This is a genomic window from Bradyrhizobium sp. RD5-C2 (genome assembly GCF_019972155.1).
Taxonomy (GTDB): domain Bacteria; phylum Pseudomonadota; class Alphaproteobacteria; order Rhizobiales; family Xanthobacteraceae; genus Bradyrhizobium.
The window spans coordinates 1-56,292 of record NZ_BOVL01000010.1 but is presented as its reverse complement, the minus strand read 5'-3'; the positions used below and the strand labels follow the sequence as shown (position 1 = coordinate 56,292).

Here is a 56,292-nt window from a genome sequence, read left to right as displayed (position 1 = left end):
GGCTGGAAACGCGGCTGACCAAGAACGAGATCCTGAAGCTCTATCTCGACCGCGCCTATATGGGCGGCGGCACTTTCGGCGTCGACGGCGCGGCGCATTTCTATTTCAACAAGTCGGTGCGCGACGTGAACCTCGCGGAAGCCGCGATGCTCGCCGGCCTGTTCAAGGCGCCGACCAAATACGCCCCGCACATCAACCTGCCCGCGGCCCGCGCCCGCGCCAACGTCGTGCTCGACAATCTGGTGGATGCCGGCTTCATGACCGAGGGCCAGGTGTTCGGCGCCCGCCGCAATCCGGCGGTCGCGGTCGACCGGCGCGACGAGAATTCGCCGAACTACTATCTCGACTACGCCTTCGACGAGATGCGCAAGCTGGTCGACACGTTCCCGAAATCCTACACCGAGCGCGTCTTCGTGGTCCGCACCGCGATCGACATGAACGTGCAGAAGGCGGCCGAGGAAGCGATCGAGAACCAGCTCCGCCAGTTCGGACGCGATTATCACGCGACGCAGGCCGCGACCGTGGTGTCCGATCTCGACGGCGGCATCCGCGCCATGGTCGGCGGCCGCGACTACGGCGCGAGCCAGTTCAACCGCGCCGTCGACGCCTATCGCCAGCCGGGCTCGTCGTTCAAGCCCTACGTCTACACCACGGCGCTGCTGAACGGCTTCACGCCGAACTCGAAGGTGGTCGACGGCCCGGTCTGCATCGGCAATTGGTGCCCGCAGAACTATGGCCATTCCTATTCGGGTCAGGTCACGCTGACGCAGGCGATCACGCGCTCGATCAACGTGGTGCCGGTCAAGCTCTCGATCATGCTGGGCGGCAAGGAAGGCCCGAAGGCCGGCCGCGCCAAGATCGTCGAGGTCGCACGCCGCTTCGGCCTCAAGGCGCCGCTGCCCGACACGCCGTCGCTGCCGATCGGCTCCGACGAGGTCACGGTGATCGAACACGCGGTGGCGTATGCGACCTTCCCGAACCGCGGCAAGGCGGTGACGCCGCATTCGGTGCTCGAAGTGCGCACCGGCGCCGGCGATCTGGTGTGGCGCTGGGACCGCGACGGTCCGAAGCCGCGGCAAGCCATTCCGCCGAACATCGCCGCCGACATGGCCGGCATGATGAGCCACGTGGTCAGCGAAGGCACCGCGCGCCGCGCCGCGCTCGACGGCATTCCGACCGCGGGCAAGACCGGCACCACCAACGCCTATCGCGACGCCTGGTTCGTCGGCTACACCGGCAACTTCACCTGCGCGGTCTGGTACGGCAATGACGACTATTCGCCGACCAACCGCATGACCGGCGGCTCGCTGCCGGCGCAGACCTGGCACGACATCATGGTGACCGCGCATCAGGGCGTGGAAGTCAAAGAACTCGTCGGCGTCGGCATGGGCCAGAAACTGCCGCCGCAGCCGGCGCAGGCCAATGCCCAGGCCAACGCGGCGCCGCGCGTGCTGGAGACTAAGCCGGGTCCGCCGCCGGTTCTGACCAAGCGTGGCGCAGATATCCTGGTGCGGGTCGAGAAGCTGCTCGACGACGCCGCCAAGACGGCCAACAAGACCACGCTGAACGAGCCCTCGAAGGCCGGCAAGCCGGAATCCTCGAGCGCGCTGGCGTTCCCGGAAAATTACATTGCCGCGGCCGGACCGGACGGCGCGACAACAACTCCTGCGCCACGCAAGAACTGACGTGCGGCTCCTCCTCACCACCTTGCTGGCACTCGTCATCGCCACGGCCGTCGGCCTCGGCCTGACCTACGCGACGGCGACGCGCGGCACCGATCTCGGCACGCTGAAGATCGGCGCCTGGACCGCGCGGCCGAAGAACGGCACGTCCGACGTCGACCCCTATTCGCGCGCCACCATCGCGCGCAGCGGCGAGCTGCCGATCGGCACCGGCGACGGCATCGCGTTCTCGGCCACTATGGATGACAAGAACAAGCCGCTCGACGGCCGCTGCGATATTGTGGTCAGCGGGGTGACGCCGGCGGCGCGGTTCTGGACGCTGACACTGTTCGACCGCAAGGGCCACCTCGTTGCCAATTCGCTGCAGCGCTACGGCTTCACCAGCCAGGAGATCATGCGCGCCTCCGACGGCACGTTCGAGATCCACATCGCCTCGCGCTCGCGCGCCGGCAACTGGCTGCCGACCGGCGGCATCGAGCGCTACGCGCTGATGCTGCGCCTCTACGACACGCCGGTCGGGGTCGCGACCCGGACCCAACGCGACGCGCCGATGCCCTCGATCGCAACGACGGGCTGCCCATGATCCGCGTGCTGTTCACGATCCTCGCAGGCGTGCTGCTCGGCGGCGTGGTGCATCTCGTCAGTGTGCTGGCGCTGCCGCGGATCGCCTCGCAGGACGCCTATTCGCGGCTGACGCCGATGACCAAGCTCAACGAGGTGACGCAGCTGCCGCTGGCCGACCCGAGCAACTCGCCGATGCCGCTGATGGATCCGGCCTTCGCGGTGGCGATCTGCCGCTACGATCTCTCCACCGGGCCGCTCAAGCTCACGGTGCCGGTCAGCCAGGCCTATACGTCGGTGTCGTTCTACACCCGCAATGAGGTCGCCTATTACGCGATCAACGATCGCTCCGCCGGCAAGAAGGTGATCGAGCTCGATCTGATGACGGAAGCGCAGCACAACGAACTGCCGGAGGACGAGGAAGTCACCGCGGCCGACCGGCTGATCATCGACTCGCCGACCTCGACCGGCCTGATCCTGCTGAAGGCGCTGGCGCCGGAGCCCGGCCTGATGCCGCAGGCGCAGGCCTCGCTCGCGGCCTCGTCCTGCAAATTGCAAACCGAACCGGTCGCGACGAAGCAGGAAGCACCGCCGCCGCTGCCCGCTCCGGCTCCGCCACCTGCGGCGCGCAACAAGCGCTAGCGCGCAGCCAGCGCGTGCCGGCCGCAACGGCAGCTCTCGTAGTCGACGGGATCATGGCTGTTGACGATCGTGACATCAGCGCCATGCGCCGCCTTCAACTGGCGCAGCCGCTCCTGGTTCTGGATCCGCGTCGCGCGATCCATGTCGGCGCGGCGCTGGAACATGCCGAGCACCAGTGGGATCCGCGGCCGGGCATCGAGCTGCGCGTGATGGAAATAGGCATCGCCGGCGTGCAGCAGCCATTTGTCCTTGTCGCGCACCGCGATCCCACAATGGCCGAGCGTGTGGCCCGGCAGCGGGATCATCAGAATGTCCGGCTCGCGATCGCCGAGCGCCCGCACACCCATGAAGCCGAACCAGTCCTCGCCATCGGCGCCGTAGAACGCCCAATCCGGCCCGTGCTTCCACTGCGCCGTGATGTAGCGGCCTTCCGGCGGCGCGACCTGATGCGTCACCGCCATATCGTACTCCTTGCGATGAACGTGCACCTTGGCCTTCGCAAAGTCCGGCACGCCCCCGGCGTGGTCGCGATCGAGATGCGTCAGCAACAGATGCCGCACATCGTCGGGCGAGAAGCCGAGCGCCTTGACCTGCCGCACCGCCGTCTCGGTCGGATCGAGCCGCGGCGTCGTCTGGCGCACCCATTTGCGGCCGAGCCGCGGCGGGTCGCCGATGTCGTCGAGCCCGATCCCGGTGTCGACCAGCACGAGGCCGTCATTGCTCTCCACGAGCAGGCAGTGACAGACCATCCGCGCCCGCTGGAAAATGCTGCCGCTGCCGTTCACGAGCCGCTTGCCGATCGGGCACATGGTGCCGGTGTTGAGATGGTGGATGCGCATGACCCTTCCTCTGCTGAATTCAGCACAGCCTTGCCACCTGCGTTTCCATAGGTAAAATATTGTATCTCTATCGATACGATAGGACAGCCCTATGGATATCCGCGAACTCCGCTATTTCGCCGCGGTCTACCGCGAACGCAACCTGACCGCCGCGGCGAAGCGCTGCTTCATCTCTCAGCCGTCGATCTCGGCGGCGATCACCCATCTCGAGGCCGAGCTCGGCACCACGCTGTTCATCCGGCACAAGAAGGGCATGGCGCCGACGGAGTCGGCCGCGCAGTTTCACGGCGTCGCCCGCAGGATCATCGACGAGGCGGACGCGGCGCGAAACCTGTTTCGCAAACCCGTGACAAGGCAGCCGCTGACGCTCGGCCTGTTGCGCACGCTCGATCAGGCGCGGACGATCGCGCTGCTGAAGCCGCTGACGGCCAACGCCGACCTCGCGCTTCGGCTGGTCGCCGCCAATGAGAAGGCCGACGCGCGGATCGTCGCCAAGACCATGATCAACGCCGGCGAGCACTTCATCCCGCTCTGGAGCGAACGCTACGTCGCGGCATTGCCGCCGTCGCATCCACTGACCCTCAAAGAGACGCTCCGGACCACCGACTTCGCAGGCGTTCCGATGATCGATCGCTGCCATTGCGAGCAGCAGGAGTTCTTCAAGCGCACCGCGCCGCCACGCAGGCCGGTGGCGATCGCGGAATCGGAGGAGTGGGCGATGGCGCTGGTCGCGGCCGGGGTTGGCGTTGCGATCGTTCCCGAAGGCGTGGCGCGCGGCAATCCGGATGTGGCGGTGCGTGCGATCGAGATCGACGTCACGCGCCAGGTCGGCCTCGCCTATCCCTCGGCGCACCCGCCCTCCGACGCGCTGAAGGAGTTCATTACGAGCCTGCCGCGGCAGGCGAGCAGCCGCGCGGTCAAATCAGAGCGGAAAGCGAAGCGGGCCTAGCCCTTCGTCACGACGGCCTGGCCCGTGACCGGACCTGAGACGAGCGGCGCATTGGCGGTGAGCCGGGCAAGTTCGTTGATCTGGCGTTCGGCGTCGGCGGCCATGCCGTCAGGCGCCTGGATCACCAGCCGCTCCAGCGCCCAGCGATAGGACGAGATCCGCCTCTCCAGGCTCTGCTGGACCCATTGCACGATCAGCGTGTTCTCTTCCATCCGCGCCACCGCGTCGGCCTTCTCGCGCGGCGACACGTCGGCGATCATCTTCAGGCTGGCACTGCGCTTGCGATCGAGCTCGATCACCTGGATCGCGGTGGCGAAGAACGGCTCGAAGCGCGTGATGTCGTCGCGGACCTGGTCGATCAGCAGCGAATAGCGCGAGGCGAACGAGCGATGCGGCTCGTCGATCAGATTGCGGCCATACGCCGTGCGATCGAACACGACCTTCTGCCGCCACGGCGAAGGCAACGGCTGGTAATCGCCGAACACGCTCTTCCACGCCGGTCGCGACAGCGGCGGCTCGATGAATTGATAGGCGAGATCGCGCAGCTGACGTTCGTGTTCGGTGAGCTGGAATTGCGAGGCGTTCTTGCCGACGCTGCCGGTCGCTTCGGCACCCATCCAGCGATGCATGTCGTCGTTGCGGAAGTCGGCGCGGGTGCGGCCGAAGTCGCCGCCGCTACAGCCCGCAAGCGCCGAGCCCGCAAGCAGCAGGATCAGCACCGGGAATGACCGCCGAGCGGCGGTCCGCTGCGCAAATTCCGGCATTGGATCAGGAGCGGCGTCGGCGACGACGGCCCTGCGCAGTGCCCTGCTCCGGTCCGCGCCCACCGCCGGTCTCCTCCGTCGTTCGCTCGATCCGCACGACGGGAAGGATCAGCACGGTCCCCATGCCTTCACCGGCAGCACCGACAGCGCTCGGCCGCCGTGCGGCCGCATCCGCCGGAAACTCAACGATGGTGCCCATGTTCCGTTCTCTCTGGCCCCGCACGGACATGATTTGCCCCGCGCACGCCGAGTTAAGAACGCGTATGGTTAACGACATCTTAAACTGCCGATACGGACGGTTACGGATGTGGCGCTGTGCCTTAATGGACACGCGCAAATTCGAGCGTTCGCCTTCACGGCTTGTTTTCCTTAACTGCGTCTTAAAACAGCCTGCGTAGGCTCGCCGCCACAAGGTTTTCAAACCGAGTCTTATTGGCAAGTCGCGTACGCCCGAGATGAGCGCAGCTCCGCTATTTCCTGGTTTCGATGGGCTGATGACGCTCTCCCGCCGCGAGGGAGTCGACATCCGCCCCACTTTGCTGCGCGTCCTGACCGACCTGTATGTGCAGGCGAGCGCACACTCCGCCGACGAAGAGCGCCAGTTCGTCGAGCTGACCTCGCGCCTGATCGACGAGGTCGACGACGCAACCCGCGCCGCCGTCCGCGCGCGACTTGCGATCTATCCGGCAACACCCGCCAGGATCATCGACAAGCTCGGGCTGCGCCGCGCCGGTCCGGAGCAGCCGGTGCCGGCGGCAGCGCCGCTTCCCTCGCCTGCACCGTCTGCGCTGCCCGCCAAGGTCCCGACCGAAGCAGAGCTGCGAATGGCCGCGAGCCTTGCGATGCGGCCAAACGATGCCGCCGAAATCTCCGACATGTTCTTTGCCGCCAGCGCAAAGGAGCGCGCGCAGATCCTGCACAATCTGCAGGAGACGCCGCTGAAGGCCGCGGCGCGGATTCCGGCTGCCCGCGCCGCGCGCGCGATCCATATCCTGGAGATGGCGGCGTTTGCCGAGGACCTCGATAACTTCACGCTCGAGCTCGGCGAGGCGCTGATCCTGCCGTCGCGGATCGCCGCCGACGTCGTCAACGATCCCGGCGGTGAGCCGCTCGCCTGCGCGATGCGGGCGCTCGACGTGTCGAGCGCCGCGTTCCAGCGGATCCTGATGTTCCTCAATCCGGAAGCCGGCTCGTCGGTCAACTACGTCTATCGGCTGTCACGGCTTTACGATCACCTCAGCGAGCGCTCGGCGCTGGTGATGCTGGCGGCGTGGCGTGGCTCGACCATGGCGGTGGCGCGCGCCAAGTATCGCTCGTCGCTCTATGACGACGAGCGCCATCGGGTCCGCGCAGCATCGGCGCAGACACGACCCGTCGTGCAACCCGGCAGCGCGCCCGGCATTCGCAACCAGAAGTCCGGAAGTTAGGCCTTCGCCAGATCGAGAAAGTGCCGCCCGGCGCGATCTTCGGTCTCGACGATCCAGGCATCAGGATCGAAGCGGAGCTCTTTGGTCAATCGCTCCTCGACCGAAGGCTCGGACACCGGCTGCTGTGCGGTCGGCACGAACAGCCGCTCGGCCGGACGGCTGTCGTCATAGACCGTCTGCGGAGCCGGCGCATACAGCATCGCGTTGCCGTCCATCAGCGCCACCTTGACGAACACGGCGCCGGCTTCCTCGGCGCCCTTCTTGCGGATCGCGCCGAACACGCCCTCGGTCTGGCAGCGGCGCAGATACGCCGCGACCCATATGCTGGTTTTCAATCGCATGCGCCGACCTATAGGCCAGCCGCGCGGCCACGTCCAATTGTCACAGATGACATCACGCACCGGCGGGTTGACCGATACAAGCCTCGCTCATATCCTTGCATCTGCGGTGCAAGCCGCGCCCGGGTCCACGGGAAGGGTTGAACCCACTTGCACCTGATATGCGGCCAACCAAGCCTTTGTGCAGCCGGTTTTGTGGACCATCGGCGATGATGCACGGAGGTTTCCATGGACCGATCGCCCGCGCGATTGAATCTCGATCATCTGAAGAAACAGGCCAAGGAGCTTATCCGCCTTTACCGGCGGCAGGCGCCGGAGGCTTACACGCGCTTCCGGCAGGCGCTTCCGGCTGCGGCCGGGCGCAGTGACGCTGAGATCGCCGCACTCGATCTGCGGCTCCACGACGCGCAGTCTTGCGTGGCGCGCGATCTCGGCTTCGCCTCTTGGCCGGACCTGCGGCGCTATGTCGAAGCCCAATTACCATCAGGCAAAAGCAAGGCCGACCGGGTGCGGCGATGGCTGCTGCTGGTCTATGCCGCTGATGTCGACGGCACATCCGATCGCGCTCATCCGCGCGTCGCGGTGCGCATGCTCACCGAATATCCCGATCTTGTGGCCGACGATCCCTATCTCGCCTGCGCCGTCGGCGACGAGGAGACGATACGGCGCACCACAGCGCGTGATCCCACATGGGTCAACCGTCCCGGTGGTCCGTTGAAGCTGCCGCCGCTGGTTGCGGTCACGCATTCAAGCCTGCTGCAGATTCCGGAATTTCAGGCGCGGCTGCATCGCTGCGCGCGCCTGCTGCTTGAGGCCGGCGCCGATCCCGACCAGCGCATCAGCAGCCGTTGGCCACCCGGATCGCTCGACGCGCCCGATGACAGCAATCCGCTGTCGGCATTGTATGGCGCCGCCGGGCGCAATCACGATCTCGCGCTAACGAGACTGTTGCTCGAAGCAGGCGCCGATCCGAACGATAATGAATCGCTGTACCATTCGCTCGAAGGCTCTGTAACGACAGGCCTGCTGCTCGAGCACGGCGCGCGGATCGCGGGCACCAACGCGATGTACAAGGTGCTCGACGACGAGAACGTGCCGGGGCTCGCATTGCTGCTGAGCCACGGCGGTGACCCGAACGAGCCGGCCCGCAACGCGCCGTTGACGGACTGCGGATCGCCACTGATGTGGGCGATCCGGCGGCGGCGCTCGCGGAAGTGCATCGCGGCCCTGCTCGACGCCGGCGCAGATCCTCGCATCACGACACCGGACGGTCTCAGCGCCTACCGCTACGCTTTGCAGTTTGGACTGGCCGAGGTCGCCGAGCTGCTGCGCCAACGCACCGGCGACGAGACGCTGGCCGACGATGAGCGGTTCGTCGCGGCGTGCAGTAGCGGCAACGAGCGCGAGGCGCGGCGAATCCAGAGCGGCCGTCCCGATCTTCCAGGCTCGCTTTCACCACAGCAGTTGCGGCTGCTTCCTGAGCTCGCCGCAGCAGGCGGCGACGATGCGGTGCGGCTGATGGTCAGGCTCGGTTGGCCCATCACGGTGCGCGGCGGCGATTGGGATGCGTCGGCGCTCAATCATGCGGTGTTCTGCGGCAATGCCGGGCTGACACGCTTCCTGCTCGAGCACGGCGCAGAATGGACCGAGCAGCACGGCTTCGGCGACGACGCGTCCGGTTCGTTGTCCTGGGCGTCCTGCAATGAGCCGGTCAGTGACGGTGATTGGGCCGGCTGCGCGCAGGCCCTGCTCGATCACGGCATGCCGCGCGCCATTCCGGATCGCGAGGATCCGGAATGGGTGCTGCTGGCCGGCCGCAGAAAACTGTTCTCCGACGAGGTCAGGGACGTTCTGCTGGGCGAAGCTGTCTGACGGCACATCAATGCGTCAATGAGCGCCGTGTGTGGCCGGGCGAAGCCCGGCCATCGCCGGGACGACGACGTCTAGTCGATCGCGTGCCCGATCATCGTGCTGAGTTCGTGCACGAGGCGATCGGACATCTGCCCGGTCACCGGCAGCTTGCGCGCGCGCTCGAATTTCGCGATCGCGTGCTGGGTATCGGCGCCGATCGTGCCGGTCGGCTTGAGCTGGCCGTAGCCATATTCGGTCAGCGTCCGCTGGACCGCGGCGATGCGTTTTCCGGCCGGGCTCAGATGCTGGGTCGGGATCGGCGCCGGCGGACGAATGACGCTGGACGGCGCGGCGGCCGCGGACGGTGCGGCGGGCGGCGGCGCGGCCGTCGACTTCATCACCAGGCTGGCCATCGGATCGACCGGCTTCGCTTCAACCGGTTTGGGCTCCGCCGGCTTGGCTTCAACGGACCTGGTCTCGGCAGGCTTGGTCTCAACGGGTTTCACCTCGACCGGCTTGGTCGGCTCCATGGCGGCAGCCTCGACCGGACGCGGGCGCGGCAGCGGGCTGCTGGCCGCGGCAACCGGAGCCGGCGGCGGCAGCGTCACCACCGACCCGCCGAACATCGGCGACGGATGACGGCCAGCCTGCAGGAACAGCGCATTGATCAGGATCGCAACAATCGCAGACAGGGCCAACACGCCCGCAACCAGATCCTTCGGACTGTGCAGCAGCAGGCGCAGGACGAGGCCACGCTCCTCCTCGGCCGCGATGGCCACTGCCTTGGCGCCGCGGCGACGGCGCGGCGTTTCGTCGTCATCCAAAGTCTGTCTAGGCACTCTTCTTCACCTGTTGGGTTTGCTCTTGCAGTCCGGAGCGCAATGCGGGCTTCAGGGGCGAGACATTGCTGGACGGCTCGACCGCGGCCGGCGGGGTGAACGACAGTGGCAGCGCGACCGACACAATGGTGCCCTCGCCCACCTTGCTCTCCACGTTCATTTCGCCGTTGTGCAGTCCGACCAGCCCTTTGACGATGGACAGGCCAAGGCCGGTGCCTTCGTGGCGGCGCTGATAGGTCTTGCCAGCCTGGAAGAACGGATCGCCGATCCGCTTGAGGTCGTCGGCGGCGATGCCGACGCCGGTGTCGGAGACCCGCAGCAGCAGCCGCGATCCCTCGACGCCGGCCGATACGGTGACCTTGCCGCCGCGCTCGGTGAACTTGATGGCGTTGGAAACCAGATTGAGCACGATCTGCTTGAACGCACGCGAATCGCCGTTCACGATCGGCAAATCGTCGGGCACCCGGGTGACGAGGTCGACACCGCTCTCGCGCGCCTTCAGCGCCACCAGATTGCAGCAATTGAGCAGCGCCGGCCGCGGCGCAAACGGCTCCGGCGAAATCTCGAAATTGCCGGACTCCATCTTCGACATGTCGAGGATGCCGTTGACGACCGACAGCAGATGCTGGCCGGAGTCGTTGATGAGCTGCGCGTATTCCTTGCGGCGGGCCGCGTCGAGGCCGAGCACGTCTTCCTGCGCGATCATCTCGGAGAAGCCGATGATGGCGTTGAGCGGGGTCCGCAGCTCGTGGCTCATGGTGGCGAGGAACCGCGTCTTCGACGCATCGGCCTGCTCGGCCGTATGGCGCGCCTGTTCGAGCGCCTGCTCCTGCAACTTGCGATCGGTCACGTCGCGGATCACGGCGACCACCTCGGCATCGGTGGAAGCCTGCTCGAGCGCGCGGCAGCGCATCTCGACCCAGATGAATTCGGCGGCAGCCTCGCCACGCGCGCCATCCCGGCGCACCCGGAACTCGACGCTGCGGGATTCGCCGCGCGCGGCGTCCGACAACGCGGTGAGATAGGCCGGGCGATCGGCGACATGAACGCGGTCGAACAACCCGTGGCCGGACAGGCGCGATGCCGGCACGCCGAGCATGACCTCGACCGCGGGCGAAATGAAGCGCACCGCGCCGTTGCGGCTGTGCCGCGACAGCACGTCGCTCATGTTATGGGCGAGCAGGCGGTAGCGCTCTTCCTCGACATAAAGCAGCGCCACGCTGGTACGCGCCAGCGATTCCGCGCCGAAGGCGAGCCCAGCGGCATAGAAGATCGCCGACACGACGCCGAAGCCGACCAGCGAGCTGTTCAAGACAACCGCGGGATCGACCACCGGCAGCACGTGGTAATGGCCAAGCACGCTGAGTAGCGCCGCGCAGATCATCGCCAGCGCGAACGCAAACGCCACCACGCGCCGCGACGCCGACAGCGCCGCCTCGATCGGAATCACGACGAGCCACACCGCGGCGAACGATGCGATGCCGCCGGTGGACGCCGCGATCATCATCACGAGACCGGCGAGCGCCAGCGACGACAGCACATGCGCGCCTTCATAGCGGCCGGTGCGCGACAGGAACCAGGACAACAGGATCGGCGCGATCAGCCAGGCGAAGGCCGCGACCTCGATCGCCGTCGGCGCCCCGCGCATCGCCAAAAAGGCAGGGAACGATGCCAGCGCCGCCAGACTGCCGAGCAGCCGCGGCGCCATGAAGGCACGGTGGCGCGCACGCGTCAGCGCATCATATTGCGCCGACGGATGCAGCAGCGCATCCAGGCAATCGCGGATCAGACTCAAACTACTCACAGCACTCGCGCTTCGGCTTAATCGTCAGACAGACGCGCCGGAACGCCTCCTTTGTGATTGCAGGCCAACGTGTCAGAGCGAACTTAAGCGAACGCTAAGGCGGGGCGGCCTGCTGCCAAACACCGTGCATTGGCGAGGCTTCGACGCTGTCATTCACCGGTCATTTGCCGGGGATGGTGAACGGCTGGTTTCCGGGTGCGACAAACTATGGTTTCGAAATGGTGGACACGGCGCAGTATACCGATTTGGCAACCGTCAGCCGCCATCAATCGAAAATTTACGGCGAATCGATTCAGGCGAAATTTCCGCGATTTTTCGGCGGATTTGCTTCAATGCAGATACTTCCGATTTATCGACCGATGCTAACCGTGAGGGCAATAGCGGCATCGACCGCGCAAGAAGCAAAAGACAAGATAGACGACCGGGATCGCGCCATGTTCTTCCTGCTGCGTTTGGCATTCTGGCTCGGGCTTGTGCTCGTGCTGCTGCCGAGAGACAAAACCCCTGAAGCGGACAAGGCGCCGCAGATCAGCGCATCGGACGCGGTGTCGGCTGCGACGGCGACGATCAGCGACATGGGTCAGTTCTGCAAGCGCCAGCCTTCCGCCTGCGAAGTCGGCGGCCAGGCCGCGACCGCGATCGGCCAGCGCGCGACCGATGGCGCGCGCAAGCTCTACCAGATCATCACCGACAAGAAGCCGCCCGACCACACCGGCTCGATCGGCAAGGACGATACCGACCCAGCCGCATCGCGCGACACGCTGACGGCGGACGATCAGATGATTGAATTCCGCCTGCCGCCGATGCCGTAAGCGTCAATCAAGCGCCTTCACGCGAGGCGGTTGCCGGTTCGCGTGAAGAAAACCCGCCAAAACAACCGGGAACCGGTTCCATTTTCGTCGCTTTCGCCGCCCGCCTTCCTATATAAGCCGTTGAGAATAGGACGCGGACCACGATGACGACGATCGACGAAATCAGGGACAATTTTGCGCTGCTGGACGAGTGGGACGACCGTTACCGCTATGTCATCGAGCTCGGCCGCACGCTGGAGCCGTTGTCGGAGGCGGAGCACTCGGCCGAGAACAAGGTGCAGGGTTGCGTCAGCCAGGTCTGGCTGTCGAAGCGGATCGATCGCGATGCCAATGGCGAACCGCGCCTGACCTATGTCGGCGACAGCGACGCCCACATCGTGCGCGGCCTGGTCGCGATCGTGCTGACGCTGTTTTCCGGGCACACGCCGAAGCAGATCCTGGCCACCGATGCGCTCGCGCTGTTCGACGAGTTCGGCTTCCGCGACCATCTGACGCCGCAGCGCTCGAATGGCCTCCGCTCGATGGTCGATCGCATCCGCAACGACGCGCGCGAGGCGCTGGCGTCCGCCGCTTAGGATCTTACTTCCGCTTCCGCGCCTGCTGGCCAAGTCCCATCTTCTTGGCGAGTTGCGAGCGTGCCACCGCATAGTTCGGCGCCACCATCGGATAGTCGGCCGGCAAGCCCCATTTGTCGCGATATTGCTCCGGCGTCATGTTGTACTGCGTGCGCAGATGGCGCTTGAGCGACTTGAAGCGCTTGCCGTCTTCGAGACACACCAGATATTCCGGTGTGATCGACTTCTTCATCGACACCGCCGGCTTGGCCGGCTCGCTCGGCGTGTCGGCGCGGCCGCTCGACACCCGCAGCAGCGCCGCGTGGACCTGGCTGATCAGGCTCGGAATATCCGAGGCCGGCGTCGGATTGTTGCTGAGATAGGCCGAAACGATGTTTGCGGTCAGCTCGACCGGCGTTTTGCCTGATGTATCGGACATGGCTCAATCTTCCCCGTGCTCTCGACAGCCCGGCGCCCACCGGACAGTATCCACGTGCAGCAATACATCAATGGAATCGCGTACTACTTTGCGAATATGAGCGGATTGCAGCAAAGCTGACAAGAACGGCCGTATTTTTCCGGGCTCGAACCCGCCGCTCGCAAGTATTGATGAGGACCCTAAGGCCGCTGCTCCAGATGCGACCTGAGCTCGTCGATCGAGGTAAACCGCATCATGCCCTCCGGCATCTGCGCCTCGATCGATCCGTCCGAATACAGCGAATAGGCCATGCCGTCGACGACGCCCGATTTGAGCACGGTCACCGGCGGCTGCTCCTGGGGCGACGGCGGGTGGCCTGATGACGGCGCCGCGCCGGCTGACTGGGTCTCGCCGAAGGTCGACGGCCGGGGCGTGCGCCGTGGGGCGACATCGACCGACCGCGGCCGCTCGGCCTTCGGCCAGGCATCGTCGAACGTTGCCGGTGCGGGCTCGGCCGCTGCGGTCGGACCAGGACGCAGCTCCGGCGACAGCAGATCCGGCGTCAGCGGCTCGGCCGTGCGGCCCTGGGCCCGCTCGCGTTCCTTCCGCGACGACGAAAACAACAGGTTGCGCCGCTTGGGCGTGGCTTCGCCCTCAGGGGGCGCTCCACCCGGCACGGGCGGCGGCGCCTCGCCCGGCGCGCCACGTGGGCCGATTTCGTCGTGCCAGGGTGGCGGCGCCGTGGACGTGGATGGCGGGGCCGGCGACGGAGGCGCGGCAACCTTGGGCTCACGCGGCGGCGGGAAAACCGGATCCTCGGGGCCATTGCGCGGGGAAGTTGCAGACGGCAGCGGAACCTCGGCCCGGGCGCCTGCGGCCAAGGGATCGAGCCGCCTGGCGATGACCTGGAGTTCCCGAAGGATGGCGGCGAGCGCCAGCACGATCGCGCCGGTGCAGACGCCGGTCACGCCGGTCGTGATCAACGCGCCGCCGACGCTGAATTCCTTGTAGGGGATTCCCAAGCCGATCGCCGCCAAGCCCGCCACAACCAGGCCCACGCCGACGACCAACAGACCAACCATCATCGAACTAACCCCCGGGAGACCCGACCGAAAATCGGCGCGGGCCACCAACGCCACGATACCGTCATATTGCCCACACCGCCAACCGCCAATTGTAGACGGAGTTCCCTAACATCCCGCTTAACAGGGCCCGAAGCGCGGTTCCGTCGCTGTTGCAGCCACGTTCAGGAAAGCGCCGCCCGTAGATTTACTGGCTACGAATTGCTGCCAATATATTGCAATGCATCTGGGAAATTACGCCACAATTACCAATTACTCGGAAACGGAACTGCGCTATGGATGCCGGGGATGAGGCCCTAAAGCGCCAAACTGGGCCACAGGCACGCCGGTATCACTAGCTATGTCATCGATTACGACGTCTGCCCTCGAGGCGCCTGCGCGGCGCTCGGTGGAGAAGACCTGCGACGATCTCGCATTCCTCGTCCTCGGCGTGGTCGCCGTGGTCGCCGGGCTAACATTCCGCGATTACGGTCTGGGCTGGGACGACTACACCCACGCTGAATACGCCGACCTGCTGCTGCGCATGTTCGGGTCCGGGTTCAAGGACACCGGCGCGCTGTCCTTCGCCAATCTCTATATGTACGGCGGCGGCTTCGATATGGCCGCGGCGTTGCTGCACAAGGTCATCCCGCTCGAATTGTTCGAGACGCGCCGCCTGCTGGGCGCGATCGTCGGCGTGATCGGGCTTGCCGTGACCTGGCGCCTGGCGCGCCGCGTCGGTGGCCCGCTGGCGGGACTGGCGGCCCTGCTGCTGCTCGCGCTGTGCCCGACCTTCTACGGTCACATGTTCATGAATCCGAAGGATGCACCGTTCGCCGTCGCGATGGTGGTCCTGATCATGGGCCTCGTCCGCTTGATCGAGGAATATCCGGCGCCCTCGCCGCGCACGATCCTGCTCGTAGGCCTCGGCGCTGGCCTGTCGATCGGCTGCCGCGTCCTTGGCGGCCTCGCTTTGATCTACGCGGTGGTCGGCTTCATCCCGCTCTGGATCGAAGAACTCCGCACGCAGGGCCCGCGCGAGGCGACCCATCGCTTTGCCCACGTCGTCTATGTGCTGCTGCCAGGGCTCGTGCTGGGCTATCTCGTGATGGGCCTGATCTGGCCATGGTCGATCATGGAGCCCGGCCATCCGCTGGAAGCGGTGACCTATTTCTCGCACTTCTTCGAGAAGCCGTGGAAGGAGATGTTCGACGGCGCGCTGGTCTCGGTGCCGGACATGCCGTGGTCCTATCTGCCGACGCTGTTCGCGCTGCAGCTTCCCGAAGTGATGCTGGTGCTGCTGACCGCGGCCGTCATCACCACCTTCATGTCGCTGTCGCGCATCGATGTGACCGCGAAGCGCAAGTCGGTCATGCTGATGCTGACGCTGGCTGCGACGCTGCCGCTGGTGATCGCAATGGTGAAGCGGCCGGCGCTCTACAACGGCATCCGCCACTTCATCTTCGTGATCCCGCCGATGGCGGTGCTTGGCGGCGTCGCCTTCGCCCGCGGCATGGACTGGCTCGGCGAGAACCGTCGCGCCTGGCAGCCCGCGGCGCTCGCCGTGTTCGCGTTCGGCCTGCTGCTGCCGCTCAGCGAAATGATCCGCCTGCATCCGTATCAGTACACGCACTTCAACCACATCGCCGGCACGGTGCGGACCGCCGACAATTTCTTCATGCTGGACTATTGGGGCCTGGCGCTGAAGCAGGCATCCGACGGGCTGCGCGAGCAGCTGGCGGAGCGGCAGGAAGTGCCGCCGCAGCACCGCAAGTGGAAGGTCGCGGTGTGCGGACCGCAGCGCCCCGCGCAGGTCGCGCTCGGGCCCGACTTCACGATCGGCTGGGACAGCAATGCTGCCGATTTCGCGATGACGCTCGGCGAGTTCTACTGCAAGGGCCTGGCCGCCCCCGTGATGGTCGAGATCAAGCGCGACGACGTCGTGTTCGCCCGCGTCTACGATATCCGCGGCCGCAGCATCTCGAGCCTGCTCGCGATCCCGGCGCCGTAGAGCGCTTTCGAACGAAGTCGACGCCGGTTCGCGTCAATCAGAGCCGAAAATACTCTCGCCGATCGCGGCCTTGGAAGATCGACCCTGCGGCTGCCCACCGACCGTCGCCATTCGGATCGTGGGCCGCATGCTGGCATGACTGTCACGCCGGTATGCTGCCTTGCTGCGCTCCGGCGGCGGCGCTAGGCTCAGCCCAAGCAACAGCCATAAACGGAGCAATCGGCCATGTCGCCAGCGGAAGCGCGCCTGAAGGAAGTGCCGTCGGATATCAGTGCGGCGGAATGGGAGCAGCGGATCAATCTTGCCGCCTGCTACCGGCTCGTCGCGCTCTACGGCTGGGACGATCTGGTCGACACCCACATTTCGGCCCGGGTGCCCGGACCCGAGCATCACTTCCTGATCAACCCGTACGGGTTGATGTTCGACGAGATCACCGCCTCGAGCCTGGTCAAGGTCGACCTCGACGGCAACCAGCTCTCGAAGAGCGACTACAGCATCAACCCGGCCGGCTTCACCATCCATTCGGCGATCCACGAGGTGCGCGAGGACGCCGGCTGCGTGCTCCATCTGCACACGGTCGACGGCACCGCGGTGTCGAGCGGCCCCGATGGGTTGCTGCCGTTGAACCAGACCGCGCAGCTCGTCACCCACGACCTCGCCTATCACGACTATGAAGGCATCGCGCTCGATCATGACGAGCGGCCGCGCCTGCAGCGCGATCTCGGCACCAAGAACCACATGCTGCTGCGCAATCACGGCACGCTGACGGTCGGCCGCTCGGTCGCCTCCGCGTTCGAGCGGATGTACCATCTGGAGCGCGCCTGCTCGATGCAGGTAGCGACCCGCGCGCTCGGCGGAAGCGTCTATCCGGTCGACCAGCACGCGATCGACAAGAACACCGAGCTGCTCTCCAATCCGGATCGCGCCGAGCTGCGCTCGACGCAGCTGGTCTGGCCGCCGCTGCTGCGCAAGCTCGACCGGGTGAATCCCGGCTACCGTGATTGAAATTTCACAATCTTCGGGTAAGCTAGCCACCAACACCCTCTACACGACCTGAATCAAAACGCCGCCCAATTCCGGGCGGCGTTTTTGCGTGCGGTGCGCCTCGCGCTACTTGGCGTCGGCGAATGCTGCGAGGATCCGCGCCCAGGAGCGGATGCCCTTGTGGTAGCTCTTGAGGTCGTACTTCTCGTTCGGCGAATGGATGTTGTCGTCGTCGAGCCCGAAGCCGACCAGCACGCTGTCGAGGCCGAGCGTGCGCTTGAAGTCGGCGACGATCGGGATCGAGGCGCCGGAGCCGACCAAGAGCGCCTCCTTACCCCATTCGTCGGTCAGCGCACGGCGGGCGGCGGCCAGCGGCTTCATGTTCCAGTCGAGCGCGATCGCCGGCGCAGAGGAATGATCGATGAACTCGGCCTTGCAATCCGCCGGCACGCGCGCCGTCACGTAATCGCGGAACGCCTTGCGGATCTTCTCGGGGTCCTGTCCTTCGACCAGGCGGAACGAGACCTTAGCCGACGCCTCCGCCGGGATCACCGTCTTCGACCCCTCGCCGGTATAGCCGCCGACGATGCCGTTGATGTCGCAGGTCGGACGCGAGGAGACCTGCTCGATCAGGATCCGATCCTTCTCGCCGGCCGGCACCGAAAGGCCGATCGGCTTGAGGAAGCTGTCCGCCGTCAGATTGAGCTGCTTCCACTGCGCCAGGATGTCCGGCGGCAGATCCTTCACGCCGTCATAGAAGCCGGGGATGGTGATGTGGCCGTTCTCGTCGTGCAGGCCGCCGAGGATCCGCGTCAGCACGCGGATCGGATTCTGCGCGCCGCCGCCGAACACGCCGGAATGCAGGTCGCGATTGGCAGCCTTGATCTTGACCTCGTCATAGACCAGGCCGCGCAGCGAGGTCGTGATCGCCGGCGTGTTCGGATCCCACATGCCGGTATCGCAGACCAGCGCGAAGTCCGCCTTGAGCTCGGCCTTGTTCGCTTCGAGGAACGGCACGAAGTTCTTCGAGCCGATCTCCTCCTCGCCCTCGATGACGATGGTGATGTCGATCGGCAGCGACCCCGTCACCGCCTTCCAGGCCCGGCACGCCTCGACGAAGGTCATCAGCTGTCCCTTGTCGTCCTCGGCGCCGCGCGCGACGATGATCTTGCGCCCGTCGGCATGGTCGGTCACCGCGGGCTCGAACGGCGGACGGTGCCAGAGATTCAGCGGATCGACCGGCTGCACGTCGTAGTGACCGTAGAACAGCACATGCGGGCGCCCGTCGGTGGCACCGTTCAGCTTGCCGACCACGGCCGGATGGCCGGCGGTCGGACGCACCTCGGTCTTGAAGCCGAGGGTTGCGATATCCTTGGCGAGGTGATCGGCAGCCGCCTTGCAGTCATTGGCAAAGGCCGGATCGGCCGAGATCGATTTGATCCGCAGCAGCGTGAACAGCCGCTCGAGACTGTTGTCGAAATCGGCGTCGATACGGTCGAGGACGGGCTGCAGCTTGACGTTGGACATCGCGGATATCCTTTTGTTTGGACATTGCCGACGTTGTAGCGCGCCGGCCGCCGGAGGCAAAGCCGGTCGGCCGTTCCGGCCGGATGATCGCGATGCTACCTGCGCAGGATTCCGCCGAGCGCGCCGCGCACCAATGCGCGACCGATCGAGCCGCCGACCGAACCACCGACCGACTTGCCGAGATCTGCGACCACGCCGCCGACCACCTTGTCGGTCACCGAGCGCGTGACGTTGCGCGCGATCACCTGTCCGGTCGAGAGCCGGCCGCGCTTGACATTGGTGCCGAAAATCGTGGCGGCGATGGCCCCGATCTGGCCGAGGATACCGCCGCCTTCGCCGCCCGTACCGCCTGCCGGCGTCGCCGTGCCGGCGAGACGCTTCTGGATGATCTCGTAGGCGGACTCGGCGTCGATCGCGGTGTCGTATTTGCCCTTCACCGGGCTCGCATCCATGATCGCCTTGCGTTCCTCCGGCGTGATCGGCCCGATCCGCGCCGACGGCGGGCGCACCATGACGCGCTCGACCATCGACGGCGTGCCGCCGCCCTCGAGGAACGAGACCAGCGCCTCGCCCTTGGCGAGCTCCATGATCACCCGCGCGGTATCGAGCTTCGGATTGGGCCGGAAGGTCTGCGCGGCGGCGGCAACCGCCTTCTGGTCGCGCGGCGTGAAGGCGCGCAGCGCGTGCTGCACACGGTTACCGAGCTGCGCCAGCACCTTGTCCGGCACGTCGATCGGATTCTGCGTGACGAAATAGACGCCGACGCCCTTGGAGCGGATCAGCCGCACCACCTGCTCGATCTTGTCCATCAGCGCCTTCGGTGCGTCGGTGAACAGCAGATGCGCCTCGTCGAAGAAGAACACGAGCTTCGGCTTCGGCAGGTCGCCGGCCTCCGGCAATTCCTCGAACAGTTCCGAGAGCATCCAGAGCAGGAAGGTGGCATAAAGCCGCGGGCTCTGCATCAATTTGTCGGCGACGAGGATATTAACCATGCCGCGGCCGTCGCGGTCGGTCCGCATGAAATCCTTCAGCGTCAGCGCGGGCTCGCCGAAGAACTTCGCGCCGCCCTGGTTCTCGAGCACCAGAAGCTGGCGCTGGATCGTTCCGACCGTCGCCTTGGACACGTTGCCGTAGCTCTGCGCGGCCTTGCGGATCGACGCCAGCGGATCTTCGCCGTCGTCTGCACCCTTCTTGCTGCTGTCGGGCGCGATCGCATCCAGCAGGGCGCGCAGATCCTTCATGTCGATCAGCGCGAGGCCATTCTCGTCGGCGACCCGGAAGGCGACGTTGAGCACACCTTCCTGCACGTCGTTCAGATCGAGCATTCGCGACAGCAACAGCGGGCCCATCTCGGTGACGGTGGCGCGCACCGGATGACCCTGCTCGCCGAACACGTCCCAGAACACGGTCGAGAATTGATCGGGCTGGAAGGTCAGGCCCATTTGCTGGGCGCGCTTCACGATAAAGTCTTTGGCCTCGCCGACCTCGGAGATACCGGAGAGATCGCCCTTGATGTCGGCTGCGAAAACCGGAACGCCGGCGCGCGCAAATCCTTCAGCCATGACTTGAAGCGAGACGGTCTTGCCGGTTCCGGTTGCACCGGTGACGAGGCCATGCCGGTTGGCCAGCGCCAGCGTCAACCAGGCTGTCTCCTCACCCTTGCCGATAAAAATCTTCTCGTCGGTATCGGCCAACTTGTTGTCGGAGGTCGCCATCGCTTCGCCTCTTCGCGCAGATTTAGATCGTTTCGATCATCACACCCGGTTCAATAGCGAACCAGTGCCATCATATTGCATCTTGCCGGTCGATTGAAACCGTCAGCGCGAGCTGACGTATATTGTCGCGCCACTGGTTCCTCATATTTTATTCCCGGCGAAGTGACGAAAGGCATTGCGCATTGCGACAAGATGGTGTGAATCCGCCGCTCACTCTTGCAACGAGGCCACAGTCACAGCGCGATTGAAAAAGAAAACCAACTGAAATGCGCGGATCGCTTGTATTTCGTGACACAGGCGCTCAAGATAAATCCTTAAGAACGATCCGGCAAAGTCCGGTTGAGGCGGGGCAAGATGGACGAATTGGTTGGACAGCTGGCCGCGAAGGCCGGCATCGATGGCGCTGTCGCTGAAAAAACCATCGGCATCGTTCTGGGTTTCCTCCGTAACGAGGGACCGTCCGACAAAGTCCAGGCTCTGATCGACCAAATCCCCGGTGCCGAAGCGGCAATCGCCGCCTCCAACAACAGCGGTGGCCTATCGCGGTTGATGGGCGGCGGTCTGATGGCTGTCGGCACCCGGCTGATGGCGCTTGGCCTGAGCATGGGTGAAATTCAAAACGTCGCGCGTGAACTTTTCAGGTTCGGCCGCGACAAAATCGGAGCGGATCAAATGGGCGAGATCATCTCGGGGACGCCGGGCCTCAGCCAGTTCGCCTGAGGCACTTTCCGAACGCCCCTGCGCGCGCGCTCCCTTCTACCTGTTACCTGCATACGAGTATCATGACATACCCCCTCTCCGAGATCGAAGGCCTGTCCGCCTATTGCGCAACCAAACTGAAATCGCAGGGTATCCGCACGACCGACGCACTGCTTGAAGCCGCCCGCACCGTCAAGGGACGCAAGGCGCTCGCCGCCAAGACCGGGATCAGCGAACAACAATTGCTCGAATGGGCCAACATCTCCGACTACATGCGGATTCCCGGCATGGGCAAGGCGAAGGTCGGGCTGGTCCGCGCCGCCGGCGTCACCACCGTGCGGGAGCTCGCGCAGCGCAACCCGTCGCGGCTGGCGCAGAGCATGAAGGACGCCAATGTGCGGCGTAAGCTCGTCCGCGTGATGCCCTCAGAAAAGTCAGTCGAGCTGCTGATTGAACAGGCACGCAAGCTGCCGCTCAAGATCACCTATTAGCATCGCCTATTAGCCTGCCTTAACCGCACCTGCGGCCGCCGGCGCCACGCATCGCCGCGGCACCTTGACTTGCCGCTGCGGGCAGCGCAAAGCCACCGCATGATGGCGACCAAGCCCATAGCATCGGCGGTGACCGGCCCGGCCGTATCGGCGGTGCTGCCGGCGCTGCTGTCGCGACCCTATCCCGCCGTGATGGGCATCCTGAACGTCACGCCGGACTCGTTCTCCGACGGCGGCCAGTTCATCGCGCCCGAACAAGCGCTGGCCCAGGCCCGCAGGCTGATCGCCGAGGGCGCCGACATCATCGATATCGGCGCGGAATCGACCCGCCCCTACGGCTCGCAGCCGGTCACCGCTGAGGCCGAAATGGCGCGGCTGAAGCTGGTGCTGACCGAGGTGGTCGCGCTCGGCGTGCCGGTCTCGATCGACAGCATGAAGTCGGAGGTCGTGGCCTGGGCGCTCGACCAGGGTGCGGCGATCGCCAATGACGTCTGGGGCCTGCAGCACGATGCCGGCATGGCGCCGCTCGTCGCCGCGCGCGGCGTGCCCGTGATCATCACGCACAATCGCGAGCAGGCTGATCCCGCGATCGACATCATGCAGGACATCACGGCCTTCTTTGAACGCTCGCTCGAGATCGCAGCGCGCGCCGGCATTGCCGACGACCGAATCGTGCTCGATCCCGGCATCGGCTTCGGCAAGACGCCGGAGCAGAGCATGATCGCACTGGCGCGGCTCAACGAGCTCAACGCGTTCCGCCTGCCGGTGCTGGTCGGCGCCTCGCGCAAGCGTTTCATCAGCACGGTCGTGGCCTCCGAACCGCAACAGCGGATCGGCGGCTCGATCGCGGCGCATCTGATCGCTGCGCAGCATGGCGCCCGCATCATCCGTGCGCACGACGTCGCGGAAACCGTTCAGGCGCTGCGGGTGGCCGCGGCAATCGAGGGACAGCAATGACCGACACGATCTTCATCACCGGGATCGTCATCCATGCCCGTCATGGCGTGATGGAACATGAGACCGAAGTCGGGCAGCGCTTCGTCATCGACCTCGAGCTCTATACCGACCTCTCGGAATCCTCGCGCACCGACCGCCTCTCCGACACGGTGTCCTATTCCAACGTGGTGGCGACCGCGACATCGGCATTCAAGAACACCAATTACAAGCTGCTGGAGCGCGCCGCCGGCGCGGTGGCCGATGACATCTTGGCGAGCTTCCCGCGCGTCAGGGCGGTCAAGGTCACCGTGCACAAGCCGCATGCGCCGATCGCCGCGATCTTCGACGATGTCGGCGTGGTGCTGACCCGCTCGCGGCATCCGCCGCCGCACGGTTGAACCGATGGCTGACGTCCTGATCGCACTCGGCGGCAATGTCGGCGACGTCCGCACGACGTTTCGCAAGGCGATCGCCAATATCTGCGGCATGACGCAGGCAGCGCTCGTGGCGCGCTCGTCGGACTATTCGACGCCGCCCTGGGGCGAAGCGCAGCAGGACACCTTCATCAATGCCTGCATCGAGATCGACACCAGCCTCGATCCGCACGCGCTGCTGTTCACGCTGCACAAGATCGAAAGCAAATTCGGTCGCGACCGCAAGAACGAGCAGCGCTGGGGGCCGCGCACCCTCGACCTCGACCTGATCGCCTATGACGACATCACACTCGACAAGCCGGAACTGACGCTGCCGCACCCGCGTTTGTTCGAGCGCGCCTTCGTGCTGGTGCCGCTGGCCGAAATCGTTCCCGACCGCGTCATCGCCGGGCGCCGCGTCGCGGATGCCCTGGCTGGGGTCTCGACCGACGGTATTTTCCGTCTAGCGGACCTCGATTAAAAGCCGCACGAGCGCAAACAACCGTTTGGCTTGGCCGCCCGCCCGTGGCAATTTCCGGCCAAATCAAGGGACCCCGTCGCGGGGCCGATGAAGGACGATTTGGGCGGATGACGACCTCGACTGACGATTTGGCTCTGGCTTCGGATTTTGCTCCTGCGACCTATGACGACTGGCGCAAGCTGGTCGACGGCGTGCTGAAGGGCGCGCCGTACGAGAAGCTGGTCGGCAAGACCTATGATGGTTTGAGGATCGATCCGATCTATCGCCGCGCCACCAATCTGAGCCCGCTTCCCGGCCGTGCCGCCGCCACCCCCTGGCAGATCCTGCAGCGGGTCGACCATCCCGATGCCGCAGCGGCCAATGCGCAGGCCTTGCAGGATCTCGAGAACGGAGCGACCGGCCTCGAATTCGAGTTCGCCGGCGGTCCCGGCGCGCGCGGCTTCGGTCTCACGGACGCCAGCAAGAAGACGCTGGCGCGGGCCTGCGGCGGCGTCCATCTCGATGCCGGCATCATGATCGCGCTCAACCCGGTGATCGGACGCGAGAACGCCGGCGAGACGTTTGCCGAGATGATCGAGGCCCGCAAGCTCGATCCCGCCAAGCTCGACCTGCATTTCAATTACCAGGCGCTCAGCACGATTGCAGTACGAGGTGCAGCCGCCATCGCCTGGCCCAATTACGAAAAGTCTTTCGGCCAGGTCGTCAACGGTCTGATCAAGCGCGGCTTCAAGGGGCCGTTCGTGCTGGCCGACGGCCGGCCGGTCCATGATGCCGGTGGCTCCGAGGTGCAGGAGCTCGCCTTCACGCTCGCGACCGCGCTCGCCTATCTGCGCATGCTGGAAGGCGCAGGGCTTGATCTCGACGCGGCGCGTGCAGCCGTGTCGTTCCGGCTCAGCGCCGATGCCGACCAGTTCCTGACCATGGCGAAATTCCGCGCGCTGCGTCGTCTCTGGGCAAGGATCGAAGAGGCCTGCGGCCTCGCGCCGAAGCCGATCTTTGTCAATGCGCAGACCGCCTGGCGGATGCTGACCCAGCGCGACCCCAACGTGAACATGCTGCGCGCGACGATCGCGACCTTTGCGGCCGGGCTCGGCGGCGCCAATGCCATCACCGTGCTGCCGCACACGCTGGCGCTCGGCCTGCCGGACGATTTCGCCCGCCGCGTGGCGCGCAACACGCAACTCGTGCTGCTCGACGAGTCCAACCTGGCCAAGGTTTCCGATCCCGCGGCAGGCGCCGGCGGCATCGAGACGCTGACCTCGCAGCTCTGCGAGGCGGCGTGGACGCTGTTCCAGGAGATCGAAAAGGCCGGCGGCGCCTTCACCGCGCTCGAGCAAGGGCTGCTGCAACAGAGGGTCGCCGCGACGCGAGCGCAGCGCGAAGCCAATGTGGCGAAGCGCCGCGACGTGCTGACCGGCGCCAGCGAATTCCCTAACCTGCACGAAGCTGATCTCGCTGTGCTGGACGTGAAGCCCACCGCCCAGGTCTCCACCGCCGGTGCCAAAGTCAGGTTCGACGCCCTCGCGCCGATGCGGCTTGCCGAACCGTTCGAGGCGCTGCGCGACAAATCCGACGCCGCGCTGAAGGCTCATGGCGCACGGCCGAAAATCTTCCTCGCCAATCTCGGCACGCCGGCGGATTTCACGGCCCGCGCCACATTTGCAAAAAGCTTCTTCGAGACCGGCGGGATCGAGGCCATCGACAGCGAGGGCTTTGCCGACGCGGCGGCGGTTGCCGCGGCCTTCAAGGCCTCGGGCGCGGCGATGGCGTGCCTTTGTTCCTCTGACAAGGTCTATGCCGTCAGTGCCCCTGAGGCCGCCAAGGCCCTTCACGGCGCCGGAGCAAGGCATATCTATCTGGCAGGGCGGCCCGGCGACCAGGAAGCGGCGCTGCGGGCGGTCGGCATCGGTGAGTTCGTCTTCGCCGGCGGCGACGCGCTGGCGACATTGCGCGACGCCTATCGGCGGATGGAGCAGGCATGACGGCAGAGGCACCAGCGAAACCCGTTCTGACCGGCGGTTGCCAGTGCGGCGCCGTGCGCTTTGCGGTGTCCGCGGCGCCGAACCGCGTCAGCATCTGTCATTGCCGGATGTGCCAAAAGGCCTCCGGCGCGCCGTTCGCCTCTTTCGCCGACATCAACAAGACGGATTTCGCCTGGACCCGGGGCAAGCCGGCGGCGTTCAAATCCTCCTCGATCGCCGAGCGCGACTTCTGTGCCGCCTGCGGCACGCCGCTCAGCTTCCGGCGGATCGACGGTCCCCGTATCGAGATCATGACCGGCGCCTTCGACCGGCCCGACCGGGTGATCCCGACGCAGCAATTCGGAACTGAGTCCCGCCACGGCTGGGTGGTCGGCATCGCCAACCTGCCGAGCCAAACCACAATGCAGAATTACGGACCGGAGAAGATGGCAAGCATCGTCAGCCATCAGCATCCGGACCATGACTAAGGAATCCAAGGAATGACCCGCATTCCCAATTTCGCCGATGTCGCCTTCCAGCCCGTTGCCGCGGCGATGCCGGGCGCGAGCGCCGAACCCTGGCTGACGCCGGAAGGCATCCCGGTGAAGTCCGTCTACGGCGAGGCCGATCTGGAAGGCATCGACTTCCTCGAGACCTGGCCGGGCATCGCGCCTTATCTGCGCGGCCCCTACCCGACCATGTATGTCAACCAGCCCTGGACCATCCGGCAATATGCCGGCTTCTCCACGGCGGAGGATTCCAACGCCTTCTACCGCCGCAACCTTGCCGCCGGACAGAAGGGCCTGTCGGTCGCGTTCGATCTCGCCACCCATCGCGGCTATGACTCGGATCATCCGCGCGTCTCCGGCGACGTCGGCATGGCCGGTGTCGCGATCGATTCCATCTACGACATGCGCACGCTGTTCGCCGGCATCCCGCTCGACCAGATGAGCGTGTCGATGACCATGAACGGCGCGGTGCTGCCGATCCTCGCGCTGTTCGTCGCTGCCGCCGAGGAACAGGGCGTGCCGCCGGAGAAGCTGTCGGGCACCATTCAGAACGACATTCTGAAAGAGTTCATGGTGCGCAACACCTACATCTATCCGCCGACGCCCTCGATGCGGATCATCTCGGACATCTTCGCCTACACCTCGCAGCGGATGCCGAAATACAATTCGATCTCGATCTCCGGCTATCACATGCAGGAAGCCGGTGCGACGCAGGACCTCGAGCTCGCCTATACGCTGGCCGACGGCGTCGAATATCTGCGCGCCGGGCTTGCCGCAGGCCTCGACGTCGATCGCTTTGCCCCCCGCCTCTCTTTCTTCTGGGCGATCGGCATGAACTTCTTCATGGAAGTCGCCAAGATGCGCGCGGCGCGGCTGCTGTGGGCCAAGCTGCTCAAGCAGTTCAATCCGAAAGACCCGCGCTCGCTCAGCTTGCGCACGCATTGCCAGACCTCGGGTTGGTCGCTGACCGCGCAGGACGTGTTCAACAATGTGATGCGCACCACGATCGAGGCGATGGCGGCAACCCAGGGCCACACCCAGTCGCTGCACACCAATGCGCTCGACGAGGCGCTGGCGCTGCCGACCGATTTCTCGGCGCGCATCGCCCGCAACACGCAGTTGTTCCTGCAACAGGAGAGCGGCACCAACCGCATCATCGATCCCTGGGGCGGCTCGTACTATGTCGAGCGGCTGACCCAGGATCTCGCGGCAAAGGCCTGGGGTCACATCCAGGAAGTCGAGGAACTCGGCGGCATGGCCAAGGCGATCGAGGCCGGTGTGCCGAAGCTGCGGATCGAGGAAGCCTCCGCGAAAACCCAGGCGCGGATCGATGCCGGCCGCCAGGCGGTGATCGGCGTCAACAAGTTCAAGCCGGAGAACGAGCGGCCGATCGACGTCTTGAAGGTGGAGAACTTCACCGTGCGGCGGCTCCAGATCGACAAGCTGGCGCGGCTCAAGAAGGAGCGCAACCAGAAGGACGTTGACGCGGCGCTGGCCGCGCTCACCCGCTCGGCGGGCGAAGGCAACGGCAATCTGCTGGCACTGGCGATCGACGCCGCGCGCGCCAAAGCCACCGTCGGCGAGATTTCAGACGCGATGGAAAAGGTGTTCGGCCGCCACCGCGCCGAGATCAAGTCCATCACCGGCGTCTACAAGCGAGAGGCAGCGGCCATGTCCAACAAGGTCGAAAAGGTGCAGGCGCTGATCGACGCCTTCGAAGAGGCTGAGGGCCGCCGCCCGCGCATCCTGGTCGCCAAGATCGGTCAGGACGGCCATGACCGCGGCCAGAAGGTGATCGCATCCGCCTTCGCCGATGTCGGCTTCGACGTCGATATCGGACCACTGTTCGCGACCGCCGACGAAGCCGCCCGGCAGGCGGTCGAGAACGACGTCCACATTCTCGGCGTCTCCTCGCTCGCCGCAGCCCATCTCACCGCGGTGCCGGAATTGAAGGCCGCGCTGAAGAAGCACGGCCGCGAGGACATCATGATTATCATCGGCGGCGTGGTGCCGCCGCAGGATTACGATGCACTGTATGCGGCCGGTGCCGAGGCGATCTTCCCGCCCGGCACCGTGATCTCGGACGCCGCCGAGGAGCTGATCCATAAGCTCAACGCCCGGCTCGGCCATAGCGCGGCGGCAGAGTAACGCTGCCGCCTTCGCTTCCCTCACTTGGAGTTTTCCATGCGCGCCGCTCGCTCGATGACGCCTGTCCGCATCATGGGCCTTGCCGGCCTGCTGGCCTGCCTCTGCCTTCCTGCGCGCGCCGCCGATCCGAAGCCCGACGCCACGATCAAGAATGCCAGCATCGAGGCCAACGTCTATCTCGACGACAAGATCAAGGCGGATAGCGCACTGGCGGCCGATTGCCTTGCCGAAGGCCGGAAGTGGTTCGACAAGAACGCGGCGGAGGCGGCTTCCGCGCGCAAGGACGAGCCTGAGCTCTTCAAAGACCGCGGCGGCTATTCCTTCGAGCGCAAATATTCGGTGCGCTCGGTCGTCGACGGCCGCTATGTCAGCGTGCTGCGCGACGATTACATGGACACGCTCGGCGCGCATCCGAACACCGACGTCAACACCATCCTGTGGGATACGACGGCGAACAAGCGCATCAGCATCCGTCCCTTCTTCACCGAGACAGCTGACAACGGCCCGACCCTGACGGCGATGCGCAAGGCGATCGTCTCAGCGCTGAACGCCGAGAAGAAGCGGCGCGGCGCCGGCGAGACCGCAACCGCCGAGTGGTACAAGGAGCTGAAGCCGACCCTGCTCAAGATCGGCGCCGTGACGCTGGCGCCGTCGACCGAAGCCGGCAAGAGCTCCGGCCTCACCTTCCACTACCCGCCCTACGCCGTCGGCCCCTATGCCGAAGGCCAGTATGTCGTCTTCGTGCCGTGGGAGACGCTGAAGCCGTACCTGACGGCGGAAGGCGCGAAGATCTTTGGCGGCGCACGGCCGAAGGCCGACGCGGACGATCAGCCGCAATAGCCGCTTCAGCAGGCTCAGCCTGGCTGACGCGCCAGCGCTCTGACCAGGGAGCCGGTCCAGTCCGGGATCCACGCCTGGAACTGGCTGTGCCAGCGATCGGCGTCAGCAGGCGCGGTGTCGAGATTGACCGACCATTCGATGAAGGTGCGGTTGCCCTCGACGACCGGCAGCAGATGCATCGTGCCCTCGTAATGGGTCGGCTGCGGCGCGTCCGAACCGGCATCCGACAGAAACGGCAGCGGCTCGATGCTGGCATAGGTCAGCGAATGCTGCGTGTCCGAGTGGCCGGCAAGACGTTGCCTGACCCAGAGCCCGAGATAGCAGAAGCGCCTGACAGCACCGACCTGGTCCCCGCGCTTGTCGTCCTCGATCACGCTTTCGCTGACGCCCTCGATATAGGCCGGGTAATTGTTGAAGTCGCGGATCAGCGACCACACGGTATCGAGCGGATGGTCGAGAACGGTGCTGTAATAGGCTCGGGTCATGGCAGGCTCCGGATGTTGGTCCGCAGTGATGCGGAACGCGCCCTGATCAACCGCATGGCAGCGGGCGCGCCCACCCGATTCCCGAACTCGCGATTGATCGGGGACGAGTTCGGACTCCGCCCTCGCCTGCAACCGGCAGCCGTTGTAAACCAAGGCCCATGACCTCGCCGAAGCCCGCCTCTCCCGACATCCACGCCCTCGCCAAGCAGCTCCGCGCCGGCCACCGCGCCGCGCTGGCGCGCGCGATCACGCTGGTCGAGAGCCGGCGCGGCGACCACCAGGCGGCGGCGCGCGAGCTGGTGCAGGCGCTGTTGCCTGACACCGGCAAGGCGGTGCGGGTCGGCATCACCGGCTCGCCCGGCGTCGGCAAGTCGACCACCATCGATGCGCTCGGCATGTTCCTGATCGAGCGCGGCCACAAGGTCGCGGTGCTTGCTGTCGATCCCTCCTCGGCGCGCACCGGCGGCTCGATCCTCGGCGACAAGACGCGGATGGCGCGGCTCGCCGTCTCCGACCAGGCCTTCATCCGCCCCTCGCCGTCCTCCGGAACGCTCGGCGGCGTCGCGGCGAAGACCCGCGAAGCTATGCTGTTGTGCGAGGCCGCCGGCTTCGACGTCGTGCTGGTCGAGACCGTCGGCATCGGCCAGTCCGAGACCGCGGTCTGCGACATGACCGACTTCTTCCTGGCGCTGATGCTGCCGGGCGCCGGCGACGAGCTGCAAGGCATCAAGAAGGGTCTCGTCGAGCTCGCCGACATGATCGCGATCAACAAGGCCGACGGCGACAACCTCAAGCGCGCCAACCTCGCCGCCGCCGATTATCGCAGCGCGCTGCATATTCTCGCGCCGCGCTCCGAGCACTGGCATCCGCCGGTCGAGACCTATTCCGCGCTGACCGGCGCCGGGCTCGATCGGCTCTGGCAGAAGATCCTCGAGCACCGCACCGCGATGAATGCCTCGGGCGAATTCGAGGCCCGCCGCAGGGAGCAGCAGGTGAAGTGGATGTGGTCGATGCTGGAGGGCCGGATGATGGCGCGGCTGCGCTCAGACGCTGCGATCCGCGCCAGGGTGAAGAAGATGGAGGCCGAGGTCGCCGGCGGCCGCATCTCGCCCGCGGTCGCCGCCGAGCAGATCGCGGAGATGCTGCATTGAGCGGCAAACTGCGCATCCTCGTCACCGGCTTCGGGCCGTTCCCGGGTGCGCCGTTCAACCCGACCATGCCGCTGGTCAAACGCCTGACCGGGCTGCGTCGGCCGGCTTTCGACAACGTCGCGCTGACCAGCCACATCTTCGACGTCACCTATGCTGCCGTCGACCGCGAATTGCCCGAGCTGATCGCAACGCGTCGTCCGCAGGCGCTGTTGATGTTCGGCCTCGCCGGACGCAGCTCGCATCTGCGGATCGAGAGCCGCGCCCGCAATGCGGTCACGACGCGTTTCCCCGATGCCGGCCGCCAGCATGCGCGCAAGGGATCGATCGAGGGCGGCGCCGATGCGAAGCTGTTCGGGCCGCACAGCGAAAAGCTGCTGCGCGCGACGCTGGCCACCGGCATCGATGCACGGATGTCCCGCGATGCCGGCAGCTATCTCTGCAACTATCTGAGCTGGCGCGCGATCGAGGCCGTCAACGGCGACAACGAATTGCGCCTCGCGCAATTCGTCCATGTCCCGCCGCTCGCCCATGACGGCACGGCCGCATCAGGCAAATCATCCATCACGCTGGAAGCGCTGGTCGATGCCGGCGAAGCCATGCTGATGGAGCTGGTGAAACTGACCAGGCAGGCTGCGCGCACGTGAGCGACGTGGTTTCAACGATGACCAATGCGGGGCAGTGCCGGCTTTGCCAATTCGGGGACGATGATAGAGTACCGGCAGTGACGTTCTCAGCCGAACAACAGGATTGAGAGGCGTGAGCGATGCGCGTCGAGAAGAGACTGGAGCAACTTGGCCTTGTGCTTCCTCAACCCGCCAAGGTGCCGCCGGGCGTAAACGTTCCGTTCGCGTGGGTTCGCGTGCACCGCGACCGGGTCTACGCATCCGGTCATGGGCCCCTCAATCCCGATGGCACGCCAGCCGGGCCATATGGGCAGGTCGGCGCTGAGGTATCTGCCGAGCAAGCCCACATCGCCGCGCGCCGCGCGGCCTTGGCTATGCTCAGCAGCCTTCGCCAAGCGCTCGGCGACCTGGACAGAATCTCGGCATGGCTGACGGTGTCAGGTCTAGTGAGCGTCGCGCCAGGCTTTTTTTTCCACGACCAACGTCATCAATGGTTGCTCGGAGGTCTTGCTGGAGGCATTTGGCCCGGATGTCGGCGCGCATGCACGGACCGCTATCGGCATCACCCACCTTCCGCTCAATCTCCCCGTCGTGATCGCCGCAGAACTAGCCGTCCGCTGACGCCCCCGGATGCGACATGAGGTGATCGGTCAAGGCCACTGGCTGACGCGATCCCAATCACCCGCATGAGTCCGCTGTCCCCGGCAAGCCTGGGGCTGCGCACGCGACAAATTTGCAATTTCACAGAGTGTAAATCGACCTCTTGCGGCCGTAAAGACCACCCAAAGCCCAACGGTCATACCTGTCCATCGGTTGACGATCAAAGTCGCTCGCAAGAGTTTATCCACGGAGACCGACACGTCCGCAGAGTGAAGCGGATCTCTTCTGACAATGTTCGATTAGATGGAGTTGCGGGTGGACAAGTTTCCATACAAAGGGGTAGCGCTTGCCGGAATAATTCGCCTCGGCGACTTGCCGGTTCATCGGCTGGGCTTCGGCGCAATGCGCCTCTGCGGAGATTCAGCCTGGGGAAGACCAAGGGACCGAGGGCACGCCAATCGGGTTCTGCATCGCGCGATCGAGCTTGGCGTGAATCTGATCGACACGGCGGATAGTTACGGCCCCGAGGCGAATGAGTCACAGATCTCGGAGGCGCTGTATCCCTATCCTCCGGGTTTGGTCATTGCCACCAAGGGCGGCCTGGTGCGACCAAACCGCCGATCGTGGGTCGAGGACGGTCGCCCCGAGCATTTGCGACGCGCGGTTGAAGGCAGCTTGCAGCGGTTGCGGCTCGAGCGCATCGATTTGTATCAACTCCACGCGCCTGACCCCAATGTGCCATTTGCCGAGTCGATGGAAGCATTGGCCGATTTGAAGCGCGCAGGCAAAATTCGCCATATCGGCATTTCGAACGTGACGGTTGCGCAGCTCGAAGCGGCGCGCTCCATCACACCAATCGTGTCGGTTCAGAACCCGTATAATCTGCGAAACCGAACCAGCGAAGACGTACTCGCCGCGTGCGAGCGTCTTGGAATTGCGTTTCTGCCCTGGTATCCGCTGGGCGGCAAACGCGGCCTGAAGGCGCTCAAGGTCAAGCAAGTTGCCTCGCGTCGCGGTCTCACGCATGCCGCCTTGTCCCTCGCGTGGCTGCTGGCAAAGTCACCTGTCATGCTGCCTATCCCCGGCACGCGATCCATCGATCACCTGGAGGATAATGTGCGTGCGGCCTCCCTCAGGCTTGCGCCGGAAGACATCGCCGATTTGGGATGAACGCTTCGGGTCAGATCCGGCGCATGTCGCGAGAATGCGGATGTGTGACTCACAATTGGCGCAACGAATTCAGTGTCGCCCCGGCCTAGTGCGCAATTGCGCACGGGGCCGGGACCCATAACCAGCGATGCTGCTTATTGCGCAACGCTGGTACGCCGAGTCCCACCTACAACATCCGCCGCAGCGTATAGGTCCCGGCCTTCACCGGGACGACGCTTGGGAATGAGCCATGGGCCTTTATTCTCCAGCTGCACCGGAGGTTAACCCTACCACCAACAATCGCCCGGCTGCGTCGGCGTGTTCACCATGCCGCGCCGCATTTCGCGCTACCACCACTCGGGCGCGAACGTCACCGCTCGCGATTATTTGCGAGGGCTGTGCCCATGGACGTCAACCGCCGCCATCTGATCGGAGCTTCCGCCGCCGGCGTCGCCGGTGCGCTTGCGATGTCACCGGACGCTGCGCGCGCCGCACAGTCGGCCGGCTCGCTCGGCCGCGACGTGACGCAATATGGCGTCCGTCCCGGCAGCCCCGACGACCAGACCCGCAATTTGCAGCGCGCGATCGATGATGCCGCGCGCGCGCAGGTGCCGCTGGCGTTTCCGCCCGGCGTCTACCGCACCGGCCTGCTGCGGCTTGCGCCCGGCAGCCAGTTGATCGGCGTCCGCGGCGCCAGCCGGCTGGTGTTCAATGGCGGCGCCTCGCTGCTGGAAGGCGAAGGTGCCGGCGGCATCGTCCTGATGGGCCTGTCCTTCGACGGCGGCAACGTCCCGCTGCCTGCGCGGCGCGGCCTCGTGCATTGCCTGTCTGGCCGCGACATCCGTATCACCGACTGCCAGTTCACCGGCAGCGGCGGCGCCGGCATCTGGTTCGAGCAGATGTCGGGCGACGTCAGCAACAACATCTTCACCGATATCGCGTCGACGGCGCTGGTGTCGTTCGACGCGCTCGGCCTGATGGTCGCGCGCAACACCATCAAGGGCACCAACGACAACGGCATCGAGATCCTGCGTACCGCGATCGGCGATGACGGCTCGATCGTCGCCGACAACCGCATCGAGGACATCAAGGCCGGCCCCGGCGGCTCCGGACAGTACGGCAACGCCATCAACGCCTTCCGCGCCGGCAATGTGATCGTGCGCGGCAACCGCATCAAGAACTGCGACTTCTCGGCGGTGCGCGGCAATTCGGCCTCCAACATCCACATCACAGACAACAGCGTCAGCAATGTCCGCGAGGTCGCGCTCTATTCGGAGTTCTCGTTCGAGGCCGCGGTCATCGCCAACAACACCGTCGACGGCGCCGCGATCGGCGTCTCCGTGTGCAACTTCAACGAAGGCGGCCGCATCGCGGTTGTCCAGGGCAACATCATCCGCAATCTGCTGCCGAAGCGCCCTGTTGGCACCGACCCGAACGACGGCGCCGGCATCGGCATCTATGTCGAGGCCGACAGCGCCGTCACCGGCAACGTGATCGAGAACGCACCGACCTTCGGCATCGTCGCCGGCTGGGGCAAGTATCTGCGCGACGTCGCAATCTCGGGCAATGTCGTGCGCAAGGCGTTCGTCGGCATCGGCGTCTCGGTGGTGCCGGGCGCCGGCACCGCGCTGATCAACAACAACATGATCTCGGAAACCCCGGGCGGCGCGGTGGTCGGGCTCGACCACGCCCGCCCGATCACGACCGATCTGTCAGTGGGTGGCGCCCAGCAATATGCGCAGCTGGTGGTCGGCGCCAATGCGGTGCGGCGCTAACAGATTGTTGTTCGGACGCGTTTTCTTCGCGCGAACCGGAGGCCACTTCGCTTGAAAACGCTCTGGTCGGCCTACAGCGCGTTGCGCAGCAACGGATAGCGCCGCTGGATGGTGTCGAGATCGAGCACCGGCGGCGGCATGACCGGAGGGGGCATCTCCAGCGGCGGCGCGTCGGCCACAACGGGCGGCTGCTCCAGGACCTCGGCCACCGTTTCCATCGCGGCCGCGACCGCGGTCATCGCCGCCTCGGCCAATGTCGCAGCTTCCGAGCGGCGCTCTGGCACCGACGAGATTTCGGGCGGCGGCAATTTCGACTTGCCGCGGCCGAGCCAGGACAGATCGATCGGCGAATTGTCGAGCGAAGCTTCGCGGGTTAGCAATTCCCGCCAGATGTCGACCGCGGCCCGTGCTTCCCTGACATTCTCAAGGAAGGCCTGCTCGCTGTGATAGCGGCGCCAGCGTCCGGTTTCGAACAGCTCGTTGAGGTGCTCCAGCCTTTGCTCGGCGAGGTTGCACCAGCGTGCAACGATCTCCTGGCCCCTGGCCACGTCGGTCCGATGTGTCATTCAACTTGCCCGCAGGGAAAGAAACGGACGCAGACGCAACCGAACCGAATCAACTGGACGTGACACTGATATTCTGTGGAAAAGGTAAATAAAGTCTAACTAAATTCTTAATCGCGGACGGGCGATGAAGGAAGTCCGCTCCACTACGGAGTTTCTTGCCCGAACCATCGTCAAGTCACCGACTTGCGTGGTGGCGATGTGCGTCGCTTCCGAACGCCGTGCAGCCGAACGATCCACAGCAAACGGCCGCCGCCGTCGCGCGCATCTCAGCGCGATCACCCAGCGCAATCTCATCCGGCCCGTTCGTGATGCAAGGGTGCCCCCAAAATGAAAGACCCGTCCGGGGGGACAACCGGACGGGTCAAAGCCATATGGGCGCTTGGGGTGGATGGGCGCTCGCGCCTGATACAGCCGGGGAGGGATAAACCGCTCCCACACAGATAAGTCGTGAGAGGGCGGCGGACGTTCAAATCGCCGGCGATTTTTTTAGCCTTTCGCAGCCCGGTTCCATCGCACCGTTGCAGGCGATCGGCGCCGAAAATCACTGTGCAGCACAGGGATTTGCTGCGGAATCGTCCGATGCGATCGAGGGTGCGGGTTCATTCAACGCGCGGCTCACGGAAGTGTTATTGCCGTCCGCTGCCGTCGCGGGCTGCGACGGTTTGTCCATGGTGGCCGCGACCGGCGCACTGGTCGCCGCCATCACCGCGGCAAGCGCGTCCGCCTCCCCCGACCCGAACAGATCGTCACGTCCCGGTGTCCCGAGATCGCGGGCCGTGCCGGTCAGGACCTTCCGCACCTCGGCAGGCTTCAATGCCGGACTGCGCTCCAGCACCAGCGCCGCGATGCCGCTGACGAACGCGGCCGAGAAGGAGGTCCCCGACATCAGCTGGTACTTGCCGTCCGGCACCGGCACCAGCAGATCGGCGCCCGGCGCCGCCAGCGCGATGTAGCTGCCGCGGTTCGAGGCCGCCATCAACCTCTCGCCGGCATCGATGCCGCCGACCGCGATCACGTCGGGATTGGCGGCCGGATAGAGCGGCGGCGATTTCGGGCCGGCATTGCCGGCCGCGGCAACCAGCACGACGTCCCTCGCCGCGGCGGCGGCCACGGCACGCGCGACAAGTGCGTCCTGCGGTCCGGCGAAGCTCATGTTCACGATCTGCGCGCCGTGCGCCACCGCGTAATCGAGACTCCTGAGGATCACATAGGATGTGCTCTCGGCGCCGCCGGCGGCCACACCGAAGGCACGGATCGCCAGGATCCGCACTTCCGGCGCACTCCCCGTCAACCTGACGCGCGCCGCGATCACGCCGGCAACGGCGGTGCCGTGGGCATGCGGGCCATCCTTGCTACCGAGTGCATCGAAGGTATCCGCGACCGTGTTGGCCAGTTCCGGATGGGCGGCATCAATGCCGGAGTCGATGACGGCGATGGTGACGTTCATGCCGCGCGCCAGCCTGTGCGCCTCGGGCAGATGCAGCTGCGTCTGGGCATATTGCGCCGGATCACTGCCGCCCGCTGCCGACTTCTGGTCTTGCAGCGCGTAACGATAGTTCGGCTGCACGGAGCGGACGGTGCTGTCGCTTGCGAGGTCGCGGGCCACCGCGTCGGCTGAACGATTGCCGGCGGTGCGGAACATGCCGATCGTCGCGCCCAGCAACGGGATATTCTGCGAGGCGATCCGCCTCAGGCCATGGCGACGCGCCAGCGCGTCGGTCTGGGTCTCGGTCAATGCGCCGTCGATCTCCGCCAGGAGTTCGTTCGGCACGGTTCGCGCGCCCGCTACGTCCTGCCCGCGGACGCCGCCGCCACTACCGGCCCCGCCCTTCCTCGCAGCGCCCTTGCCGCCACCATTGACGGCGACCGGCCGACCGGAGCATCGGCGCGTGCCGTCATCGCAATCGGCGGAGAAACGGGGGGCGTCACGCGCAAGGGACGGCGGCCTGCTCGATCGCTGCCCGTCGTCGGTCCTCGACGTAGCCGGGCCGTGGAGCGGTGCGCGGCCGGCCGTGCCGATGCCGGGATTGACCCGCGGCCCGATGGAGAGTTGCGGCCCGCCGCCGATCGGTGATCGCATGAAATTCTGGGCGTAGGCCGAGCCGGCAACAGACACCAGCAACAACACGGCGGCCGCAGTGGCCGCTCTGTTCGTCGATTGGGTCCGGCCGTTAGCGGTCATGGTGACCTCAACGCGGCGCAGACCGTCAGCCGCCGTTTACGGCGTCTCGACCGCGAGGCTGACGATCTTCTCTTTCTGCAAACGGGCAATCAGCGCCGCGACGCTATCCTTGTCCATCGCGCGGAACTGCAACCGAAACATCCCGGCCTTACCGTCGATGATCGAGCCCTGGAAGTTGTCCAGCAGCGACGTGATGTCGGCGACCCTGGCATCCGGCGTGAAGCGCACCAACAGCCGCGTCGGTGCCGCCGCCACGCTGGCGCCGAGGTTGCGGGTGATCGGCGCACTGGGTGCAACGGCCGCGCTCGGTGCGCTGCGTTGTTCGGCAGCATCAAGCGAGGCGGTCTGGAACGAGGCCGGCTCGCTGCGCATCAGCACCGCACCGATCACGCCCGCCTGCAGCAGCACCACGAGCGCACCGAGGCTGGACGACCAGGCCAGCGTCCGCGGCGACAATTTTGAAAAGAACTCCGAGACGGAGGCCGACACGCGCGCACCCGCCGACGGCTTGCGCTCTGGCTCGGCATCAATCGCGGCAAACAGCTTCTGCATGGCACGCGCCGACGGCGCACCGAGGCTCTCGTTGAGGCCGATCGTCTCGGCATATTCCTCGCGGATGACGGCATACTGCCTGGCCAGCTCCGGATCGGAAGCGAGCGCGTCCTCGACGCGGCGCGCGTCACGCGCGTTCAGCGTGCCGGCCGCGTGCCAGGGCAGCAGCATCTCGACATCGTCAGGATCCTGACCCTGCACTTTTTTGTTGCTCGCAGCCATCATGGCCAACCTCGCTCGACACCGGCTGCCTTCAGCAACTCGGCAAGTTTCTTGCGCGCATAGAACAGGCGCGTCTTCACGGTGTTCTCCGGAATCCCGACGATCTCTGCGACGTCTTCCACGGATTTCTCGTGATAGTAGACAAGATCGACAATTTCCCGGTGTTCCGCCGATAGTCCCGTCAGGCACTTACGCAGCGTGTCACCCGTGTCCTTCTTCTGCACCACCGTTTCCGGATCGTCGGACGTGTCCTCGATCGCGTTCGCGGCCTCATCGTCCAGTTCGGCGTCCTTCCTTCGCCGCAGCGAAGACAACGCCTTGAACCGGGTAATCGCCAGAAGCCAGGTCGAAACGGCGGATCGTCCCTCGAATTTGCCCGCCTGACGCCACACGTCCAGAAAGACCTCGCTAATGAGATCCTCCGCCACCTGTTCGTCCCGCACGAGCCGAAGCCCGAAGCGGTACACCCTGACATGATGCCGTCCGTACAGCACCTGCATGGCGAGCCGGTCGCCTTGAGCGATCCGAGCGATCAGAACCTCGTCTGAAGCCGCCTGTGTCGCACTCAATGGCCGTCTCGCAAAGTTGGTCTGAGGGGGGTGGTGCGTGGTTCGACGCGAGAGGCAAGATTCTTCACATTACGGCAATGTGCGCACCGCATGTGTGATCTATGACACAGTCGACGATTCCAATCAGGAAAAATCGCCGGGGACTCGGTAAGCGGTATCATAATAGTGAAAACTCTCGCGGACTCGCAGCATCCGGCGCGACCATACCAAGGCTTTGCCGGCAAGCCAGCGCTGTCGTAAAGCGAGCGCCGCCGCAAGCCCCCGCCCCGATCGCTCCGGCCACGGCTGGGCGAACGGATTCCCCTTACGAAACAAGGGTGATGACCGGGTTTCACCGGAGTAGATTCGGTTCCGAAAGATACCAAACCTAAAGGCTTTCCCACTTAGATTTTCGCCGGATTTCAGCAATGGCGAGACCATGGGCAGCGCTGCGTCGTCACTTCCCAGCCCGATCGCGGGTGCATCGGAAAGCGGCCGTCCAAGGCTGACGCGCGAGCGCCTGGCTCGCCGGGCCAAGCAGCGCCGCCAGATCCAGTCGATGATCGCCGCCTGCTTTGTGCTCGATGCCGTCGTGCTGCTGATCTACGCGCATGCCGGCACCACGTCGGTCCTGGTGGCGGCCGGCTACGCCCTGACCGGCCTCTCCCTCGTTGCCATCTATGTGGCGCTCTCAGAGCGCGGCTTTCACGAGCGCTTCCGCGACCACTATCTGGTCGCGCCGCAATCGGCCGTCAACATGGTGAACCTGCTGGTGTTCACCTACATCGCGCCGGAAGTCGGCGTGCTGTTCCTCTGCAACCTGTTCGTGGTGTTCGGCTTCGGTGCGCTGCGTACCTCGGCGCGGCAGACCGCGGTTGTCTGGACCATCATGGTGCTGGGCCTCGCCGCGCTGTTCCTCGGCACCGACAAAGCGATCGGGATGCCGACCGGCACACGGATCGACCGCCTCGCCACCATGCTGGTGTTCGCGCTGACGATCGGGCGCTGCATGTGTCTCGGCATCTTCTCGAGCTCGATGCAGCAATCGCTGTATCAGAGCGGGGTGAAGCTGAAGGAGGCCTACCGGCGCATCGAGGAGCTCGCCGAGCTCGACGAGTTGACCGGCACCTCCAACCGCCGCAGCATCATGCGCACGCTCGAGGAGGAGATCGCGCGCTGCGCCCGCAACGGCAGCTCCTGCGCGGTGGCGCTGATCGACCTCGACCATTTCAAGCGCATCAACGACGTCTACGGCCATCCGATCGGCGACGAGGCGTTGCGCACCTTCGCCATCGGCATGTTCGCCAATCTCCGCAGCATCGATCGCTTCGGCCGCTACGGCGGCGAGGAATTCCTGCTGGTGCTGCCCGACCTGTCGCAGGATCAGGCGATGCGCGCGCTCGAGCGGCTGCGCGCGATCATCGCCGGTCTCGACTGGAGCGCATTCTCGCCCGGCATGCAGGTGACGATCTCCGCGGGCGTCACGACGCTCAAGCCGCACGAAAACTCCGACACATTACTCGCCCGCGCCGATGGCGCGCTTTACGCAGCCAAGGCGCGAGGGCGCAACCGCATCGCCAGTGCCTAACACCCTTTCATTTCGCTATTCGGCGCCGGAGAATCCGTCGCCACTGCTCCAGGACAGAGTCATGAGTTCGAAGCCCGAGACCGCCCCCGAAAGTCTGCTCGACGAGCTGCAGACGACTCTCGCGCACGGCACCGTCGCACGCCGTGTCGAGACGCTGCGCCGCGTGACCGACCTCTTCATCAACGGATCGGTCAACTATTCGGACCAGCAGATCGTGCTGTTCGACGACGTTTTCCAATGCCTGCTCGAGCACATCGAAAATTCGGCCAAGGCGCTGCTCGCCAACCGCCTCGCCCCGATCGAGACCGCGCCGCCGCAGACCATCCGTACCCTTGCATTCGACGACCTGATCGAGGTCGCAGGCCCCGTGCTGACGCTGTCGCCGCGGCTCGACGACGACACCCTGATCGAGACCGCGCGGAGCAAGAGCCAGGCCCATCTGCTCGCGATCTCCAACCGCAAGACGCTGAGCGGCGCCGTCACCGACGTGCTGGTGCTGCGCGGCAATGACGAGGTGATCCAGAGCGCGGTCAACAATCCCGGTGCGGAATTCACCGAGCGCGGCTTCACCCGGCTGGTCAGCCGCGCCGAGGGCGACGACAATCTGTCGACCTGCGTCGGCCTGCGCCCCAACATCCCGCGGCATCTCTATCTCAAGCTGGTCGCCAAGGCCTCGGACACGGTCAGGCAACGGCTCGAGGCTGCCAATCCGCAGCAGGCCAAGGAGATTCCGATCGCAGTGAAGGAAGCGACGCGACGCGCGCGCTCGGCGCCCGCCGCCGTGACGCCGGACACCACGATCGCACATGCGCTGGTCAAATCGCTCTACCAGGACGGCCGGCTCGACGAATTCCAGCTCGCAGCCTTCGCCGAGGCCGGCAAGTTCGACGAGACCAATGCCTCGCTTGCCGCGCTCGCCAATGTCTCGGTCAGCATCGCCGAGAACATGATGATCGAAACCCGCGCCGAGGGCGTGATGATCCTGGCCAAGGTCTCGGGCCTGTCATGGTCGACGGTGCGGTCGATCATCAATCTGCGCGACGACATCTCGGGCGGTGAGCCGACCGATCTGCAGGCCTGCAAGGACACCTATGAGCGGCTGCGGCCGTCGACCGCACAGCAGGTGCTGCGCTTCCATCGCATGCAGCAGTCGGCGCCCGCGGCCTAGTATCGTAACGCCCTCGCTCCCATCAACGCACCGACGCTTGCGACGATCGCGGTCGCCAGCGTGTACCAGGTGGCAACGAACAGCGGCGAGTCATCGGTGCAGTGCGACGCATAGACGGTGGCCGCGAGCCCTGCCGAGAGCAGGCCTGCCACCGCGCCCGCGACCGCCGGCCGCGCCGGCGCGCCATGCCGCAGCCCGTACAGCGCGCCGACCAGCAGCGGCAGCGACATTGCGGGGATCGCGGTCATGCACGCCACCGAGTTCTTGCCGATCAGGCGCGTCATCATCGGCGTACGCTGCGGCATCATCATCTCGCCGCTGATCGCGGCAACGAGGATGCCGGCGGGAATCAGCAGCCACCAGCCGAAGCTGCGCAGCGAGGCTTCCGGCCGCGACAGATGCAGGCTGACCGCGATCGCCGAGGCGGCGAGCGCCAACGTCACCGCGAACTTCAGGTCGAAGAACGGATTATGCATCGCGGTCATCACGTCGGGCCGCACGCCGAGCTCGGCGAAGAAGATCAGCAGCGAGACCGGCGCCGCCGCCAGCAGCGCCAGCATCAGCGCTAGGCCGATCGGACGCGCGCGATAGGCATTGTCGGCGGTCAGGGTGCGAATGAGTTGATCCGTGTCCATGCTCATCGGTCCCGTAATTTCGCGGTCAGGCTCGCAAGCCCACGATGCAGCGCAACCCGTACCGCGCCCTCGGTCATCGCGAATTTCGCCGCGGTGTCCTTGATCGAGGTGCTGTCGACCGCGATCGATTGCAGCACGTCGCGCTGCCGCGCGGGCAACGCCTGCAACTGTGCGGTCACCTCGCCGGGCGACACCGTCGGCTCCGGTGTTTCTCCCGGCAGCGTCTCGGCGAAATCATCGATATTGACGAAGATGCGCCTGCCGCGGCGGCGCAGCGCGTCGATCAGCTTGTTGCGTGCGATCGCGAACAGCCACGGCGCGAACGGCGCACTGGTGTCCCAGGTCTGTCGCTTCAAATGCACCGCCAACAAGATGTCCTGCACGATGTCCTCGGACTGATCGACCGGTTGTCCCGCGCGCGCCAAGCCGCGTCGCGCCGCGGCACGGAGTACCGGCGTGATGGCCTTGAGCAGGCGATGATACGCCGCGTCATCGCCTGAAATGGCCGACCGCATCAGGTCAGTCCATTCATCCTCACGTTCGCGCACGCAGGCTCCTGAATTGCAATTCGGCCGATCTTTCAGTTTGTTACGCGGCACGCCAAGAACATCACGAATTCGTGATAATCGTCCCCAGGCAGGGCTGCGCCGAGGATCAGCCTCAAAGAATCGCTCCGGGGGGTTTGCAGACGGAAGGGCTCATAACACCGATCGGTCCGGCACGCATCGGTGCTGCTGGTGCCGGCGATCCACCGGGACGAAATTGCCCAGCTTTTGCCCTCTGATGCCCGAAGATTCCCTTTTTTTGCCCCGGTGTAGACACGCAGCGGGGTCTCATTTCGCGTTCGGGACGGGCGAAATGGGGAGATCATCAGAATGAAGATCAGAGCCAGCGGGCGCTTGGCCTTGATGGTTGCGACAGGGCTGACAGGGTTTTGTGTGTGTTTCGCCGGACCGTTGCCGGCGTATGCGGCCGGTTCGGATCCCGCCGCGGCGAAATCCGACAATGCTTCAACCGACAAGTCCGCGGACCAGAGTTCGCGGCATGGCCGACGCCATGCGCGCCACCAGTCTTCCAAGACGACTGACAAGACGGCCGACAAATCCGAGAGCAAGAAGGCCACGAACGGTGCCGGCAGCGTGACGTCGGCGGGCATGCCCGCTACGGTCGCCAATGCCAATGCGGAGCTGACGTCCGGCGACGGTAATGCGAGCACGGCGCCCGCCAGCGTCAATCCGGTGATGGCCGCCTCCGACAAGCCCGGCGACGCGCAATCCGACGGCAGCGTGGTCGCATCCGACCAGCTCAACGACCTCGACCGGGCCCTGCAGCAGGAGCAGCCGGCTGAACAACCGCAGCCGGTCCAACCGCAGACCGCCCAGCAGGAGGCGCCCCCGACGCAGCCGCCGCCTGTCGCCGTGGCGACATCCAAGCCGGCCCCGGTTCTGGCGAGTAGCGACAGTGCGAATTGGGACCAGACCTCGCTGATCGGGAAGATCTTCATCGGCTTCGGCGCCCTGCTCACGGTGGCCTCCGCAGCGCGTATGTTCATGGCCTAGGCCGAGGTCCTCGCGGCTTGCGGCGCGGTGCGCCGCACCGCGGCCCAAAGCCTCGCTTCAGCCACTTGAAGCGCATCCCGCCAGCGGGCACATTGCGCCGCAAATCAGGCACGGGGTTTGCGTCATGGCTACGTTCGAATTCATCATTGTCGAAAGCAAGGGACCGGTCGGCGTCATCACGCTGAACCGGCCCAAAATGCTGAATGCGCTGTCGTTCGGCGTGTTCCGCGAGATCGCCGCGGCGGTGGACGATCTCGAGGCCGACGACAAGATCGGCTGCATCCTGATCACCGGCAGCGAGAAGGCCTTCGCGGCCGGCGCCGACATCAAGGAGATGCAGCCGAAGGGCTTCATCGACATGTTCAACAGCGACTTCACCGCCATCGGCGGCGACCGTGTTGCCCGTTGCCGCAAGCCGACCATTGCGGCGGTCGCGGGCTATGCGCTCGGCGGCGGCTGCGAGCTTGCGATGATGTGCGACATCATCATCGCCGCCGACAACGCCAAGTTCGGCCAGCCGGAGATTACCCTCGGCACCATCCCGGGCATCGGCGGCACACAGCGGCTGACCCGCGCGATCGGCAAGTCGAAGGCGATGGACCTCTGCCTGACCGGACGCATGATGGATGCGGCGGAAGCCGAACGCTCGGGCCTCGTGTCGCGGATCGTTCCGGCCGACAAGCTGATGGAAGAAGCGCTCGCCGCGGCCGAGAAGATCGCCTCGATGTCGCGCCCGGCCACCGCGATGGCCAAGGAAGCCATCAACCGCGCTTTCGAGACGCCGCTCTCTGAAGGCATGAATGTCGAGCGTAACCTGTTCCACTCGACCTTCGCGCTCGAGGACCGCTCCGAGGGCATGGCGGCCTTCATCGAGAAGCGCAAGCCGGTCAACAAGAACCGCTAGTCCACGCGGCTCCGTTGCAACGCTGCGGTGACGAGCGCGCGATAGGCGCGCTCGGCGAAATGCGTCGGCTTGTCGAGACCGAGCCGCGCCAGGCATTCGCGATCGGCGGCGTCAGGCGGATGCCGCATCCCCTGCCACAGCAGGCCGGCGAGTTGCAGCGGGGTCTGCTGCGCCTGCTGCAAGATCTGCAAGGCCGGAATCAGCCGTTGCTCGACGTCGGTGAAGTCGCTGCCGAACGGGAATGACGGCAACAGCCCTGCGTCACGCGCGGGCTTCAGCGCCGTGCTGATGCGCTCGGGATAATTTTCGCGGTGAGCGGCCGGGATTTCATGGCTGCGCGGCAGCTTGCCGGCATCCTTGGCCTGTCGCATCAACTCGCCCTGGAAGCGCGAGTCCGACACCTGCAACATCGCGGCGATCACGTCGGCATCGGATTTCCCCCTGACGTCGGCGACGCCGTATTCGGTGACGAAGATATCGCGCAGGTGGCGCGGAATGGTCTCGTGACCGTAGGACCAGCGGATGTTCGACTGCGTCTGCTTGCCGGACGGATGGGTCGCCTCCAGCGCCAGCACCGAGCGCGCGCCCTCGAGCGCGAATGCCTGCGCCACGAAATTGTACTGGCCGCCGACGCCGCTCACGACCTGGCCATTCTCGAGCCCGTCGGAGATCGCAGCGCCGAGCAGCGTCGCCATCATCGCGTTGTTGACGAAGCGCGCATCGACGCGGGCGCGGCGCTTGCCGTCCTCGTCGCCGAAGATCTCGTTGGTGAAGGACACCGGCATCATCTGGATTCGCGCCAACTGCTCGCCCGTCATCTCGCGCAAGGCCCGATAGAAGGATTGCGGCCCCAGGAAGAATGCGCCGTGCAGGATCACGCCATCAACGTCGCGCTTGAGGATGCCGGCATCGATCAGCCCGAGGAAGGCCTCGAACAGCATCTCGCTGACGCCATAGAGGCCCTTCTCGAACGGCCCGGTCTCGGCCGCCGCAAGCTGTACGGTACCGGATGCAAGGCGCTGCATGATGCCGTGGAATCGGGCGTTGTCGCGGTGCCGCACCACGAGCCCCTGCGCCAGCGCATCGCCGACCTGCCCGATCCCGATCTGCAACGTGCCGCCGTCGCGGACCAGACCAGCGGCGTGCAATCCGATCGCATATTTGGTGTCGCTGATCGGCTCCGACGGCGGCGCGAACAGCGGGAAATCGGTGTCGGGACTGTCGAGCACCGCATCGAATTCATCCGCCGGCAGATCACCGGGCCCGGGCATGAACGGCAGTTCGGAATTGACCTGACCGATCAGCTTGAACGACGCCCGCCCCTGCGCACGGGCGCGCAGCACGTCGAGCGTCGTGTCGGTGTTGCAGCTCAGACTGTAGCGCGGCACGCCATCGACCACGCGCTTGGCGACGAGTTGGGGCACGACGTTCAGGCCGCGCGACAGCAGGTACGACGCCGCGTGGGTGTAATTGGCCGAGATGTAGTGCTGCTGGGCGAACGGCTGATGCAGCCACTGCCCCGCGAGGAAGAAGAACTCGATGACCTTGATGTTGGGTGGAAGCGCGCCGCGATGCAGCGCCTCCGCATAGGCGAGATCCGGATAACCGCCGAACAAGCGATCGATCACCGGGCCGATGAAGCGCTGTTCGAGCAGGCTCTTCGGTTTCGGCTTCTCCAGAGTCAGCGCCGAGAACAGCGTCAGATTGATCGAGCGGTCGGCGACCGCCCGCGCATACAGCGCGTTGACAATGTGGTTGGCCTTGCCGAGGCCGAGCGGCAGCCCCACCACAAGTTCGGTTCCGACGTCACGAACGATATGTTCCGCGATCGCCTCGGGGTCAGAGAAGAATTTAGGCATCTGCGATCAACCCGGGCAAGGCAGTGGATGACCGGCCGCGCTGAATCGGCGGCCGGCGGTTCGAACTTATACTTCATATGACAATTGCGCTCGCCTGTGACGAACCGGCAACAGACAACAACCGAAATGATGTGCAGATGTTGCGCGGCGGTTTGCCTGTGGCGGCGGCGCCCCGTAAACAGGTAGATGTGTCGAACGGCATCGGCGAGAGCGGACTGCCGGGGTTTTGGTTTGCGGGATCACATGGTTGGGCGTGCCGCTGATATTGGCGACGTAGCGAGGCGCGTGCTTTTTTCGGGCATCGGCCTTGGCGCGCTGGCCTGCGCGCTGCTGACGGACACCGCGGCCCGCGCCGAGAGCCTGCCGGAAGCCCTGGTCAAGGCGTATCAGACCAATCCGCAGCTCAATGCCGAACGGGCGCGCCAGCGCGCCACCGACGAGAACGTGCCGCAGGCGCTGGCTGGCTACCGCCCTCAGATCACCGCCGGCCTCTCGTTGGGCCTCCAGGCTGTGCGCGACCAGTTGCCCGGCAACGTGATCCAGGGCGCGACGCTGAAGCCCTGGCAGATCGGGGTCACCGTGACCCAGACCCTGTTCAACGGCTTCAAGACCGCCAACAGCGTCCGCGTCGCCGAATTGCAGGTGCAGTCCGGCCGCGAGGCCCTGCGCAATGTCGGCCAGGGCGTGTTGCTCGACGCCGTCACCGCCTATACCAACGTGCTCGCCAACCAGACCCTGGTCGAGGCGCAGCGCGCCAACGTCGCGTTCCTGAAGGAGACCCAGGCGATCACCCAGCGCCGCCTCAATGCCGGCGACGTCACGCCGACCGATACCGCGCAAGCCGAGGCCCGGCTCAACCGCGGCCTGTCCGATCTCAACGCCGCTGAGGTCAACTTCGCGATCAGCCAGGCGACCTATTCGCAGGTGGTCGGCAGCGCGCCGTCGCAATTGCGTCCGGCCGAGACCATCGACCGGCTGCTGCCGCGCAGCCGCGAGGATTCGATCGCGCTTGCGGTGCGCGAGCATCCGGCCGTGATGGCCGCGGGCTTCGACGTCGACGTCGCCTCGACCTCGATCCGCGTCGCCGAGAGCAGCCTGATGCCGAACGTCACCCTGCAAGGCAGCATCAGCCGCAGCCGCGACAGCGACCCCACGCTGGGTACTTTCGGGACCGACCAGGCCTCGGTGATCGGCCAGGTCACGCAGCCGATCTATGACGGCGGCACCGCGGCCTCGCAGACCCGGCAGGCCAAGGAAGTGGCGGCGCAGAGCCGCCTCGTGCTGGACCAGGTCCGCAACCAGGCCAAGACCGCCGTGGTCAGCGCCTGGGTCGCCAATGAGGGCGCCAAGATCGCGGTGTCGGCCTCCGAGTCCGAGGTGAAGGCCGCGGAGGTTGCGCTCGCCGGCGTGCAGAAGGAAGCCGCCGGCGGCCAGCGCACTACGGTCGACGTGCTCAACGCCCAGCAGGACCTGATCACGGCGCGCGCCCGGCTGATCGGCGCGCAGCGCGACCGCGTGATCGCCTGCTACACGCTGCTCAGCGCGACCGGGCGTCTCGACGTCAAGACGCTCAATCTCAAGACGCCCGACTATCTGCCCGAGGTGCACTACCATCAGGTGCGCGACGCCTGGCACGGCCTGCGCACGCCGTCTGGACAATAGTCTTTGGGGAACCGTTCGCACCGCGAACCGGCCCTTTCCGCCCGCTCTCTCCGCCGATAACCTCCACCCCCGCCGGCCATCAACAATGCCGGTGCGCGGAGTGCGCGCATAACAGCCGAGCACGCAGGGAGACGTCCAATGCTGACGCGACGCGGTATGATGCTGGCTTCCATCGCAGCGGGAGTGACCATGACCGGCAGCAACGCATTTTCCAAGGCATCGCAACCATCTACTCCGGTGAGCTTCGACATTCCTGCCGGTGCCTGCGACTGCCACACCCACATCCATGGCGACCCCGCGAAATTCCCGTTCTTCGCCGGCCGCGTCTACACGCCGGAACCGGCCTCGCCGGAGGAGATGAGCGCGCTGCACAAGGCGCTGCATGTCGAGCGCGTGGTGATCGTGACGCCGAGCGTCTACGGCCCCGACAATTCGTCGACGCTGTTCGGCATGACGGCGCGCGGTCCCACGGCGCGCGGCGTTGCCGTGATCGACGACAAGACCAGCGAGAGCGATCTCGACGCCATGCAGAAGGCCGGCTTCCGCGGCATCCGCCTCAACCTCGCGACCGGCGGCGTCAACGATCCCAATGTCGGCCGGCAGCGCTTCTCGGCCGCGATCGAGCGGATGAAAGCGCGTGGCTGGCACGTCCAGCTGTTCACCAGCCTCGCCATGATCTCCGCGATCAAGGACCTGGTCGCTGCAGCGCCGGTGCCCGTGGTGTTCGACCATTTCGGCGGCGCCGAGGCCGCGCTCGGCACGGGCCAGCCGGGATTTGACGACCTGCTCGCGCTGGTCAAATCCGGCAAGGCGTATGTCAAGATTTCCGGCGCCTACCGCGCCTCCAAGCTCGCGCCCGACTATGCCGACGCCGCGCCGCTGGCCCAAGCGCTGATCGCGGCCAATGCCGAGCGCATCGTCTGGGGCACCGACTGGCCGCACCCGGATTCGGTGACGCCGGCGGGCAAGCAAGTCACCGACGTCACGCCGCTGTACCAGATCGACGACGGCCGCCTCCTCAACCAGCTCCCGGTCTGGGCGCCGGACGCCGCGGTGCGCAAGACCATCCTGGTCGACAATCCGGCGCAGCTCTACGGCTTTACCTGACGCTGTCCTTCGGCCGGCGCGAAAAATAGGAGATCAGGACCGGCAGCGTGATCAGGATCACCAGCGGCGCCACCATCATGCCGGTGACGACGACGATCGCGAGCGGCTTCTGCACCTGCGAGCCGATGCCCTCCGACACCGCCGCCGGCAACAGGCCGATGCCGGCGACGACGCAGGTCATCAGCACCGGACGAAGCTGCAGCTCGCCGGTGCGGATCACCGCGCGCATCCGGTCATAGCCTTCGTCGATCAGCTGGTTGAACTGCGACAGGATGATGATGCCGTCCATCACCGCGATGCCGAACAGCGCGATGAAGCCGATCGCCGCCGACACGCTGAACGGAATGCCCGAGATCAGCAGCCCGAGCACGCCGCCGAAGATCGCCATCGGAATCACGCTCATCGCGAGCATGGTGTCGACCATCGAGCCGAAATTCAAGAACAGCAGCACCGCGATCAGCACGAGGCTGATCGGCACCACGACCGACAGCCGCTTGATCGCGTCCTGCAAATTGCCGAACTCGCCCACCCATTCGATACGCGAGCCGGGCGGCAACTGGACCTGCTCGTTGACCTTCTGCTGCGCTTCCAGGATCGCACTGCCGAGGTCGCGGTCACGCACCGAGAACTTGATCGGCAGATAGCGCTCCTGCTGCTCGCGATAGATGTAGGCGGCGCCGGAGATCAGCTTGATCGAGGCCACTTCAGAGAGCGGGATCTGCGTGACCCCGCCATTCGGATTCGTTGCCCCGATCCGCAGGTTCTGGATCGCCTCCGCGCTCTTGCGATATTCCGGCGCAAGACGGACGATGATCGGGAAGTGCCGGTCGCTGCCGGGTTCATAGAGATCGCCTGCGGTGTCGCCGCCGACGGCAACCTTGATCGTGGCGTTGATGTCGCCAGGCGACAGGCCGTAGCGCGCCGCCCGCGCCCGGTCGACGTCGATCTGGACGGTCGGCTGGCCGAGCGAGGTGAACACCGCGAGGTCGGTGACACCTTGCACTGTCGCCAACACCGATTTGATCTTGTTGGCGGTGTCGGTCAGCGCCTGCAAATCGTTGCCATAGAGCTTGATCGAGTTCTCGCCCTTCACGCCGGACACCGCCTCCGACACGTTGTCCTGCAGGTATTGCGAGAAGTTGAATTCGACGCCAGGGAACTTATCCTGCAACTGCGCGAGCAATTGCGCGGTGAGCACGTCCTTGTCATGCGTGCCCGGCCATTCGCCGGCCGGCTTCAGCGGCGCGAAGAATTCAGCATTGAAGAATCCGGCGGCGTCGGTGCCGTCGTCGGGACGGCCGTGCTGCGACACCACCGACACTACCTCGGGACGGCTGCTGATCAGCTTCCGCATCTCGTTGACATAGGCGTTGCCTTCCTGCAGCGAGATCGTCGGCGGCAGCGTGGCGCGGATCCACAGATTGCCCTCTTCCAGCTTGGGCAGGAATTCGAGGCCGAGGAACCGCACGCAGATGATCGTCGTGACAACGAGGCCGGCCGCACCGGCCATCACGATCTTGCGGTTGGCGATCGCCCAGTTCAGCGCCGGCAGGTAGATCGCATCGAGCTTCTTGACGATCCAGGTTTCGGTTTCGTGAATATGCGCGGGCAGGATGATCGCGCTCAGGGCCGGCGTGATCGTGAACGTCGCCAGCAATCCGCCCGCCAACGCATAGGCATAGGTTCGCGCCATCGGCCCGAAGATGTTGCCCTCGACACCACCCAGCGTGAACAGCGGCAGGAACGCGGCGACGATGATGGTCGCGGCGAAGAAGATCGAGCGCGATACGTCGGCCGCCGCCGACAGGATCGCATGGCTCTTCATGCCCATCACCGTGTCGTCGGAGATGTGCTCGCGCTCGGCTTCCGACAGTGCCGTGGTCTGCGATAATCTGCGGAAGATCGCCTCCACCATGATCACGGTGGCGTCGACGATCAGTCCGAAATCGATCGCGCCGACCGAGAGCAGATTGGCGGATTCGCCGCGCAGCACCAGGATGATCACGGCGAAGAACAGCGCGAACGGAATCGTCGCGCCGACGATCAGCGCGCTGCGCAGATCGCCGAGGAAGATCCACTGCAACAGCACGATCAGCAGGATGCCGACCACCATGTTGTGCAGCACGGTGTGGGTGGTGAGCTCGATCAGATCCTTGCGGTCGTAGATGCGCTCGATCTTGACGCCCGGCGGCAGGATCGAGGAACTGTTGATCTGGTTGACCAGTTGCTCGACGCGGGCAATGGTCGGCGAGCTTTGCTCGCCGCGGCGCATCAGCACGATGCCCTGCACGATGTCGTCGTCACTGTCGATGCCGGCGATGCCGAGCCGCGGCTTCTCGCCGATCGTCACAGTGCCGATGTCCCTGACCAGCACCGGATTGCCGCCTGATTGCGAGATCATGGTGTTGGCGAGATCGTCGATCGAACGGATCAGACCGACGCCGCGCACTACCGCCGATTGCGAGCCGATGTTCACGGTGTTGCCGCCGACATTGATGTTGGCGTTGGAAACCGCCTGCAGCACCTGCGGCAACGTCAGGCCGTTGGCGACCAGCTTGTTGAAGTCGACCTGAATCTCGTAGGTCTTGGTCTTGCCGCCCCAGCCGGTGACGTCGATCACGCCGGGCACTGCGCGGAAGCGCCGTTGCAGCACCCAGTCCTGCAACGTCTTGAGATCGAGCACGCTGTAGTTCGGCGGTCCCTTCAGCCGGTAGCGGAAGATTTCGCCGATCGGGCTTGTCGGGGAGATGCCGGGCTGCACGTTGCCTGGCAGCGGCGCGAGCTGCGACAGCCGATTGAGCACCTGCTGCAGCGCCTCGTCATAGGTGTAGTCGAAGGAGAACTGCAGCTTGACGTCGGAGAGACCGTACAGCGAGATGGTGCGGATGGTCTTGAGGTTCTTGATGCCGGCGACCTGGGTCTCGATCGGGATCGTGATATAGCGCTCGATCTCCTCGGCCGAGAGGCCCGGGCTCTGCGTCACGATGTCGACCATCGGCGGGGTCGGATCGGGATAGGCCTCGATGTTGAGCTGCTTGAACGCAAACAGGCCGCCGATGATGACGACGACGAACATGGCCACCATCAAGTAGCGGCGATTGACGGCAAGGGCGACGAGGCGATCCATTCAGATCGGCACTTTCAACGGAGAGGATTTTTCTTGGTGAGCATGGTCTCCGCGCAAACGCGTTTCGCGTTTGTCGCGAGGGAAAGCCGGTTCCCACTTTTCCGGATCATGCTGCTAGGTACCTGATGCGGCGCGGTCGATGAAGAGGCTTCCCTTCGTCACGATCTGCTCGCCCGGCTTGAGATTGCCGGCGACCTCGACGAGGTCGCCATTGATGAGGCCGGGCTTGATCTGGCGCAGCTCGATGGTCTTGTCGTCGGCCTTCGCGACCCAGACGCGAACCTGATCGCCCTCGTAGATCAGCGCCTGTTTCGGCACGCCGACCGCCGGGTGGTCGCCCTTCGAATACAGCGTCACATTGGCGAACATCTCGGGCTTCAGCCGATTGTCGGCGTTGTCGATGGTGGCGCGGACCAGAAGCCGGCGCGAGGTCGCATCGATCGCGGCGGCGACATAGTTGACGCGGGCGTTCAGCACCTTGCCCGGCAGCGCCATCACGCTGAAGCTGAGGTCCTGCCCGACCGCGACATTGTCGGCGTCGGATTCTCGGACGAAGGCGATCAGCCAGACCGTCGAGAGATCGCCGATCACATAGACCGGATCGCTGGCACCGGTCGAGACATACTGGCCGGGGCCGGCCTTGCGCTGGACCACGGTGCCGCCGATCGGCGCGAACACCGTCGTCTCCGGATTGAGGCGGCCCTTCTGCTGCAAGGTCGTGATGGCTTCGTCGCCGAAGCCGAGGATGTGCAGCTTGTTCTGCGCGGCTTCCAGCAGCGTCTGCGCCGAGCGCGCATCGTTCTGCGCCTGTACAAGCGCGGCCTGCGCAGTCTGATAATCCTTCAGCGGGATCGCCTTGCCCTCGGACAGGTCCTTGGCGCGCTTCTCCTGGATCTGGGCCAGGTCGAGCGCCGACTGGGCCTTGTTGAGGCCGGTCAGCGCGGCGACGTAATCGTTCTGCGCCTGCACGGTGTCGGCCGCTTCGATCACGAACAGCGGCTGCCCCTTCACCACCGTATCACCCGGCCGCACCATGAGACGGGTCACCCGCCCGGTATAGGGCGAGTAGACCGGGGTGGAGCGGTCCTCGTCGATCCCGATCTTGCCCTCAGTCACCAGTTCGGAGCGGAAGGTGTGCTCGGCCACGGTCTGGAAGGTCAGGCTGGCCCACTCGGCCGGCGACGGCGCATAGCGCGTGCCGCCCTTGCGGGACTGGCTGGAGACTTCCGACGGTGTCTGCTTGTCCGAGCCGAACCGCGTATAGCCATAGGCGCCCGCGCAGGCGACCACCAGCACCGCCGTGGCCACGAGCAGGCGCGGACGGCTAAAGCTCTGCATTCGCTTGATAAACTCTTTCAGCATGCGGTCCGCGGGGTCGATCGTTGCAGCTTCCGGCGGGACAGCCCCAGCGGCGCGCTAATAGTGCCGATTTGGCGTTTCAAACAACCTAAAAATCGCACTTCGGCGGTGCGGGTCGTTAAAGTTCGGATAGCCTGAACGGCGGCTGAATGTCTCATCCGGGAAACTCCGGGGCAGGAAACGCTGGAGGGTGGCTGCCGAGCGGCATCGCCGGACGGGACCAATGGGCCGGGGTCTTCGACAGCACGGCGGCGTGCCGGACCGAACTCAGCGTGCCGAAACCGGACGGAAGCCGCTCGATGAAGGGCTGCACCGCATCCGCCTTCAGGTCCTCGGTGGCAAGGCCCCCTTCGAGCCGGCCGAGATTCCACAGCCAGCGCCCGGTCTGCGCCAGCGATACCCGGACATGCCAGCTGCCGCCCTCGCGCGCCTGGCGGGCCTTGGCCATCATGGCGCCAAACGCCATGAAATATCCGGTGGCGTGGTCGAGCATCTGGGCCGGCAATTCCTTCGGCCCGTCGACGCCGGCGGCCTGCCCTTCGGCATGATTGAAGCCGGTCGTGGTCTGCACCAGCGAGTCGAAGCCGCGGCGCTCTGCCCACGGACCGGCATGGCCATAGGCCGAGAGTGTCACATAGACGCCCCCGGGATTGATGCGGGCCGCTTCCTCCGGCGAGAAGCCGAGCCGCGCAATCGCCTGCGGACGATAGCCCTGCGAGAGAATATCGGCCTGCGCGACGAGGCCGCGCATCACGGCCCGCCCCTGCTCGCTGCGCAGTTCGAGAAAGCTCGTCAACTTGCCGCGGCCGGTGTCGATGGTGAGCCAGGGGATAGCAGGCAGATCGGGACCGGAGATCAGCAGCACATCGGCGCCGTGGGCGGCGAGCGTGCGGCCGGCGACGGGACCCGCGATCACGCGCGACAAATCGAGCACCCGGATGCCGCCCAGCGGCCGCTCTCCCGCGGGCCACGGCTTTGGCACGGCCTCGCCGATCTTCTCGATCGAGATCAGCGGCAGTCTTGCAAGTTCTTCTGCATGCGGCGTCGCTGACCATTCGTCATACGAGCGCATCAAGGCGACGACGCCGCCGGCCGCATAGGCCGCGGTCTCGAACGCCTCGCCGTCCCATTGCAGCAGCGCGGCCTGGACATCGTCGCGCTCGGCGTTGCAGCCGAGCACCTTGCAGACGGCGTCGCGGTGATGCGGGAAATTGGTGTGCAGGCGGACGAAGCGGTTGTCGCGGACACGGTAGACGCCGGCGATCTTGTCCCAGGCCGGTGGCGGCGGCTTGTCGTCAACCCGCAGATAACGCTCGCTGCGGCATTCGACGACGGCATGGCGCATGTCGACCGCGACGTCCTGCGGCTCGCCGCTGCGGGCTTTCCAGATCTCGGCCGCCGCAAGGCCCGCCGCGGCAATCGGCACCTGCGCCGCCGCTGCGACCCGAAACGACGACGGCAATTGCGGCTCGCTGCCGGTCAGGGCGACCGCATCGAGCGCGGACGGCGCGCCACCGGTGCCGGTCCAGACATCGGAAAGGATTTCACGGATGTCCTGCATGCGCATTCCTGTTTGCGATTATTCTATGCCCGAGCATGATGACAAAATGGCAATGCCCGGTCCCAACCCGTATTTGGCATCATCTTCCCGGAAAGCGGCTTCACGCTTTTCCGGACCATGCCTTATTTGGGCATGATCTTTTCGAAAAACGGTTTCACACTTTCCCGGACCATGCCTTAGCTCTGCCCGACCCGAACAGGAGTTGCAATGGCTGCCATTGATCCCCTCACCGCCGGCGGTGTCTTCCTCGCGACCGCGGCCACCGACGCGGTCTATGTCATGTTCACCTCGGCAGTCGTCGCGCGCAAGCGCGTGCCGGCCGCGACCTGGAGCAGCGTCTGGTACGTGCTCTCCTCCTATGCGGTGATCAGCTACACCGAGAACTGGCTCTATGTCGCCTTCGCAGCGGCCGGCTCGTGGGTCGGTGCCTATGCGTCGATCACCTTCCTGCACCGCCCGCCGGGCGGACCGCCGGTGGGCGCCGCGGTGGAATAGTATGCAGCTGCGCAAGGATTGAACAATCGCTGGGGCCGGCGACGAGGAGTACTGCGCGCGAGACTATCTCCCATCGTCGTCCCGGCGAAGGCCGGCAACTGTTATGTTGGTTTGGTTTGCAGGTACGGCTTTCGGTCTCGCATGATGGCATTGAGGACC

General features: G+C 65.5%; 51 protein-coding genes (1 of these 51 only partly in view). 30 read left to right on the top strand and 21 right to left on the bottom strand.

From position 1 onward, the window contains the following. The 3 genes in view from BraRD5C2_RS11035 to BraRD5C2_RS11025 are tightly spaced (at most 1 nt apart) and all read left to right on the top strand, a layout consistent with a single transcriptional unit that may run on beyond the window. On the top strand, positions 1-1,685 hold the 3' portion of the coding sequence (locus tag BraRD5C2_RS11035; RefSeq protein WP_223968806.1) for a transglycosylase domain-containing protein. The gene continues 592 nt to the left of window position 1, outside the view; only the last 1,685 of its 2,277 coding nucleotides appear in the window; the start codon falls outside the window, past its left edge; the stop codon is at positions 1,683-1,685. A gap of 1 nt (position 1,686) precedes the next feature. Continuing rightward, positions 1,687-2,265 (top strand): DUF1214 domain-containing protein, encoded by a 579-nt coding sequence (locus BraRD5C2_RS11030; protein WP_223968294.1) that lies wholly within the window; start codon positions 1,687-1,689, stop codon positions 2,263-2,265. Next, entirely contained in the window at positions 2,262-2,885 is a 624-nt protein-coding gene (locus tag BraRD5C2_RS11025; protein WP_223968293.1) for a DUF1254 domain-containing protein, read from the top strand. Before BraRD5C2_RS11030 ends, BraRD5C2_RS11025 begins: the two co-directional genes overlap by 4 nt. On the opposite strand, the gene BraRD5C2_RS11020 is transcribed toward BraRD5C2_RS11025, so the two are convergent. Beyond that, complete coding sequence (locus tag BraRD5C2_RS11020; RefSeq protein WP_223968292.1) at positions 2,882-3,724, bottom strand: MBL fold metallo-hydrolase; 843 nt, start codon at positions 3,722-3,724, stop codon at positions 2,882-2,884. The two genes, BraRD5C2_RS11025 and BraRD5C2_RS11020, sit on opposite strands and share 4 nt — an antisense overlap. Before the next feature lie 91 nt (positions 3,725-3,815). Here BraRD5C2_RS11020 and BraRD5C2_RS11015 point away from each other — a divergent pair, with 91 nt between their 5' ends. After that, positions 3,816-4,673 (top strand): LysR family transcriptional regulator, encoded by an 858-nt coding sequence (locus BraRD5C2_RS11015; RefSeq protein ID WP_223968291.1) that lies wholly within the window; start codon positions 3,816-3,818, stop codon positions 4,671-4,673. Here BraRD5C2_RS11015 and BraRD5C2_RS11010 read toward each other — a convergent pair. Further along, positions 4,670-5,437 carry a hypothetical protein gene (locus BraRD5C2_RS11010; protein WP_223968290.1) on the bottom strand — a complete coding sequence of 256 codons (768 nt, stop codon included), beginning with the start codon at positions 5,435-5,437 and terminating at the stop codon, positions 4,670-4,672. The genes BraRD5C2_RS11015 and BraRD5C2_RS11010 overlap by 4 nt on opposite strands. A 4-nt stretch (positions 5,438-5,441) precedes the next feature. Then, a complete protein-coding gene (locus BraRD5C2_RS11005) occupies positions 5,442-5,636 on the bottom strand; it encodes a hypothetical protein (RefSeq protein ID WP_097670912.1) in 195 nt (64 codons plus the stop codon). A 295-nt stretch (positions 5,637-5,931) separates the two neighbouring features. On the opposite strand from BraRD5C2_RS11005, the gene BraRD5C2_RS11000 reads away from it, so the two are divergent. Next, entirely contained in the window at positions 5,932-6,864 is a 933-nt protein-coding gene (locus BraRD5C2_RS11000; protein WP_223968289.1) for a DUF2336 domain-containing protein, read from the top strand. Here BraRD5C2_RS11000 and BraRD5C2_RS10995 read toward each other — a convergent pair. Beyond that, complete coding sequence (locus BraRD5C2_RS10995; RefSeq protein WP_176532524.1) at positions 6,861-7,205, bottom strand: DUF1491 family protein; 345 nt, start codon at positions 7,203-7,205, stop codon at positions 6,861-6,863. The genes BraRD5C2_RS11000 and BraRD5C2_RS10995 overlap by 4 nt on opposite strands. 225 nt (positions 7,206-7,430) lie before the next feature. On the opposite strand from BraRD5C2_RS10995, the gene BraRD5C2_RS10990 reads away from it, so the two are divergent. Beyond that, entirely contained in the window at positions 7,431-9,074 is a 1,644-nt protein-coding gene (locus BraRD5C2_RS10990; RefSeq protein ID WP_223968288.1) for an ankyrin repeat domain-containing protein, read from the top strand. Positions 9,075-9,145: 71 nt separating this feature from the next. On the opposite strand, the gene BraRD5C2_RS10985 is transcribed toward BraRD5C2_RS10990, so the two are convergent. Both BraRD5C2_RS10985 and BraRD5C2_RS10980 read right to left on the bottom strand, forming a co-directional pair. Next, positions 9,146-9,892, bottom strand: a complete 747-nt coding sequence (locus BraRD5C2_RS10985; RefSeq protein WP_223968287.1) for a peptidoglycan-binding domain-containing protein — start codon at positions 9,890-9,892, stop codon at positions 9,146-9,148. After that, positions 9,885-11,687 (bottom strand): ATP-binding protein, encoded by a 1,803-nt coding sequence (locus BraRD5C2_RS10980; protein ID WP_374707983.1) that lies wholly within the window; start codon positions 11,685-11,687, stop codon positions 9,885-9,887. Before BraRD5C2_RS10980 ends, BraRD5C2_RS10985 begins: the two co-directional genes overlap by 8 nt. A gap of 443 nt (positions 11,688-12,130) precedes the next feature. Here BraRD5C2_RS10980 and BraRD5C2_RS10975 point away from each other — a divergent pair, with 443 nt between their 5' ends. Together BraRD5C2_RS10975 and BraRD5C2_RS10970 are read left to right on the top strand one after the other, a co-directional pair. Further along, on the top strand, positions 12,131-12,508 hold the full coding sequence (locus tag BraRD5C2_RS10975) for a DUF5330 domain-containing protein (RefSeq protein ID WP_223968804.1): 378 nt from the start codon (positions 12,131-12,133) through the stop codon (positions 12,506-12,508). Between the two features lie 143 nt (positions 12,509-12,651). Further along, positions 12,652-13,083, top strand: coding sequence for a SufE family protein (locus BraRD5C2_RS10970; RefSeq protein WP_223968285.1), 432 nt, complete (start codon positions 12,652-12,654; stop codon positions 13,081-13,083). A gap of 4 nt (positions 13,084-13,087) precedes the next feature. Here BraRD5C2_RS10970 and BraRD5C2_RS10965 read toward each other — a convergent pair whose 3' ends face one another. Both BraRD5C2_RS10965 and BraRD5C2_RS10960 read right to left on the bottom strand, forming a co-directional pair. After that, positions 13,088-13,501 carry a Ros/MucR family transcriptional regulator gene (locus BraRD5C2_RS10965; RefSeq protein ID WP_092125178.1) on the bottom strand — a complete coding sequence of 138 codons (414 nt, stop codon included), beginning with the start codon at positions 13,499-13,501 and terminating at the stop codon, positions 13,088-13,090. Positions 13,502-13,680: 179 nt separating this feature from the next. Continuing rightward, positions 13,681-14,565, bottom strand: coding sequence for a DUF308 domain-containing protein (locus BraRD5C2_RS10960; protein ID WP_223968284.1), 885 nt, complete (start codon positions 14,563-14,565; stop codon positions 13,681-13,683). Positions 14,566-14,902: 337 nt separating this feature from the next. Here BraRD5C2_RS10960 and BraRD5C2_RS10955 point away from each other — a divergent pair, with 337 nt between their 5' ends. Together BraRD5C2_RS10955 and BraRD5C2_RS10950 are read left to right on the top strand one after the other, a co-directional pair. Then, positions 14,903-16,552, top strand: coding sequence for a glycosyltransferase family 39 protein (locus BraRD5C2_RS10955; RefSeq protein WP_223968283.1), 1,650 nt, complete (start codon positions 14,903-14,905; stop codon positions 16,550-16,552). A gap of 225 nt (positions 16,553-16,777) precedes the next feature. Continuing rightward, positions 16,778-17,557, top strand: coding sequence for a class II aldolase/adducin family protein (locus BraRD5C2_RS10950; protein ID WP_223968282.1), 780 nt, complete (start codon positions 16,778-16,780; stop codon positions 17,555-17,557). Positions 17,558-17,662: 105 nt separating this feature from the next. Here the strand turns inward: BraRD5C2_RS10950 and BraRD5C2_RS10945 are convergent, their stop codons facing one another. Together BraRD5C2_RS10945 and BraRD5C2_RS10940 are read right to left on the bottom strand one after the other, a co-directional pair. Then, positions 17,663-19,063, bottom strand: coding sequence for a M20/M25/M40 family metallo-hydrolase (locus tag BraRD5C2_RS10945; RefSeq protein ID WP_223968281.1), 1,401 nt, complete (start codon positions 19,061-19,063; stop codon positions 17,663-17,665). A 95-nt stretch (positions 19,064-19,158) separates the two neighbouring features. Beyond that, positions 19,159-20,778: a helicase HerA-like domain-containing protein gene (locus tag BraRD5C2_RS10940; RefSeq protein ID WP_223968280.1), complete on the bottom strand. Its 1,620-nt coding sequence runs from the start codon at positions 20,776-20,778 to the stop codon at positions 19,159-19,161. A 354-nt stretch (positions 20,779-21,132) separates the two neighbouring features. On the opposite strand from BraRD5C2_RS10940, the gene BraRD5C2_RS10935 reads away from it, so the two are divergent. The 9 genes from BraRD5C2_RS10935 to BraRD5C2_RS10895 all read left to right on the top strand — a co-directional run bounded on the left by BraRD5C2_RS10935 (position 21,133) and on the right by BraRD5C2_RS10895 (position 29,256). Continuing rightward, positions 21,133-21,498, top strand: a complete 366-nt coding sequence (locus BraRD5C2_RS10935) for a hypothetical protein (RefSeq protein ID WP_092127034.1) — start codon at positions 21,133-21,135, stop codon at positions 21,496-21,498. Positions 21,499-21,560: 62 nt separating this feature from the next. Next, positions 21,561-21,968 carry a DUF4332 domain-containing protein gene (locus BraRD5C2_RS10930; RefSeq protein WP_092125172.1) on the top strand — a complete coding sequence of 136 codons (408 nt, stop codon included), beginning with the start codon at positions 21,561-21,563 and terminating at the stop codon, positions 21,966-21,968. Positions 21,969-22,067: 99 nt separating this feature from the next. Continuing rightward, the gene (gene folP / locus BraRD5C2_RS10925) at positions 22,068-22,925 is read left to right on the top strand and encodes a dihydropteroate synthase (protein ID WP_374707978.1); all 858 of its coding nucleotides are present in this window, start codon (positions 22,068-22,070) and stop codon (positions 22,923-22,925) included. Beyond that, complete coding sequence (gene folB, locus BraRD5C2_RS10920) at positions 22,922-23,302, top strand: dihydroneopterin aldolase (RefSeq protein WP_223968279.1); 381 nt, start codon at positions 22,922-22,924, stop codon at positions 23,300-23,302. The genes folP and folB overlap by 4 nt, the downstream gene beginning before the upstream one ends. 4 nt (positions 23,303-23,306) lie before the next feature. After that, the gene (folK, locus tag BraRD5C2_RS10915) at positions 23,307-23,798 is read left to right on the top strand and encodes a 2-amino-4-hydroxy-6-hydroxymethyldihydropteridine diphosphokinase (RefSeq protein ID WP_223968278.1); all 492 of its coding nucleotides are present in this window, start codon (positions 23,307-23,309) and stop codon (positions 23,796-23,798) included. A 107-nt stretch (positions 23,799-23,905) separates the two neighbouring features. Beyond that, on the top strand, positions 23,906-25,780 hold the full coding sequence (locus BraRD5C2_RS10910; protein WP_223968277.1) for a methylmalonyl-CoA mutase family protein: 1,875 nt from the start codon (positions 23,906-23,908) through the stop codon (positions 25,778-25,780). Then, positions 25,777-26,247 carry a GFA family protein gene (locus BraRD5C2_RS10905; RefSeq protein WP_223968276.1) on the top strand — a complete coding sequence of 157 codons (471 nt, stop codon included), beginning with the start codon at positions 25,777-25,779 and terminating at the stop codon, positions 26,245-26,247. Before BraRD5C2_RS10910 ends, BraRD5C2_RS10905 begins: the two co-directional genes overlap by 4 nt. Positions 26,248-26,259: 12 nt before the next feature. Next, positions 26,260-28,416, top strand: coding sequence for a methylmalonyl-CoA mutase (scpA, locus tag BraRD5C2_RS10900; RefSeq protein WP_223968275.1), 2,157 nt, complete (start codon positions 26,260-26,262; stop codon positions 28,414-28,416). Positions 28,417-28,452: 36 nt separating this feature from the next. Beyond that, positions 28,453-29,256 (top strand): RsiV family protein, encoded by an 804-nt coding sequence (locus tag BraRD5C2_RS10895; RefSeq protein WP_374707977.1) that lies wholly within the window; start codon positions 28,453-28,455, stop codon positions 29,254-29,256. A 14-nt stretch (positions 29,257-29,270) separates the two neighbouring features. Here the strand turns inward: BraRD5C2_RS10895 and BraRD5C2_RS10890 are convergent, their stop codons facing one another. Beyond that, positions 29,271-29,741 carry an SRPBCC family protein gene (locus BraRD5C2_RS10890; RefSeq protein WP_223968274.1) on the bottom strand — a complete coding sequence of 157 codons (471 nt, stop codon included), beginning with the start codon at positions 29,739-29,741 and terminating at the stop codon, positions 29,271-29,273. A gap of 158 nt (positions 29,742-29,899) precedes the next feature. Between BraRD5C2_RS10890 and meaB the strand changes: the two genes are divergently transcribed. The 4 genes from meaB to BraRD5C2_RS10865 all read left to right on the top strand — a co-directional run bounded on the left by meaB (position 29,900) and on the right by BraRD5C2_RS10865 (position 35,039). Next, positions 29,900-30,892: a methylmalonyl Co-A mutase-associated GTPase MeaB gene (gene meaB / locus BraRD5C2_RS10885; protein ID WP_223968273.1), complete on the top strand. Its 993-nt coding sequence runs from the start codon at positions 29,900-29,902 to the stop codon at positions 30,890-30,892. Then, entirely contained in the window at positions 30,889-31,536 is a 648-nt protein-coding gene (locus BraRD5C2_RS10880) for a pyroglutamyl-peptidase I (RefSeq protein WP_223968272.1), read from the top strand. Before meaB ends, BraRD5C2_RS10880 begins: the two co-directional genes overlap by 4 nt. An 882-nt stretch (positions 31,537-32,418) precedes the next feature. Beyond that, positions 32,419-33,285, top strand: coding sequence for an aldo/keto reductase (locus BraRD5C2_RS10870; protein ID WP_223968271.1), 867 nt, complete (start codon positions 32,419-32,421; stop codon positions 33,283-33,285). Positions 33,286-33,668: 383 nt separating this feature from the next. Further along, positions 33,669-35,039, top strand: coding sequence for a TIGR03808 family TAT-translocated repetitive protein (locus BraRD5C2_RS10865; RefSeq protein ID WP_223968270.1), 1,371 nt, complete (start codon positions 33,669-33,671; stop codon positions 35,037-35,039). A 71-nt stretch (positions 35,040-35,110) separates the two neighbouring features. Here the strand turns inward: BraRD5C2_RS10865 and BraRD5C2_RS10860 are convergent, their stop codons facing one another. The 4 genes from BraRD5C2_RS10860 to BraRD5C2_RS10845 all read right to left on the bottom strand — a co-directional run bounded on the left by BraRD5C2_RS10860 (position 35,111) and on the right by BraRD5C2_RS10845 (position 39,130). Continuing rightward, on the bottom strand, positions 35,111-35,605 hold the full coding sequence (locus BraRD5C2_RS10860) for a TIGR03809 family protein (protein ID WP_223968269.1): 495 nt from the start codon (positions 35,603-35,605) through the stop codon (positions 35,111-35,113). A 541-nt stretch (positions 35,606-36,146) separates the two neighbouring features. Further along, positions 36,147-37,787, bottom strand: coding sequence for a S8 family serine peptidase (locus BraRD5C2_RS10855; RefSeq protein ID WP_223968268.1), 1,641 nt, complete (start codon positions 37,785-37,787; stop codon positions 36,147-36,149). 36 nt (positions 37,788-37,823) lie between these two features. Continuing rightward, a complete protein-coding gene (locus BraRD5C2_RS10850) occupies positions 37,824-38,561 on the bottom strand; it encodes a hypothetical protein (protein WP_223968267.1) in 738 nt (245 codons plus the stop codon). Beyond that, positions 38,561-39,130, bottom strand: a complete 570-nt coding sequence (locus tag BraRD5C2_RS10845) for a sigma-70 family RNA polymerase sigma factor (RefSeq protein ID WP_092125157.1) — start codon at positions 39,128-39,130, stop codon at positions 38,561-38,563. The genes BraRD5C2_RS10850 and BraRD5C2_RS10845 overlap by 1 nt, the downstream gene beginning before the upstream one ends. A 418-nt stretch (positions 39,131-39,548) precedes the next feature. Here BraRD5C2_RS10845 and BraRD5C2_RS10840 point away from each other — a divergent pair, with 418 nt between their 5' ends. Further along, complete coding sequence (locus tag BraRD5C2_RS10840; protein ID WP_223968266.1) at positions 39,549-40,697, top strand: GGDEF domain-containing protein; 1,149 nt, start codon at positions 39,549-39,551, stop codon at positions 40,695-40,697. Positions 40,698-40,758: 61 nt separating this feature from the next. Continuing rightward, a complete protein-coding gene (locus BraRD5C2_RS10835) occupies positions 40,759-41,865 on the top strand; it encodes a DUF2336 domain-containing protein (protein ID WP_173641768.1) in 1,107 nt (368 codons plus the stop codon). On the opposite strand, the gene BraRD5C2_RS10830 is transcribed toward BraRD5C2_RS10835, so the two are convergent. Both BraRD5C2_RS10830 and BraRD5C2_RS10825 read right to left on the bottom strand, forming a co-directional pair. After that, positions 41,862-42,500 carry an NrsF family protein gene (locus BraRD5C2_RS10830; protein WP_223968265.1) on the bottom strand — a complete coding sequence of 213 codons (639 nt, stop codon included), beginning with the start codon at positions 42,498-42,500 and terminating at the stop codon, positions 41,862-41,864. The genes BraRD5C2_RS10835 and BraRD5C2_RS10830 overlap by 4 nt on opposite strands. Before the next feature lie 2 nt (positions 42,501-42,502). Then, on the bottom strand, positions 42,503-43,048 hold the full coding sequence (locus BraRD5C2_RS10825; protein ID WP_223968264.1) for a sigma-70 family RNA polymerase sigma factor: 546 nt from the start codon (positions 43,046-43,048) through the stop codon (positions 42,503-42,505). Positions 43,049-43,375: 327 nt separating this feature from the next. Here BraRD5C2_RS10825 and BraRD5C2_RS10820 point away from each other — a divergent pair, with 327 nt between their 5' ends. Next, positions 43,376-44,059 (top strand): hypothetical protein, encoded by a 684-nt coding sequence (locus BraRD5C2_RS10820; RefSeq protein ID WP_223968263.1) that lies wholly within the window; start codon positions 43,376-43,378, stop codon positions 44,057-44,059. 124 nt (positions 44,060-44,183) lie between these two features. After that, positions 44,184-44,963, top strand: a complete 780-nt coding sequence (locus BraRD5C2_RS10815) for an enoyl-CoA hydratase (protein ID WP_223968262.1) — start codon at positions 44,184-44,186, stop codon at positions 44,961-44,963. Here BraRD5C2_RS10815 and BraRD5C2_RS10810 read toward each other — a convergent pair. After that, the gene (locus tag BraRD5C2_RS10810) at positions 44,960-46,822 is read right to left on the bottom strand and encodes an acetyl-CoA hydrolase/transferase C-terminal domain-containing protein (RefSeq protein WP_223968261.1); all 1,863 of its coding nucleotides are present in this window, start codon (positions 46,820-46,822) and stop codon (positions 44,960-44,962) included. The two genes, BraRD5C2_RS10815 and BraRD5C2_RS10810, sit on opposite strands and share 4 nt — an antisense overlap. A 243-nt stretch (positions 46,823-47,065) precedes the next feature. On the opposite strand from BraRD5C2_RS10810, the gene BraRD5C2_RS10805 reads away from it, so the two are divergent. Both BraRD5C2_RS10805 and BraRD5C2_RS10800 read left to right on the top strand, forming a co-directional pair. Then, on the top strand, positions 47,066-48,484 hold the full coding sequence (locus BraRD5C2_RS10805; RefSeq protein WP_223968260.1) for a TolC family outer membrane protein: 1,419 nt from the start codon (positions 47,066-47,068) through the stop codon (positions 48,482-48,484). 138 nt (positions 48,485-48,622) lie between these two features. After that, positions 48,623-49,591 carry an amidohydrolase family protein gene (locus BraRD5C2_RS10800; protein ID WP_223968259.1) on the top strand — a complete coding sequence of 323 codons (969 nt, stop codon included), beginning with the start codon at positions 48,623-48,625 and terminating at the stop codon, positions 49,589-49,591. Here the strand turns inward: BraRD5C2_RS10800 and BraRD5C2_RS10795 are convergent. The 3 genes from BraRD5C2_RS10795 to BraRD5C2_RS10785 all read right to left on the bottom strand — a co-directional run bounded on the left by BraRD5C2_RS10795 (position 49,584) and on the right by BraRD5C2_RS10785 (position 55,638). Then, on the bottom strand, positions 49,584-52,718 hold the full coding sequence (locus BraRD5C2_RS10795) for an efflux RND transporter permease subunit (protein ID WP_223968258.1): 3,135 nt from the start codon (positions 52,716-52,718) through the stop codon (positions 49,584-49,586). The genes BraRD5C2_RS10800 and BraRD5C2_RS10795 overlap by 8 nt on opposite strands. Positions 52,719-52,832: 114 nt before the next feature. Then, positions 52,833-54,080 carry an efflux RND transporter periplasmic adaptor subunit gene (locus BraRD5C2_RS10790; protein WP_223968257.1) on the bottom strand — a complete coding sequence of 416 codons (1,248 nt, stop codon included), beginning with the start codon at positions 54,078-54,080 and terminating at the stop codon, positions 52,833-52,835. 151 nt (positions 54,081-54,231) lie between these two features. Continuing rightward, positions 54,232-55,638 carry a CoA transferase gene (locus BraRD5C2_RS10785; protein WP_223968256.1) on the bottom strand — a complete coding sequence of 469 codons (1,407 nt, stop codon included), beginning with the start codon at positions 55,636-55,638 and terminating at the stop codon, positions 54,232-54,234. Between the two features lie 207 nt (positions 55,639-55,845). Here BraRD5C2_RS10785 and BraRD5C2_RS10780 point away from each other — a divergent pair, with 207 nt between their 5' ends. Continuing rightward, positions 55,846-56,133 carry a hypothetical protein gene (locus tag BraRD5C2_RS10780; protein ID WP_050626238.1) on the top strand — a complete coding sequence of 96 codons (288 nt, stop codon included), beginning with the start codon at positions 55,846-55,848 and terminating at the stop codon, positions 56,131-56,133. Positions 56,134-56,292: the final 159 nt, after the last annotated feature.

Bases quoted from the DNA above. Each gene is read 5' to 3' on its own strand.
- BraRD5C2_RS11025 (WP_223968293.1), top strand. From the start codon at position 2,262: ATGATCCGCGTGCTGTTCACGATCCTCGCAGGCGTGCTGCTCGGCGGC.
- BraRD5C2_RS11020 (WP_223968292.1), bottom strand. From the start codon at position 3,724: ATGCGCATCCACCATCTCAACACCGGCACCATGTGCCCGATCGGCAAG.
- BraRD5C2_RS11015 (WP_223968291.1), top strand. From the start codon at position 3,816: ATGGATATCCGCGAACTCCGCTATTTCGCCGCGGTCTACCGCGAACGC.
- BraRD5C2_RS11010 (WP_223968290.1), bottom strand. From the start codon at position 5,437: ATGCCGGAATTTGCGCAGCGGACCGCCGCTCGGCGGTCATTCCCGGTG.
- BraRD5C2_RS11005 (WP_097670912.1), bottom strand. From the start codon at position 5,636: ATGGGCACCATCGTTGAGTTTCCGGCGGATGCGGCCGCACGGCGGCCG.
- BraRD5C2_RS11000 (WP_223968289.1), top strand. From the start codon at position 5,932: ATGACGCTCTCCCGCCGCGAGGGAGTCGACATCCGCCCCACTTTGCTG.
- BraRD5C2_RS10995 (WP_176532524.1), bottom strand. From the start codon at position 7,205: ATGCGATTGAAAACCAGCATATGGGTCGCGGCGTATCTGCGCCGCTGC.
- BraRD5C2_RS10990 (WP_223968288.1), top strand. From the start codon at position 7,431: ATGGACCGATCGCCCGCGCGATTGAATCTCGATCATCTGAAGAAACAG.
- BraRD5C2_RS10975 (WP_223968804.1), top strand. From the start codon at position 12,131: ATGTTCTTCCTGCTGCGTTTGGCATTCTGGCTCGGGCTTGTGCTCGTG.
- BraRD5C2_RS10970 (WP_223968285.1), top strand. From the start codon at position 12,652: ATGACGACGATCGACGAAATCAGGGACAATTTTGCGCTGCTGGACGAG.
- BraRD5C2_RS10965 (WP_092125178.1), bottom strand. From the start codon at position 13,501: ATGTCCGATACATCAGGCAAAACGCCGGTCGAGCTGACCGCAAACATC.
- BraRD5C2_RS10960 (WP_223968284.1), bottom strand. From the start codon at position 14,565: ATGATGGTTGGTCTGTTGGTCGTCGGCGTGGGCCTGGTTGTGGCGGGC.
- BraRD5C2_RS10955 (WP_223968283.1), top strand. From the start codon at position 14,903: ATGTCATCGATTACGACGTCTGCCCTCGAGGCGCCTGCGCGGCGCTCG.
- BraRD5C2_RS10950 (WP_223968282.1), top strand. From the start codon at position 16,778: ATGTCGCCAGCGGAAGCGCGCCTGAAGGAAGTGCCGTCGGATATCAGT.
- BraRD5C2_RS10945 (WP_223968281.1), bottom strand. From the start codon at position 19,063: ATGTCCAACGTCAAGCTGCAGCCCGTCCTCGACCGTATCGACGCCGAT.
- BraRD5C2_RS10940 (WP_223968280.1), bottom strand. From the start codon at position 20,778: ATGGCGACCTCCGACAACAAGTTGGCCGATACCGACGAGAAGATTTTT.
- BraRD5C2_RS10935 (WP_092127034.1), top strand. From the start codon at position 21,133: ATGGACGAATTGGTTGGACAGCTGGCCGCGAAGGCCGGCATCGATGGC.
- BraRD5C2_RS10930 (WP_092125172.1), top strand. From the start codon at position 21,561: ATGACATACCCCCTCTCCGAGATCGAAGGCCTGTCCGCCTATTGCGCA.
- folP (WP_374707978.1), top strand. From the start codon at position 22,068: ATGATGGCGACCAAGCCCATAGCATCGGCGGTGACCGGCCCGGCCGTA.
- folB (WP_223968279.1), top strand. From the start codon at position 22,922: ATGACCGACACGATCTTCATCACCGGGATCGTCATCCATGCCCGTCAT.
- folK (WP_223968278.1), top strand. From the start codon at position 23,307: ATGGCTGACGTCCTGATCGCACTCGGCGGCAATGTCGGCGACGTCCGC.
- BraRD5C2_RS10910 (WP_223968277.1), top strand. From the start codon at position 23,906: ATGACGACCTCGACTGACGATTTGGCTCTGGCTTCGGATTTTGCTCCT.
- BraRD5C2_RS10905 (WP_223968276.1), top strand. From the start codon at position 25,777: ATGACGGCAGAGGCACCAGCGAAACCCGTTCTGACCGGCGGTTGCCAG.
- scpA (WP_223968275.1), top strand. From the start codon at position 26,260: ATGACCCGCATTCCCAATTTCGCCGATGTCGCCTTCCAGCCCGTTGCC.
- BraRD5C2_RS10895 (WP_374707977.1), top strand. From the start codon at position 28,453: ATGCGCGCCGCTCGCTCGATGACGCCTGTCCGCATCATGGGCCTTGCC.
- BraRD5C2_RS10890 (WP_223968274.1), bottom strand. From the start codon at position 29,741: ATGACCCGAGCCTATTACAGCACCGTTCTCGACCATCCGCTCGATACC.
- meaB (WP_223968273.1), top strand. From the start codon at position 29,900: ATGACCTCGCCGAAGCCCGCCTCTCCCGACATCCACGCCCTCGCCAAG.
- BraRD5C2_RS10870 (WP_223968271.1), top strand. From the start codon at position 32,419: ATGGAGTTGCGGGTGGACAAGTTTCCATACAAAGGGGTAGCGCTTGCC.
- BraRD5C2_RS10865 (WP_223968270.1), top strand. From the start codon at position 33,669: ATGGACGTCAACCGCCGCCATCTGATCGGAGCTTCCGCCGCCGGCGTC.
- BraRD5C2_RS10860 (WP_223968269.1), bottom strand. From the start codon at position 35,605: ATGACACATCGGACCGACGTGGCCAGGGGCCAGGAGATCGTTGCACGC.
- BraRD5C2_RS10855 (WP_223968268.1), bottom strand. From the start codon at position 37,787: ATGACCGCTAACGGCCGGACCCAATCGACGAACAGAGCGGCCACTGCG.
- BraRD5C2_RS10850 (WP_223968267.1), bottom strand. From the start codon at position 38,561: ATGGCTGCGAGCAACAAAAAAGTGCAGGGTCAGGATCCTGACGATGTC.
- BraRD5C2_RS10840 (WP_223968266.1), top strand. From the start codon at position 39,549: ATGGGCAGCGCTGCGTCGTCACTTCCCAGCCCGATCGCGGGTGCATCG.
- BraRD5C2_RS10835 (WP_173641768.1), top strand. From the start codon at position 40,759: ATGAGTTCGAAGCCCGAGACCGCCCCCGAAAGTCTGCTCGACGAGCTG.
- BraRD5C2_RS10830 (WP_223968265.1), bottom strand. From the start codon at position 42,500: ATGGACACGGATCAACTCATTCGCACCCTGACCGCCGACAATGCCTAT.
- BraRD5C2_RS10820 (WP_223968263.1), top strand. From the start codon at position 43,376: ATGAAGATCAGAGCCAGCGGGCGCTTGGCCTTGATGGTTGCGACAGGG.
- BraRD5C2_RS10815 (WP_223968262.1), top strand. From the start codon at position 44,184: ATGGCTACGTTCGAATTCATCATTGTCGAAAGCAAGGGACCGGTCGGC.
- BraRD5C2_RS10810 (WP_223968261.1), bottom strand. From the start codon at position 46,822: ATGCCTAAATTCTTCTCTGACCCCGAGGCGATCGCGGAACATATCGTT.
- BraRD5C2_RS10805 (WP_223968260.1), top strand. From the start codon at position 47,066: ATGGTTGGGCGTGCCGCTGATATTGGCGACGTAGCGAGGCGCGTGCTT.
- BraRD5C2_RS10800 (WP_223968259.1), top strand. From the start codon at position 48,623: ATGCTGACGCGACGCGGTATGATGCTGGCTTCCATCGCAGCGGGAGTG.
- BraRD5C2_RS10795 (WP_223968258.1), bottom strand. From the start codon at position 52,718: ATGGATCGCCTCGTCGCCCTTGCCGTCAATCGCCGCTACTTGATGGTG.
- BraRD5C2_RS10790 (WP_223968257.1), bottom strand. From the start codon at position 54,080: ATGCTGAAAGAGTTTATCAAGCGAATGCAGAGCTTTAGCCGTCCGCGC.
- BraRD5C2_RS10785 (WP_223968256.1), bottom strand. From the start codon at position 55,638: ATGCAGGACATCCGTGAAATCCTTTCCGATGTCTGGACCGGCACCGGT.
- BraRD5C2_RS10780 (WP_050626238.1), top strand. From the start codon at position 55,846: ATGGCTGCCATTGATCCCCTCACCGCCGGCGGTGTCTTCCTCGCGACC.